The 57,006-nt window shown below is 59.3% G+C and carries 53 protein-coding genes and 1 tRNA gene (2 of these 54 cut by a window edge); 16 read left to right on the plus strand and 38 right to left on the minus strand.

Annotated features, from left to right (window positions below):
* From IB246_RS17040 to IB246_RS17050, 3 genes are all read left to right on the plus strand, one after another.
* On the plus strand, window positions 1-730 hold the 3' portion of the coding sequence (locus tag IB246_RS17040; RefSeq protein WP_008042297.1) for a phosphoadenylyl-sulfate reductase. Its footprint begins 11 nt before the window's first position; only the last 730 of its 741 coding nucleotides appear in the window; its start codon lies beyond the left edge, outside the window; it ends in the stop codon at window positions 728-730.
* Between the two features lie 572 nt (window positions 731-1,302).
* The gene (locus IB246_RS17045) at window positions 1,303-2,829 is read left to right on the plus strand and encodes an NCS1 family nucleobase:cation symporter-1 (RefSeq protein ID WP_008042296.1); all 1,527 of its coding nucleotides are present in this window, start codon (window positions 1,303-1,305) and stop codon (window positions 2,827-2,829) included.
* A 57-nt stretch (window positions 2,830-2,886) separates the two neighbouring features.
* On the plus strand, window positions 2,887-3,615 hold the full coding sequence (locus IB246_RS17050) for an aspartate/glutamate racemase family protein (protein WP_008027338.1): 729 nt from the start codon (window positions 2,887-2,889) through the stop codon (window positions 3,613-3,615).
* A gap of 107 nt (window positions 3,616-3,722) precedes the next feature.
* Here the strand turns inward: IB246_RS17050 and IB246_RS17055 are convergent, their stop codons facing one another.
* A complete protein-coding gene (locus IB246_RS17055) occupies window positions 3,723-4,646 on the minus strand; it encodes a LysR family transcriptional regulator (RefSeq protein WP_008042295.1) in 924 nt (307 codons plus the stop codon).
* A 126-nt stretch (window positions 4,647-4,772) separates the two neighbouring features.
* Between IB246_RS17055 and IB246_RS17060 the strand changes: the two genes are divergently transcribed.
* Window positions 4,773-5,519 (plus strand): 3-oxoacyl-ACP reductase family protein, encoded by a 747-nt coding sequence (locus IB246_RS17060; protein ID WP_008042294.1) that lies wholly within the window; start codon window positions 4,773-4,775, stop codon window positions 5,517-5,519.
* A 144-nt stretch (window positions 5,520-5,663) separates the two neighbouring features.
* Here the strand turns inward: IB246_RS17060 and IB246_RS17065 are convergent, their stop codons facing one another.
* Window positions 5,664-6,359 carry an HAD-IA family hydrolase gene (locus tag IB246_RS17065; protein ID WP_008042293.1) on the minus strand — a complete coding sequence of 232 codons (696 nt, stop codon included), beginning with the start codon at window positions 6,357-6,359 and terminating at the stop codon, window positions 5,664-5,666.
* Window positions 6,360-6,620: 261 nt separating this feature from the next.
* On the opposite strand from IB246_RS17065, the gene IB246_RS17070 reads away from it, so the two are divergent.
* Window positions 6,621-11,504: an RHS repeat-associated core domain-containing protein gene (locus tag IB246_RS17070; protein WP_008042292.1), complete on the plus strand. Its 4,884-nt coding sequence runs from the start codon at window positions 6,621-6,623 to the stop codon at window positions 11,502-11,504.
* Complete coding sequence (locus IB246_RS17075; protein WP_008042291.1) at window positions 11,501-11,893, plus strand: hypothetical protein; 393 nt, start codon at window positions 11,501-11,503, stop codon at window positions 11,891-11,893. Before IB246_RS17070 ends, IB246_RS17075 begins: the two co-directional genes overlap by 4 nt.
* A gap of 261 nt (window positions 11,894-12,154) precedes the next feature.
* Here the strand turns inward: IB246_RS17075 and IB246_RS17080 are convergent, their stop codons facing one another.
* The 11 genes from IB246_RS17080 to IB246_RS17130 form a co-directional block, all read right to left on the minus strand.
* A complete protein-coding gene (locus IB246_RS17080; RefSeq protein WP_008027332.1) occupies window positions 12,155-12,577 on the minus strand; it encodes a glycine zipper domain-containing protein in 423 nt (140 codons plus the stop codon).
* 190 nt (window positions 12,578-12,767) lie between these two features.
* On the minus strand, window positions 12,768-13,139 hold the full coding sequence (locus tag IB246_RS17085; RefSeq protein WP_008027331.1) for a hypothetical protein: 372 nt from the start codon (window positions 13,137-13,139) through the stop codon (window positions 12,768-12,770).
* A 312-nt stretch (window positions 13,140-13,451) separates the two neighbouring features.
* Window positions 13,452-13,640, minus strand: a complete 189-nt coding sequence (locus IB246_RS17090; RefSeq protein WP_032828671.1) for a hypothetical protein — start codon at window positions 13,638-13,640, stop codon at window positions 13,452-13,454.
* A 178-nt stretch (window positions 13,641-13,818) separates the two neighbouring features.
* Window positions 13,819-14,139 carry a YbjQ family protein gene (locus tag IB246_RS17095; protein ID WP_008027329.1) on the minus strand — a complete coding sequence of 107 codons (321 nt, stop codon included), beginning with the start codon at window positions 14,137-14,139 and terminating at the stop codon, window positions 13,819-13,821.
* Between the two features lie 46 nt (window positions 14,140-14,185).
* A complete protein-coding gene (locus IB246_RS17100) occupies window positions 14,186-14,899 on the minus strand; it encodes a phosphocholine cytidylyltransferase family protein (protein ID WP_008042290.1) in 714 nt (237 codons plus the stop codon).
* Window positions 14,900-14,927: 28 nt separating this feature from the next.
* The gene (locus IB246_RS17105; RefSeq protein ID WP_008042289.1) at window positions 14,928-15,542 is read right to left on the minus strand and encodes a gamma-glutamyl-gamma-aminobutyrate hydrolase; all 615 of its coding nucleotides are present in this window, start codon (window positions 15,540-15,542) and stop codon (window positions 14,928-14,930) included.
* Window positions 15,539-17,854 (minus strand): PEP-utilizing enzyme, encoded by a 2,316-nt coding sequence (locus IB246_RS17110; RefSeq protein WP_008042288.1) that lies wholly within the window; start codon window positions 17,852-17,854, stop codon window positions 15,539-15,541. The genes IB246_RS17105 and IB246_RS17110 overlap by 4 nt, the downstream gene beginning before the upstream one ends.
* Before the next feature lie 5 nt (window positions 17,855-17,859).
* Window positions 17,860-18,609, minus strand: coding sequence for a class I SAM-dependent methyltransferase (locus IB246_RS17115; RefSeq protein ID WP_008042287.1), 750 nt, complete (start codon window positions 18,607-18,609; stop codon window positions 17,860-17,862).
* The gene (locus IB246_RS17120; RefSeq protein ID WP_008042286.1) at window positions 18,606-19,187 is read right to left on the minus strand and encodes an adenylyl-sulfate kinase; all 582 of its coding nucleotides are present in this window, start codon (window positions 19,185-19,187) and stop codon (window positions 18,606-18,608) included. Before IB246_RS17120 ends, IB246_RS17115 begins: the two co-directional genes overlap by 4 nt.
* Window positions 19,184-20,374, minus strand: coding sequence for a hypothetical protein (locus IB246_RS17125; protein ID WP_008042284.1), 1,191 nt, complete (start codon window positions 20,372-20,374; stop codon window positions 19,184-19,186). The genes IB246_RS17120 and IB246_RS17125 overlap by 4 nt, the downstream gene beginning before the upstream one ends.
* A 357-nt stretch (window positions 20,375-20,731) precedes the next feature.
* Window positions 20,732-20,821: transfer RNA gene (locus tag IB246_RS17130), tRNA-Ser, on the minus strand.
* Between the two features lie 309 nt (window positions 20,822-21,130).
* Between IB246_RS17130 and IB246_RS17135 the strand changes: the two genes are divergently transcribed.
* The 3 genes from IB246_RS17135 to IB246_RS17145 all read left to right on the plus strand — a co-directional run bounded on the left by IB246_RS17135 (window position 21,131) and on the right by IB246_RS17145 (window position 23,864).
* On the plus strand, window positions 21,131-21,820 hold the full coding sequence (locus IB246_RS17135; RefSeq protein WP_008027327.1) for a crotonase/enoyl-CoA hydratase family protein: 690 nt from the start codon (window positions 21,131-21,133) through the stop codon (window positions 21,818-21,820).
* 212 nt (window positions 21,821-22,032) lie between these two features.
* Entirely contained in the window at window positions 22,033-22,755 is a 723-nt protein-coding gene (locus tag IB246_RS17140; RefSeq protein ID WP_008027326.1) for a 1-acylglycerol-3-phosphate O-acyltransferase, read from the plus strand.
* 137 nt (window positions 22,756-22,892) lie between these two features.
* The gene (locus tag IB246_RS17145; protein ID WP_008027325.1) at window positions 22,893-23,864 is read left to right on the plus strand and encodes a magnesium and cobalt transport protein CorA; all 972 of its coding nucleotides are present in this window, start codon (window positions 22,893-22,895) and stop codon (window positions 23,862-23,864) included.
* A gap of 84 nt (window positions 23,865-23,948) precedes the next feature.
* On the opposite strand, the gene IB246_RS17150 is transcribed toward IB246_RS17145, so the two are convergent.
* From IB246_RS17150 to IB246_RS17160, 3 genes are all read right to left on the minus strand, one after another.
* Window positions 23,949-24,671 carry an amidotransferase gene (locus IB246_RS17150; protein ID WP_008027324.1) on the minus strand — a complete coding sequence of 241 codons (723 nt, stop codon included), beginning with the start codon at window positions 24,669-24,671 and terminating at the stop codon, window positions 23,949-23,951.
* A gap of 95 nt (window positions 24,672-24,766) precedes the next feature.
* Window positions 24,767-26,911 (minus strand): 3-hydroxyacyl-CoA dehydrogenase NAD-binding domain-containing protein, encoded by a 2,145-nt coding sequence (locus tag IB246_RS17155; protein ID WP_008042193.1) that lies wholly within the window; start codon window positions 26,909-26,911, stop codon window positions 24,767-24,769.
* Window positions 26,912-26,936: 25 nt separating this feature from the next.
* Window positions 26,937-28,142, minus strand: a complete 1,206-nt coding sequence (locus IB246_RS17160; protein WP_008042192.1) for an acetyl-CoA C-acetyltransferase — start codon at window positions 28,140-28,142, stop codon at window positions 26,937-26,939.
* A gap of 591 nt (window positions 28,143-28,733) precedes the next feature.
* On the opposite strand from IB246_RS17160, the gene IB246_RS17165 reads away from it, so the two are divergent.
* Window positions 28,734-29,555, plus strand: a complete 822-nt coding sequence (locus IB246_RS17165) for a c-type cytochrome (protein ID WP_008042191.1) — start codon at window positions 28,734-28,736, stop codon at window positions 29,553-29,555.
* A gap of 120 nt (window positions 29,556-29,675) precedes the next feature.
* On the opposite strand, the gene IB246_RS17170 is transcribed toward IB246_RS17165, so the two are convergent.
* From IB246_RS17170 to IB246_RS17205, 8 genes are all read right to left on the minus strand, one after another.
* Window positions 29,676-30,485 carry a transglutaminase family protein gene (locus IB246_RS17170; RefSeq protein WP_008042190.1) on the minus strand — a complete coding sequence of 270 codons (810 nt, stop codon included), beginning with the start codon at window positions 30,483-30,485 and terminating at the stop codon, window positions 29,676-29,678.
* Window positions 30,482-31,432, minus strand: coding sequence for an alpha-E domain-containing protein (locus IB246_RS17175; protein WP_008042189.1), 951 nt, complete (start codon window positions 31,430-31,432; stop codon window positions 30,482-30,484). Before IB246_RS17175 ends, IB246_RS17170 begins: the two co-directional genes overlap by 4 nt.
* Before the next feature lie 12 nt (window positions 31,433-31,444).
* The gene (locus tag IB246_RS17180; RefSeq protein ID WP_008027316.1) at window positions 31,445-32,854 is read right to left on the minus strand and encodes a circularly permuted type 2 ATP-grasp protein; all 1,410 of its coding nucleotides are present in this window, start codon (window positions 32,852-32,854) and stop codon (window positions 31,445-31,447) included.
* Window positions 32,855-33,293: 439 nt separating this feature from the next.
* The gene (locus IB246_RS17185; RefSeq protein ID WP_008027314.1) at window positions 33,294-33,635 is read right to left on the minus strand and encodes a ribonuclease E inhibitor RraB; all 342 of its coding nucleotides are present in this window, start codon (window positions 33,633-33,635) and stop codon (window positions 33,294-33,296) included.
* Between the two features lie 219 nt (window positions 33,636-33,854).
* Entirely contained in the window at window positions 33,855-34,088 is a 234-nt protein-coding gene (locus IB246_RS17190; protein ID WP_008042188.1) for a hypothetical protein, read from the minus strand.
* A 218-nt stretch (window positions 34,089-34,306) separates the two neighbouring features.
* On the minus strand, window positions 34,307-35,182 hold the full coding sequence (speE, locus tag IB246_RS17195) for a polyamine aminopropyltransferase (RefSeq protein ID WP_008027310.1): 876 nt from the start codon (window positions 35,180-35,182) through the stop codon (window positions 34,307-34,309).
* Window positions 35,183-35,410: 228 nt separating this feature from the next.
* Window positions 35,411-35,602, minus strand: coding sequence for a PLDc N-terminal domain-containing protein (locus IB246_RS17200; RefSeq protein WP_008042187.1), 192 nt, complete (start codon window positions 35,600-35,602; stop codon window positions 35,411-35,413).
* Window positions 35,603-35,669: 67 nt separating this feature from the next.
* The gene (locus IB246_RS17205) at window positions 35,670-36,200 is read right to left on the minus strand and encodes a hypothetical protein (protein WP_008042186.1); all 531 of its coding nucleotides are present in this window, start codon (window positions 36,198-36,200) and stop codon (window positions 35,670-35,672) included.
* Window positions 36,201-36,379: 179 nt separating this feature from the next.
* Between IB246_RS17205 and IB246_RS17210 the strand changes: the two genes are divergently transcribed.
* Both IB246_RS17210 and IB246_RS17215 read left to right on the plus strand, forming a co-directional pair.
* Window positions 36,380-37,861, plus strand: a complete 1,482-nt coding sequence (locus tag IB246_RS17210; RefSeq protein WP_008042185.1) for a methyl-accepting chemotaxis protein — start codon at window positions 36,380-36,382, stop codon at window positions 37,859-37,861.
* A gap of 204 nt (window positions 37,862-38,065) precedes the next feature.
* Complete coding sequence (locus IB246_RS17215; protein ID WP_008027303.1) at window positions 38,066-38,431, plus strand: Mpo1-like protein; 366 nt, start codon at window positions 38,066-38,068, stop codon at window positions 38,429-38,431.
* Here IB246_RS17215 and IB246_RS17220 read toward each other — a convergent pair whose 3' ends face one another.
* From IB246_RS17220 to IB246_RS17230, 3 genes are all read right to left on the minus strand, one after another.
* Window positions 38,432-39,229: an acyl-CoA thioesterase gene (locus IB246_RS17220; protein ID WP_008027301.1), complete on the minus strand. Its 798-nt coding sequence runs from the start codon at window positions 39,227-39,229 to the stop codon at window positions 38,432-38,434.
* Between the two features lie 262 nt (window positions 39,230-39,491).
* On the minus strand, window positions 39,492-40,250 hold the full coding sequence (locus IB246_RS17225; RefSeq protein ID WP_008042184.1) for a CHAD domain-containing protein: 759 nt from the start codon (window positions 40,248-40,250) through the stop codon (window positions 39,492-39,494).
* A 95-nt stretch (window positions 40,251-40,345) separates the two neighbouring features.
* Window positions 40,346-40,624, minus strand: coding sequence for a hypothetical protein (locus tag IB246_RS17230; protein WP_008027298.1), 279 nt, complete (start codon window positions 40,622-40,624; stop codon window positions 40,346-40,348).
* A gap of 223 nt (window positions 40,625-40,847) precedes the next feature.
* Here IB246_RS17230 and IB246_RS17235 point away from each other — a divergent pair, with 223 nt between their 5' ends.
* Window positions 40,848-41,888: a patatin-like phospholipase family protein gene (locus IB246_RS17235; RefSeq protein WP_008042183.1), complete on the plus strand. Its 1,041-nt coding sequence runs from the start codon at window positions 40,848-40,850 to the stop codon at window positions 41,886-41,888.
* Between the two features lie 144 nt (window positions 41,889-42,032).
* Here the strand turns inward: IB246_RS17235 and IB246_RS17240 are convergent, their stop codons facing one another.
* The 6 genes from IB246_RS17240 to kdpF all read right to left on the minus strand — a co-directional run bounded on the left by IB246_RS17240 (window position 42,033) and on the right by kdpF (window position 50,134).
* A complete protein-coding gene (locus tag IB246_RS17240; RefSeq protein WP_032828669.1) occupies window positions 42,033-42,731 on the minus strand; it encodes a response regulator in 699 nt (232 codons plus the stop codon).
* Window positions 42,732-42,787: 56 nt separating this feature from the next.
* Window positions 42,788-45,445 (minus strand): sensor histidine kinase, encoded by a 2,658-nt coding sequence (locus IB246_RS17245; protein WP_008042182.1) that lies wholly within the window; start codon window positions 45,443-45,445, stop codon window positions 42,788-42,790.
* Window positions 45,446-45,575: 130 nt separating this feature from the next.
* Window positions 45,576-46,121, minus strand: a complete 546-nt coding sequence (gene kdpC / locus IB246_RS17250) for a potassium-transporting ATPase subunit KdpC (RefSeq protein WP_008027289.1) — start codon at window positions 46,119-46,121, stop codon at window positions 45,576-45,578.
* A 152-nt stretch (window positions 46,122-46,273) separates the two neighbouring features.
* On the minus strand, window positions 46,274-48,331 hold the full coding sequence (kdpB, locus tag IB246_RS17255) for a potassium-transporting ATPase subunit KdpB (RefSeq protein ID WP_032832696.1): 2,058 nt from the start codon (window positions 48,329-48,331) through the stop codon (window positions 46,274-46,276).
* Window positions 48,332-48,341: 10 nt separating this feature from the next.
* Complete coding sequence (gene kdpA / locus IB246_RS17260; protein ID WP_008042180.1) at window positions 48,342-50,036, minus strand: potassium-transporting ATPase subunit KdpA; 1,695 nt, start codon at window positions 50,034-50,036, stop codon at window positions 48,342-48,344.
* An 8-nt stretch (window positions 50,037-50,044) separates the two neighbouring features.
* Window positions 50,045-50,134, minus strand: a complete 90-nt coding sequence (gene kdpF / locus IB246_RS17265; RefSeq protein ID WP_007899818.1) for a K(+)-transporting ATPase subunit F — start codon at window positions 50,132-50,134, stop codon at window positions 50,045-50,047.
* Between the two features lie 394 nt (window positions 50,135-50,528).
* Between kdpF and eat the strand changes: the two genes are divergently transcribed.
* Entirely contained in the window at window positions 50,529-51,893 is a 1,365-nt protein-coding gene (eat, locus tag IB246_RS17270) for an ethanolamine permease (RefSeq protein WP_008042179.1), read from the plus strand.
* A 125-nt stretch (window positions 51,894-52,018) separates the two neighbouring features.
* Window positions 52,019-52,186: a DUF2897 family protein gene (locus IB246_RS17275; RefSeq protein WP_008031772.1), complete on the plus strand. Its 168-nt coding sequence runs from the start codon at window positions 52,019-52,021 to the stop codon at window positions 52,184-52,186.
* A gap of 122 nt (window positions 52,187-52,308) precedes the next feature.
* On the opposite strand, the gene IB246_RS17280 is transcribed toward IB246_RS17275, so the two are convergent.
* Both IB246_RS17280 and IB246_RS17285 read right to left on the minus strand, forming a co-directional pair.
* On the minus strand, window positions 52,309-53,160 hold the full coding sequence (locus IB246_RS17280) for an urea carboxylase-associated family protein (protein WP_008042178.1): 852 nt from the start codon (window positions 53,158-53,160) through the stop codon (window positions 52,309-52,311).
* 15 nt (window positions 53,161-53,175) lie between these two features.
* Window positions 53,176-53,829, minus strand: coding sequence for a GntR family transcriptional regulator (locus tag IB246_RS17285; protein WP_008042177.1), 654 nt, complete (start codon window positions 53,827-53,829; stop codon window positions 53,176-53,178).
* Between the two features lie 176 nt (window positions 53,830-54,005).
* Here IB246_RS17285 and IB246_RS17290 point away from each other — a divergent pair, with 176 nt between their 5' ends.
* Window positions 54,006-54,563, plus strand: a complete 558-nt coding sequence (locus tag IB246_RS17290; protein WP_008042176.1) for a TetR/AcrR family transcriptional regulator — start codon at window positions 54,006-54,008, stop codon at window positions 54,561-54,563.
* Here the strand turns inward: IB246_RS17290 and fabF are convergent.
* The 3 genes from fabF to IB246_RS17305 all read right to left on the minus strand — a co-directional run.
* Window positions 54,560-55,834 (minus strand): beta-ketoacyl-ACP synthase II, encoded by a 1,275-nt coding sequence (fabF, locus tag IB246_RS17295; RefSeq protein WP_008042175.1) that lies wholly within the window; start codon window positions 55,832-55,834, stop codon window positions 54,560-54,562. The two genes, IB246_RS17290 and fabF, sit on opposite strands and share 4 nt — an antisense overlap.
* A gap of 32 nt (window positions 55,835-55,866) precedes the next feature.
* Complete coding sequence (locus tag IB246_RS17300; protein WP_008031779.1) at window positions 55,867-56,661, minus strand: SDR family NAD(P)-dependent oxidoreductase; 795 nt, start codon at window positions 56,659-56,661, stop codon at window positions 55,867-55,869.
* A 204-nt stretch (window positions 56,662-56,865) separates the two neighbouring features.
* Window positions 56,866-57,006 carry the 3' portion of a ComEA family DNA-binding protein gene (locus IB246_RS17305; RefSeq protein ID WP_008042174.1) on the minus strand. It continues 195 nt past the right edge of the window, so only the last 141 of its 336 coding nucleotides appear in the window; its start codon lies off the right edge, out of view; it ends in the stop codon at window positions 56,866-56,868.

The following is a 57,006-nucleotide window of genomic DNA, read 5'->3' on the forward strand; positions in this document are numbered from 1 at the left end:
GTTCGATGTCGTGGAACTCGCCACGACCTATGCCAACAAATCCGCCCAGGACATCCTGAAACTCGCGTTTGCCGAGTTCGGCGATGACCTGTGGATATCTTTCAGCGGCGCCGAAGACGTGGTGCTGGTGGACATGGCCTGGAAGCTGAACAAGAACGTCAAAGTGTTCAGCCTCGACACCGGCCGCCTGCACCCCGAGACCTACCGCTTCATCGATCAAGTGCGCGAGCACTACAAGATCGACATCGAACTGGTGTCGCCGGACTACACGAAACTCGAACCGTTCGTGAAGGAAAAAGGCCTGTTCAGCTTCTACAAGGACGGCCATGGCGAGTGCTGCGGCATCCGCAAGATCGAGCCGCTGCGCCGCAAGCTCTCGGGCGTGACCGCCTGGGCCACCGGCCAGCGTCGGGACCAGAGCCCTGGCACCCGCAGCGCCGTCGCGGTGCTGGAAATCGACACCGCCTTCTCCACCCCGGAACGCACCCTGTACAAATTCAATCCGCTGGCGCAAATGACCAGCGAAGAGATCTGGGGCTACATCCGCATGCTCGAGCTGCCGTACAACAGCCTGCATGAACGCGGCTTCATCAGCATCGGCTGCGAACCGTGCACCCGCCCGGTGCTGCCGAACCAGCACGAGCGTGAAGGTCGCTGGTGGTGGGAAGAGGCGACGCAGAAAGAATGCGGGTTGCATGCGGGGAATATCATCAGCAAGTCAAAAGCCTGATCCCCGGGCCTGACAAAATTCCCTTGTAGGAGCCGGCTTGCTGGCGATAGCGGTGTGTCAGTCACAGCTGCATTGACTGAAAGATCGCAATCGCCAGCAAGCCGGCTCCTACAGGTATCGTGACCGGCCCAGTAAATGTGTACACACGAATGTCACCTTAGGTGCCATTTATGTGTGCACTTTTCGTTTATGCGCCCTGAAAAGTTACATTCATCCCGCCTGACACTCCCTCGTTCACACCTCCACGAATCCCGCCGAAAAATAAATACCTGTTCAATCGGTCAATTTATATCGTCTTTATTTCAGTTACTTACCAATTACAGATAACAAAACGAAATTACCGGTGAATTTTATAGATCGCTGACTGGCATGGATCTGGCTTAAGTGCATACATGTTTTGTATACAATCATATCAAAACATACACACACTTTAGATCCGCAAGCCTGAAGCGCCCTATCCCGTACAGGCTGCAGATGCCCCGTAACCAATGATGCTTGTTGTCCGCGACGAAGATTTGTCGAGCCCACGCTCATGCACAGTCATCGCGATGCCAAGCTCGGAGCCTGCCGGAATGCGTACTAGCCTCTCCAATAACAACATCGCGCTGGATCTGCCCTCCTCTTCCCCCGTTCAAACGTTTCAAGACCCCGTGGTGCTCAGCCCGCGCCTGCACAACAAAGACCTGGCACCGACCAAGGCCGAAGGCCGGCGCTGGGGCCGTTACAGCATTTTTGCCCTGTGGACCAACGACGTTCACAACATCGCCAACTACTCCTTTGCCATCGGACTGTATGCGTTGGGTCTGGGCGGCTGGCAGATTCTGTTGTCGCTCGGGATCGGCGCGGCGCTGGTGTATTGCTTCATGAACCTCTCCGGCTACATGGGCCAGAAAACCGGTGTGCCGTTTCCGGTCATCAGCCGGATCAGTTTCGGTATCCATGGGGCGCAAATTCCTGCATTGATCCGCGCCGTAATCGCCATCGCCTGGTTCGGCATTCAGACGTACCTCGCTTCGGTGGTGTTTCGCGTGCTGCTGACGGCGGTGCATCCGGGATTCGCCGACTACGACCACAACTCGATCCTCGGTCTGTCGAGCCTGGGCTGGGTGTGTTTCGTCGCGATCTGGCTGGTACAACTGGCGATTCTTGCCTACGGCATGGAGATGGTGCGGCGCTATGAAGCGTTCGCCGGCCCGGTGATTCTGCTGACCGTCGCAGCCCTCGCCGCATGGATGTACACCCAGGCCAACGCGACCATCGCGTGGTCGATCCGTGAGCCGCTCACCGGCGGCGAGATGTGGCGCAACATTTTTGCCGGTGGCGCGTTGTGGCTGGCGATCTACGGCACGCTGATCCTCAACTTCTGCGACTTCGCCCGCTCTTCGCCGTGCCGCAAGACGATCAAGGTTGGAAATTTCTGGGGCCTGCCGGTGAATATTCTGGTGTTCGCCGGCATCACCGTCCTGCTCTGCGGTGCGCAATTTCAGATCAATGGCCGGATCATCGAAAGCCCGACGGAAATCATCGCGTCGATCCCCAATACCTTCTTCCTGGTCCTCGGTTGCCTGGCCTTCCTCATCGTCACCGTGGCGGTGAACATCATGGCCAACTTCGTCGCCCCGGCCTTCGTGCTGAGCAACCTGGCACCGAAATACCTGACCTTCCGCCGCGCCGGGCTGATCAGCGCGACCATCGCCGTGCTGATCCTGCCGTGGAACCTCTACAACAGCCCGTTGGTGATCGTGTATTTCCTGTCCGGCCTCGGCGCCCTGCTCGGCCCGTTGTACGGGGTGATCATGGTCGACTACTGGCTTGTACGAAAAGGTCAGATCAACGTGCCGCAGTTGTACAGCGAAGACCCCGACGGCGCTTATTACTACAGCCGAGGCGTCAATTTACGTGCGGTGGCGGCGTTCATTCCTGCAGCGCTGATCGCCATCGTCCTGGCGCTGGTACCGGGTTTCCATCTCGTATCGCCGTTCTCCTGGCTGATTGGTGCCGGGATCGCCGGAATGCTGTACCTGATCATCGCCAAGCGACAGCCGCACTACGCAGATGTCAGCGGCGAAGCCATCGCGGTCGATAACGTCAGCCATTAACCCCATGGCGGCCCGGCACCGTCGGGCCGCAGAACCACCCCGCTATAAGGACTTTCCATGCGAATTCTCGTGGTCAACGTCAACACCACCGAATCCATAACCCAGGCCATCGCCCGTTCGGCTCAAGCCGTGGCCGCGCCTGGCACCGAAATCATCGGCCTGACACCGCACTTCGGCGCCGACTCCATCGAAGGCAATTTCGAAAGCTACCTGGCCGCCATCGCCGTGATGGATCGAGTGATGTCCTACGATCAACCCTTCGATGCGGTGATTCAGGCCGGTTACGGCGAGCACGGTCGCGAAGGGTTGCAGGAACTGCTCAACGTACCGGTGGTGGACATCACCGACGCTGCCGCCAGTACGGCGATGTTCCTCGGTCATGCCTATTCGGTGGTCACCACGCTGGACCGTACCGTGCCGTTGATCGAGGATCGGCTGAAACTCTCAGGGCTGTGGGACCGTTGCGCATCCGTGCGGGCCAGTGGCCTGGCGGTGCTGGAGCTGGAATCCGATCCGCAACGGGCGCTTGAGGCGATTGTTCGTCAGGCGGAATTGGCAGTACTGGAAGACAAGGCCGAGGTGATTTGCCTCGGTTGCGGCGGGATGGCCGGGCTCGACGAGCAGATTCGTCAGCGCACCGGCGTGCCGGTCGTAGATGGCGTGACGGCGGCGGTGACGATTGCCGAGTCGCTGGTGCGATTGGGGTTGTCGACGTCGAAGGTAAGGACGTATGCGACGCCTCGACCGAAACACATCATTGGCTGGCCGGGGCGGTTTGGGCGGTAGACCGCGTTATCGTTTTTCGCGGGCAAGCCTCGCTCCTACAGAATACGTGCAATCCCTGTAGGAGCGAGGCTTGCCCGCGAAAAGGCCAACTCGGTATCAAGCCAGACTCAAACCGCACTAAACCGCGACGCCAACCCCTGCTCCGCAAACTGCTCAATGATGAAATCCACAAACGCCCGCGTCTTGCCCGGCAACAATTTGTGCTCAGCGTAGTAAATGGAAATGTTGCCATCGTCGACAAACCAGTCCGGCAATACCCGCTGCAACGTCCCGGCTTCCAGATAACCCGAAGCGAACGGCATGCTCACCAACGCGATCCCCAACCCCTGAGCCGCCGTCGCACACGCCGCTTCGGAATCGCTCATGGTCATCCGCGCCTTTAGCGTCAAAGGGCTGTGTTGCTGGGTGCGGCTGGTCAATTGCCAGGACCGCACTCGCCCCGTCTGCGGCGACCGAATCAGAATCCCGTCGTGATGCTTGAGATCATCCGGTTCAACGACCACTTCGCGCCCCGCCAGATATTCGGCTGACGCCACCAACACCCGATGCGCCGGTGTCAGCTTGCGCGCGACCACGCCCTGCGGCAGCTCGAATCCACCGCCAATCGCGGCATCGAACCCTTGTGCAATCAGATCGACCTGGCGGTTATCAAAATGCCAGTCCGGATTGATTGCCGGAAACCGCCTCAGAAACTCGCCCAGCAACGGCACCACATACAACCGTCCGAACACCGTGCCCATGCTGACTTTCAAAGTTCCCGCCGGACGTCCTTCGGCGCTCGCGAGATTGGCCACGGCATTCTGGATCGTGTGCAGGCTGGAACTGACTTCGCCGAGAAACAGATGGCCGGCCTCGGTCAGCGTCAGGCTACGGGTGCTGCGCTGAAACAGCCGCACACCGAGCCGCGCCTCAAGCTTTGCCACACTCTTGCCCACCGCCGCCGGGGTCAGGCTCAGGCGTCGCGCGGCCTCGGCAAAGCTGCCGACTTCGGCGCTGCGCACGAAGCATTCGATACTGCTGAAGGTTTCCATAAGCGCCACTATAAACTTTTGGTTTACACAGACTATCGCAATTACCGTCTACACAGCCTGTAATCCTGAATCAATACTAGGCTCCATCAACCGCGGCATCTCGCCACGGCGACTTTGGAGATCGACATGACTACTCAGAACCTCAGCGGCAAAGTGGCTTTGATTCAAGGCGGGTCCCGCGGCATCGGCGCGGCCATCGTCAAACGCCTGGCCGCTGAAGGCGCGACGGTTGCCTTCACCTACGTAAGCTCCACGGCCAAGGCCGAAGAACTGCAGAACAGCCTCACCGCCAACGGCGGCAAAGCACTGGCCATCAAGGCTGACAGTGCCGACGCCGAGGCGATTCGCGATGCGGTGAGCGCCACCGTCAAAGCCTTCGGTCGCCTGGACATCCTGGTCAACAACGCTGGCGTGCTGGCCGTTGCCCCGCTGGAAGATTTCAAACTCGAAGACTTCGACCAGACGTTGGCGATCAACGTACGCAGCGTGTTCATCGCCACCCAGGCCGCCGCAAAACACATGACCGAAGGCGGTCGCATCATCAACATCGGCAGCACCAACGCCGACCGCATGCCCTTCGCCGGCGGTGGCCCGTACGCGATGAGCAAAGCGGCACTGGTCGGCCTGACCAAAGGCCTGGCACGCGACCTTGGGCCACGGGGCATCACCATCAATAACGTGCAACCGGGCCCGGTCGACACCGACATGAACCCGGCCAGCGGCGACTTCGCCGAAAGCCTGATCCCGCTGATGGCTGTGGGTCGTTATGGTAAAGCTGAAGAAATCGCCAGCTTCGTCGCTTATCTTGCAGGCCCGGAAGCCGGGTACATCACCGGTGCCAGCCTGACCATCGACGGTGGTTTCGGCGCCTGATACGGGAAGGTTAAACGCAAAATAAACTGTGGGAGCGAGCCTGCTCGCGATAGCGGTTTGTCAGCCTACATTGATGTCGACTGAAAAACCGCTATCGCGAGCAGGCTCGCTCCCACATGGGTCTGTGTCATTGCACCAATCGTGTTATGACCACTCAAGCGCCGGCAAACCGCACGCACTCGGCTTGAACGCTTTCAACGTACGAAGAATGCCATCGGCGTGTGCGTATTTTTCGTCGGCCATTGCAGCATCGGGAATCGCAATCGCCGTCATCCCCGCCGCTTTCGCCGCAGTCACGCCGAACGGCGAATCTTCGAACACCAGGCAATCCCCGGGCGCCACGCCCAGGCGTCGCGCCGCGGTGAGGAAGATGTCCGGTGCCGGTTTGGCCGCACCGACTTCCGGGTCATCGGCTGTCACAACGAAGTCGAACAGCGCAAACCAGTCACGGTGCAACGTGGTTTTCTGGCCGAACGACAGACGCGACGAACTGGTGCCCACCGCGATCGGAATGTTGTTGGCCTTCAAGTGCCGCACCAGCTCCTCGGCACCGGGCATCGCCAGCGCAGTGGGAAAACGCTCGCGCATCAGCGGCTCGCGGATCACCAGGAACTCCTCGGCGGTAATCGGCAGGTCCAGCGCTTCAACCACATAACGCGCCAGATCACCCGCACCACGGCCGATGATGTTCTGTTTGACGCTCCAGTCGAAGGTCCGGCCATATCGCTCGGCAATCATCGACGTGACTTCGGTGTAAATGCCCTCGGTGTCCAGCAGCAAGCCGTCCATGTCGAAAATCACGGCTTTGATCGGGCCGAACTCTTTCAGCGGTGCATTCATCGCATCTGATCCGTTTTTAATGACACCCCGGTCGGCTCAGGCACGGCTGATTCCGGGATTTGATTAAAGGGTTCAGCAGCATAGCGAGCGCGGCCGGCAGAGAGCAACGGGCAATCTCCCGACGGTGACAAAACCTTCGCCGAATCGCTGAGCATGATTTAGCGATTCGCCCTACATCAAACACCTCCTTTCCCGACTTCTTTCCTCGTTGATCCCCCGCAAAGTCTCGCGACCCCAATTTATCCGCGCGAGGGACTGCGAATGTTCAACCCTGACAAGGTCCTGGCCTTGAACAACGCCATCGGCCTGTTGGTGGTGGCAGCCATGAACCCCGAGCACCCGGACGTTGAAGCTCTGCTCGGCGATTTTCGCCTGTGCCTCAACGACTACGAGGCCTGGGCGGAAAGCTTCTGGACAGGAGGGGCACTGGATGTCGAGCAAGTGTTCAAGGTCGGTAACGACGTTCGTTTGAGCACACCGAGGGATTCCTCCGCACCCGTCAGTTCGACGATCGCCACATGCCCGGCCAGCGGTCCGTTGACCCTCGTGCATATGTTCGACGCGGCTCGCTTTGTGCCCATTGGTGATACGCCGGTGATGCTCGAACCGATCATTGAAAAGAGCAACGGCGAGATAACCTTTGGCGAACCGGTGCATCACACCATCGGCCCCAGCGGCATCCTCGAAATCCCTGAGTGTTGGCGCGGTCATCGTTACCGCATCACATTCTTTCCCAATGTTTCCACCGCTCATGTCCAGGCGCTTCACGCCTCCTATCACAGCGTGATCGATGAGCTTGAAGGCTGGTTGCGCAACGAGTGGACGAGTGAATTCCAGCCTTTATGGGCGGGGTTTTCCGAGGCCGGTTTCCCTGAACGCTACGGCATGCTGCTACGGGCCGACTGGCGCGGATTCGAGAAGTCGCTGCACGGTTTGTGGGATGACGTGAAGCAGATCTACGCCCTGATCGCGGACCTGCAGGCCAACAGTGAAAAACTTCTTGAATACCTGACCGAGGTTGAGCTCGAGACGCTGCTGAACGCTTCGGCCGAAGCCATCGCCAATGTGATGCTGGTGTTGAGTGATGAGCCGTTGATGTTCATTCATCTCGCGGCTTTCACCAGTTGGCTGCGGATGTTGCCGCCGCAGTACATCGCCGAAGTGGTCGCGGAAATTCGTACAGAAATACTCATCGCTTTCCTGCTGGTGCGCCTCACAGGTCCTACAGGCCTGAAACTCGGCATCAGTACCAAGGTGCTGGGCAAGGTCAAGTCCGAGCGAGCCCGACAATGGTTGGCCGCCGCAAGCTTGCGCCTGGCTGAGCTTGCGAACAGATCGGATCTGACCAGCCACGCCGGCGCCCTCAAACCGCTGATGGTCAGCGCACGGAACGTGCCGCTCAAACCGGCGCCAGCCACTCCGTTGCACATCACCACCGGTGAATCACCAATCGTACAGGTGAACAACCCGGTCGCCCTTACCCGTGACAAGTCCAAAGCCAAGACCCGCCTGAGCCGCCAGGAACACCGCGACGACGCCCCTGCTCCCGCGCAGAACCCAAACGGCGACAACGTCGATTCAGCGGATAGAACCACAACCAACGGCTGCCCGGTATCGATGGTCACCGGCGAAGAACTGCTGACCCTGATCGATGGTTCGCTGGATGGGCGGTTGCCGTTCGAGTTCATCCGCGTGTATCGCACCAGTGCTGTCGGAATCGACTGTGGGCTCGGATTTGGCTGGAGTCATGCCCTTGCACATCGGCTGGAAATCGACGGTGAACAGGTTAGCTGGATCGACCACGAAAACCGTCGTACGACCTTCCCTTTGCCCAAGGTTGAACGTCCGAACATTCATAACAGCCTGTCGCGGGCGGCGATTTTCCTGGGGGATGAGCCGGAGGAACTGATCCTCGCAATGGCAGGCGAAGCGACGCGTTTTTACCACTTCCGTACAGGTCGACTGACAGCCATCAGCGATGCCTATGGCAACCGTCTGACAGTGCAACGGGACAACGCCGACAGAATCATGCGCCTCGACAACGGCGCCGGACGCTCGCTGCGATTGCGCTACGACCGCCGACACCTCGCCGCCGTCGAGTATCAGCGCTTTCATCCCGCCGACACCCTCGAAGATACCTGGCGCACCGAACAGACACTGGTGACCTACCGCTACGACGCCTGTCATCGCTTGATCGAAGCGAGCAACGCCGCCGGCGAAAGCGAACGTTACGACTATGACGACCAGCACGTCATCCTGCAGCGGCAATTGGCTGGTGGCGCTAGCTTCTTCTGGGAGTGGGAAAGGTCCGGCAAGTCTGCGCGATGCGTCCGACATTGGGCGTCGTTTTCGCAGATGGACACGCGCTATGCCTGGGATGACAACGGCGGCGTGCAGGTTAAAAACGTTGATGGCAGCGAAGCGTTTTACCAGCACGACGACCGGGCACGCCTGGTGCGGAGAGTCGAACCCGACGGGGCGGAACACCTCAATGTCTATGACAGCCAGGGGCGGCTGATTGCCGAAAAGAATCCGCTCGGGGCAATGACCCGCTACCGCTATGACGATGTCGGACGGCTGATTGCCCTGATTCCACCCGAAGGTGAGCCAACGTCCTACGAATACCGCAATGGTTTCCTGCATGCGCGGTATCGCGGCAACGCCGTGTGGAAGTATCAGCGCAATGCTCAGGGTGAGGTCATCGAGGCGACCGACCCCGAGGGGCATGTCACCCACTACCACCACGACGAAAAAGGCCTGCTGCTGTCGATCCGCTTTCCGGACAACAGTCGGCATGTGTTCGTCCGGAATGCCTTGGGTCAACTGATCGAAGAGACCTTGCCGGGTGGCGGTCAACGGCGCTTTTCCTACGATGCGTTGGGCCGGCAGGTTACCCGCCAGGACGAACACGGTGCCGTCACTCGCTACTCATGGGATGCCGTAGGACGACTGATTCAGACGACGCTTCCTACAGGTGCCAGTCGCACCTTCAGCTACAACGCCTACGGCAAGGTCACCGCCGAACGGGATGAACTGGGGCGCACCACGCGCTTTGAATATGTCGATGATCTGCATCTGGTCAGCCGCCGGATCAATCCCGATGGCACACAACTGCTTTATCGGTACGACAACGCACGGTTGTTACTGACCGAAATCGAGAATGAGTCCGGCGGTAAATATCTGCTGGACTACACGCTCAATGGATTGATCCGACAGGAAACCGGATTCGATGGCCAACGCACCGCGTATGCCTACGACCTCAATGGACAGTTGCTGAAAAAAACCGAGTTCGGCGACGACGGCTCGCAATGGGTCACGGGTTATCAACGTGATTCGACGGGACGGCTGCTGGTCAAGACGCTGCCCGACGGTGTCAATGTCGAATATCGCTACGACAGCCTTGGCCGGCTGGTCAGCGTCGATGACGGTCACGATCACCCGCTGGAGTTCGAATACGACAAACAGGGTCGGCTAGTCACCGAACACCAAGGCTGGGGCACGCTGCGATATGGCTACGATGCCTGTGGCCAGCTCAACCACTTGCGCCTGCCCGACAACAGCAAACTCGATTACCACCATGCCAAGGGTGGCGCGCTGACGGCCATTGACCTCAATGGCGCCCGACTGACCGCTCACACCTTTTTCGCCGGCCGCGAACAGAACCGTCAACAGGGCCTGCTGCTCAGCGATTATCAGTATGACAATCAAGGTCGACTGAACGCCCACGCTGTCCGGCAAAACCTGCAACCGCTGTATCGCCGCGACTATGCCTACAGCGCCAACGGCAACCTCGACCACATTGCCGACACGCGGCACGGTCAGCGCAGCTACCTCTACGATTCGCTCGATCGCCTGATCCGCGTCCGCCACTCCCGAGATCACCAACCGGAAAACTTCGCCCACGACCCGACCGGCAACCTGCTGATGCAGGACCGCCCCGGTCCGGCCATGGTCAAAGGCAATCGCCTGCTGATGCAAGGCGACCGCCACTACGATTACGACGCCTTCGGCAACCTGATCCGCGAACGCCGCGGCACTGCACAAAAACTGGTCACTGAGTACCGTTACGACTGCCAGCATCGCCTGATCGGCGTCACCCTGCCCAACGGCAGCCAGGCGACCTACCGCTACGATGCCTTCGGCCGCCGCATCAGCAAAAACGTCGATGGCAACACCACCGAGTTTTTTTGGCAGGGCGACAACCTCGTCGCCGAAAGCAGTCGCGAGCACTACCGCAGCTACGTCTACGAACCCGGCAGCTTTCGCCCGTTGGCCATGCTCGACGGCAAAGGCCCGCGCAACGCCTGCCCGTTTTACTACCAACTCGACCACCTCGGCACACCGCAAGAACTCACCGATTACAGCGGCGAAATCGTCTGGTCCGCCCAATACACCGCCTACGGCCGCCTCACCCGCCTCAACCGCGACACCCACCAGATCCTCGACCAGCCGTTGCGGTTTCAGGGCCAGTACTTCGACCCGGAAACAGGCTTGCACTACAACCGGCATCGGTATTACCAGCCGGATGTGGGGCGGTATCTGACGCCGGACCCGGTCGGATTGGCGGGTGGACTGAACGGGTATCGGTACGTGTTGAGCCCCACGGGGTGGGTTGATCCGCTGGGGTTGAGTGATTGTCCGGGGATGGGTGGGTGCGGGTCGGTTGAGGGGGTTGAGGATCCGGCGGGGAAAGTGAAACGTGATGCAGGAGAGCCTGCCACCCCAACCCCAACCCCACCCCCAAAAACTAATAAACGTTACTTGTACCGAGGAGACGCGAGGGAATCCTCGGAAATTTTTGAGACTGGATTTGAGCCGTTGGGAGACAGTATTGATCTTTACTTGCACGCACGCGACAACCGAAGCCCTCCCAGTTTTTTTGTCAGCACCACTACCTCTGAAAAGGAGGCTATAAAATTTGCCACTGGTTACGGATTTGAAGATGGTTTTGTGTACGTAATAAAAAACATCAAAGGGATAGATGTGAACAAAAAGCTAGGTTTGCTCTCGCCTCATAAAGGTGAGGCTGAAATTGCCATGCCTGGTGGAGTCGATAGCAAATACATCCTCGGCGTTACCCCCGTGCACGCTGATGGTACCTACAAAGGTTACTCAACTCCCAACCCAAACAGAAAGCTGCCATGAAAATAATAGAAATAACCACCGATACTCAGGGCACCATTAATAAGGTAGTGATCGAATGCGACCGACGAATTCGCACATTAACTTTAGTTTTGGAAAGCGGCTTAAGAAAAACATACTCAGGCTCTGATCTGTATGTTTGCTTTGGGATGTTGCGAGCGGACTACCCGGAAACAAAGTTTTTATGCAAGGGCGCCAAACTCAACGTGCACCCATCCAGCATGTCTTCGCAAATGTCTGCAGGAGTAGTAGCGTATGAGCTTCAATTGGGTAAACCAGCCGGGCCCGACGACTTGGTCAATATTTTTGATTATGAAGTAGCCGACATTACAAATGACATTGAACAACAACGTGATTTTTACAAGCGCTGGATTGAGTCTTTTGCTGGGTAAACTCCTGGCGCGCCTTTACAGGTTCTACCAGTTTGACTCGCGTACTAGCATGGGGTGCTAGGGGTGTCATCGACATCAGTATCTTTCGGGTCAAAAGCACCTCTCAGGGGCATTGAAAACAACACCTGAAGTTTTGATGACACCGCCACGGAAACCGTTCGATCGAAGGGACAATCGGTTGAGCGGCAACGTTCCGATGTCACGCTCGCAAAAATGAAAAACCCGGCACCAGGCCGGGTTTTGCTGTCACTGATCGTCGAATCAGTGGTGTTTGTTCTTGTGCTTATGCTTGTGTTTGTGACCGTTGCCGGAATGGGAATCGCCGCTGTCAGTACCCAGGTTGTTGCCCAGCGCACCACCCGCTGCACCGCCGAGGCCTGCGCCAATGGTCGAACCGGTCTTGCCGCCAATGCTGTTACCAATCACCGAGCCGCCCGCCGAGCCCAAACCACCACCGATCGCTGCTTCAGTGCGACTGCCTTTAGGTGCACCAACAGCGCTACCCGCCGCGCCGCCTACACCTGCGCCAATCGCGGCACCGGTGCTGCCGCCCATTTGCTGACCTACCACGTTACCCAATGCACCGCCGATACCACCGCCAACAGCAGCGGTGCCATCACCGGCAGCCATCGCACCTTGAGCAACCAAAAGTCCCAGAAACAATGTGGACAATGTCAAACGCATGATATGAACCTCTAATTCCGCATCGGGAGAAAAGAATTCGCTGCGGATGGGCGGAGTCTAGCACCTGCCCCCACTGAATCCGGCCAGCGATGACCGTTGGACAGCTAAAGATGCAAAAGCTGCGAAAGAGAAACAGCCAGATACAAAAAGCCCGGCATCAAGCCGGGCTTTTTGAGCGGATCGATCAGGATCAGTGGCCCTTGTGGCCCTTGCCCAGGTTGCTGCCCACGCCGCCGCCCAAAGCACCGCCCAGGCCTGCGCCGATGGTCGAACCGGTCTTTCCGCCCAGGCTGTTGCCGATTATCGAGCCGCCCGCAGCACCCACGCCGCCGCCAATGGCCGCTTTGGTGCGGCTGCCTTTGCGTGCTCCAACAGCACTGCCGGCGGCGCCCGCGACACCAGCACCAATCGCAGCGCCAGTGCTGCCGCCCATGCTTTGGCCGACCACATTACCCAGCGCGCCACCCAGACCGCCACCCAGTGCGGCAGTGCCGTCGCCAGCAGCCATTGCACCTTGAGCAACCAAAAGGCCCAGAACCAGAGCGGGCAGTGTTAAACGCATGACAAGAACCTCAAAAAATAGGGGGAAATCAAAAAGGGTCGAGATTGAATGCTTTAGCGGCGAGAAAGTCCAGACACACAGCCCCAACCTCACCATCGGCGACGGTTGGACAGCTTTTATGGAAAAGGTTTTATGACAGACAAAAAAAAGCCCGCTGGGGAGACGGGCCAGGTGTTGCTTTCTAACGGATGAGTTGAGATTACGTAAGGCCTTGTGAAAACTTTGTGAAAACCCAGGCCGAAAAACACACGCCGCCAAAAAGGTTGCAGGCATAAAAAACCCCGCTCAATGACGGGGTCTGGAGAGGATGGATTACTTCCTGACGGGTGCCGCAACCTTGGGTAAAAATTTCGCCTTCGGCCCTTGGGGCACCTGGGATTTCATTTTGCCAAGCTTGACCTGATCGTCACCGTAAGCCACCACATAGTCTGTCTGGCCACACCGCACGCTATTGTTGATTGGAAATTCAGCACCGTCGTCTTCGATATACGGATCAGCCATCTTTTCGCCCCTTTCAAAAGCGGGATCGATACCGGCAAGCCCTTTTGCCTGAAACATATCGACCACCAAGCTTTTGAGACTAGCCGGTCATTACCGGACTTGTAATTCAGATTCCCCAACACCCGACGAATGGCCCGCACGGCTTCCTACAAAACAAATACATGAACCGTTACCTGACTCACCTCAGTTTGACGGCCGTCCCGGTCACAAATACCACCACCATGCCGCCCTTGCCGGCCGGCATGCTGATCTCATAATCGAGCCCCACCACCGCGTCGGCCTGCAGCGCCCGCGCCCGTTCCTTGATCTCGTCGGTGGCCTGAATCCGCGCCTCCTTCAATGCACGCTCCAATGTTTGAGAGCGCCCGCCGAAAAAATCCCGCATCCCGGCGAACATGTCGCGGATAACGTTGACCCCCTGCACCGACTCGGCGCTGACGATGTCGAGGTAAGCAGTGATTTGGCGGCCTTCGATGGCGTGGGTGGTGGTGGTGATCATGGGCATTCCTTCTTCATAAATAGTCACTCAAGGCCTGAAACCTCAATTATTGATACACAAAGAGATCCTCTGAAGAGTCCACCTCTCCCCACTCTCCAGTGTAAGCAACGGCGTGTATCGGCACCCGCCCAGCATCAATGACCTGTTGAAGCGTGTTCGTCATATGCACCTTGTCTCTTTGTTCCGGGGTCAAGGCCTCGCGAAGCCGGACAACCTCTGCCCACCCCTCAGGCGTGAAGCGTAGAAGCCCCATGTATTGGCCCTGAACATCATCGACTGAAGTCGGTTTGTTGCCGATTTCGGTCAAGGTGCCGGTAGAGGCAAGGCGGAACGTTTCGGCATCCAGTAACGGATCACCAAAGCGCTGTGTCCAGAGCGCCAGCCAGTTCGGATCATAGGTGACGGCCAGGGAAGCCTTGCATGTCATTAACGACTGGACTGCTGCGGGGCTGTAAAAAATGTCGGAGTAACTCACGATGCACGGAGCATCCTGCAACCAGGCTTCAGCACACGCCAATGAGGAGACCATGTTGGTGTGCGCCCAGCGAGGATTATGGAACTCGATCAGCCCTTGGTCTGCCAACACCTCGCGCTTGTAGCCGGTCACGATGGCTATCTCGCTAATGCCTGCACCGCGCAGCGCCAAAAGTTGCCACTCCAGCAGTGTCTTGCCACGCAATTCGACCATGCATTTCGGACGTTCATCCGTGAGACTTTTCATGCGGCTGCCACGTCCGGCAGCAAGAATAATGGCTTTCACAACAGTCCTACCTCATGAAATGTCTTTATTAACCGAACAATTGCTTCAGTCGATGAACGTCGTGCTCAGCCCAGACGTCCTCTCGCTCCGGGTGCCACATCCAGCCTTCCCAAGGGAGGTTGCGGTGCCGGATGGCTTCGATTTCCCCATCCCCACTGCACGCCAGAACCTCAAAACCTTCAGGGCAAGCAGCAAGCGAAAAACCGTGATAACTGTTCACCTCGGCAACGATTTTTCCTGACAGTTCATGACGGGTTCGCACATGACCGGTCACCGCTTTCAGCTCGCCGCCCGACCAGTGCGCAATCATCTGCATGCCCCGGCAAATTCCAAGTACGGGCAGGCGCAGGGATCGTGCATGGGCAAGCAATCTGCCTTCAGTCAGGTCGCGCGCCGGACACTGGCCGATGTCATTTCCCCCCGAAAGCACAATGGCTTGTGGCGATACCGTGTGCAGCCAGTCATGCAAGGCGTCCTGAGCCAGCCGTCCGTCAGCGGTTTGCAGACACAACCCGTTGGGTACCGGCACCGGCAAAAAGCCGGCATCCAGTAGAAAGCTGATCAGACGCTGGTCAATTGCATCGCGGCTTTCACCACGCTCGGGAAATACGTCCACACGCTGGCTGAGGGCAACGACTTTCATGCCAGCATCTCCACGCAGCGTCCCGGACAATCCAGGTGCAAGCGTTGAGCCGCCGACCAGCGCCGATAGAGGACTTCGCCGGCACCGATCACTGCCGGCAAGCCAAGTTCTCCTGCACGAATCGCCATGTGCGAGTTCGCGCCGCCCCAAGCCGTTATCAGCCCGGCAATCGGGTAGGCAAACAACCAATCGAACCCGGGGTCCGCGTTGGGAATGCAGACAATCGCGCCGGCGAGTATTTCTCGGTCGTCACTGCCCACCACGGGGGCAGTCACCTGCTTCTGGGTGATGAAGTTGGGGGCTGTTTCCGGCCATTCGAAGGACCAGACATCCTCAGGCCGGGTGATCACCGGCGGTAACGATACCTTTAGTGTCTCTGCGTGGCGGGCTTTGCCCTGCTCAATGCTGCGCAACAGCACATCGCTCGTGTTGGCTGCCGCAACGTGCAGTTCCTTGAAGACACTGATGTCGCAATAGGCCATGTCTTCACGACTGATGCCGTGCTGCGCCCCCACTTGCGCGATCAATGCCAGGGCATCCGAGAGATTGCGGGTGAAGTGGAACTTCGCCAGCTCGCGCAGTTCGATTCCTGCTTGCATGAAGTCCAGCAAGCCGACAGGGTCGGGCTGCAAGCCGTGTGATTCCAGTTGCTTCACGATTTCGCGCATTTGTGGAAGGGTCAGCGAAAACGGTTGTACGGGCTCCGGGACGGACGGGCGCTGAGTCCAGTCAAAGTAAAGTTCCGGCGCTTCATCGTAGCGAGGCGAAAGGATGTCGTAGGTGCCCGGGCGCAAGTGGCCGTAGCGCGCGAGGAACGTCGCCTTGTCCAATGTCGCGCGGTCACGCGCCAACTGGCCGCTGACAGTCGACACCCCACCCATGAAACAATCGTAGTCAGCCTGCGAGAGCACGCCCACCGTCATCAGGGATTTGAGCATCTGCACCGCGACGAAGCCGGCGCGGGCCAGACCGGCGAATGGCAGGGTCCCGTAGCGTTTGGCATCCTCCAACAGCCAGTAAATCCGTTCCAGAGGGTCGGCGTTGGAGGCCAGCAAAGCCTCACGTCGCGCATTCAGCGTATCGAGTTTGTTGGCATCAGCGCGCCACAAGCCATCCTTGGGATGGACGATGCGGTTGGTCAACTTGCGCAAACTGCTGCTGATGGCTTCCAGTTCATGCTCCAGGAAACCGGCACTGGCCAGGCGCTCCAGTCGCTGCGACAAATCCAGTGTGTAGCACGAGAACACAATCTCGAACTCCACTTTGTCGTGCAGCGTCGGCTCGGACAACAGCCGATCGATATAGTGGTCGACCAGACGCCCCGCCAACCCCTCATCCAGGTCTGCCGGGATGAACGAGTTGAAAGACAATCGAACATCGATGTACGGCAGCCCGAAAAAATGCGGCATCAGCGGAAAGCTGCGCAAGTTGCGGTAGCCGTAATTATGGCGTTGATAGGCCCAGATCGAGTCAGTCACCAAATCCCGGTAAAGCGAAAGCGCCAGTGGTTTGGGACGGATACCGATAATTTCGGCCGGATTCCAGTCCGGCATCACACCATAAACGGTACGCTGGCCGATCAGGAACGGGTGCGGTCGCATGCCCCGCGCTACCTTGCGTTGAATATTTTCCAGCCGATCGGCTTGAGTTGCTTCGGATTCCGGGCGTGCTGGCAAAATCAGTGGTCGGGCTTGCAATAACCACAACACCTCGCCTTCAGCCTCTCGCGTGACAGCGAACTCACAGTCGACCGGCACCCCCTCGAACAACTCCAACAACTCTTCGAGCAAGGTCACGACGGGCAGCATATCTGGCGGTGGCGGCACTTTGCTGTGAGCCGCCTGCTGCCAAAGCCGGCCACCCAGACCGCCAGTGACAGAGGCAGTGTCACGGCCCTCCGTCCAGTTCACCACCCGATAGGGCGCACAGGTATTCGGGTCGTGGGAAAAGGCAACGCCGGACCGAACTACATTACTCAACATCGGTTGAATCAGAACTTCGTCTGCCTGGTTGGCATCGCCATAACTGGCGATGACCTGTTCAACCGCCGATTCCAACCCTGCTTCATTGACGTCAAGTACAGAGAGAAACGCCCCCGCACCGGATGCTTGTACGCCATCTTCGCGCAGACAACTGGAGCGCACGATCCAGGGACCGGCGTCCAAGCGTCCCTGAATGTCGCGTAAACAGGCTTGCCGGCCCACTTGCCAGTCCCTTACGGTGAAAGACAGCAACGGAGCAATGCGCGCCGAAGTCAGCCGCTCTTGCAGGCCGGCAAGCGTACCGGCCTTGGTGGAAAATCGCAGAGCCATCAGGATTATCTCAGCTGAGCAACCCAGATATTGGTTGAGTACGGAATCTGGATCGAAGCAGTCCCCAGGCCTTTCAAATAGTCATCGATTGCGCTAATCACCTCATGGAAATTCGCACCTGCCTGACGCTCAAGCGTTGCGTGAGAACGCCACGCCTCCAGACATTCCTCAATGGTTTGTTCGTGAATGACACGCGCATCAAGATGAACAACAGGACCGAACAGCGCACTGGCATCAATCACTGCCGTTTGATCTTCACGACGAGTACCGTAGCCGTAACCCTGAACCCGTTCTTTAATGATCGCTTCAATTCGGGCCTGGACAGGATCTTCAAGATGACGATGATTCCACATACAGGCGAACCAGCCTCGCGGCTTGAGAATGCGCGCGGTTTCCTTGAGAGCCTGCTCACGGTCACAGACATTGAAGGAACTGCCGAAAGTGACCATGTCGAAAACTTGCGACTGCTGCCCTGTTACTTCGCCTGTGCCTTCATGCCAACTGACATGAGTCAGGTCCGCGGTACGCTTGATGCCATTCGCTCGCATCGCATCATTAGGTTCCACCGCAACAACATCCAGGCCTCGCGCAGCCAACATCAAGGTCAGGTGCGCAACCCCGGCTCCAACGTCGCAGAACTTGTCGCCTTTCTCGGCGCCTGCAATCGAAAGCATTGCATCGATCGCAGCATCGGCGTAGTCAGGACGCTTCAAGTAAGCGTCAGCCAGTGTGGTGTAATCCCATTCCGTTTTCATACCAACTTCCTTTTATAAAAATGGTGCAGTAAGTCATCAGTCAACATAGATAGAGGGCGGTGGGGGTCGAACTCCACCACCCAGTCCGCCGCGCCCGGTTCATCAATCGACAAATCGAGCCCCGCGACGTTGTGCAACTCGCCCGCATCGAACCGGCGATAGATGCCCTTGGGATCCCGACGGCGCAGCTCCTCCATCGGCACCTTCAAATAGATTTCGAAATAACCAGGCAGGTGGGCACGGTTCCACGCATGAACTTCGCGGAACAGCGAAATCGTGGCGATCACCACCGTGAACCCCTGCGCCGCTATGACCCTGCATAAATGAGCGTATTGCATGGCCAGCGCCAACCGCCCTTCACGCCCGTGGTTTTGCGCATTGGCCGCACTTGCGCCAAACACATCACGCAGTTCATCTCCATCCAGCATGACAACCGGATGACCATCGTTTCTAAGCCTGGCAACAAGCTCATGGGCCAGCGTTGATTTACCGGCACCCGACAAACCGGTAATCCACACGACCTCGCCAATAGAGGTATTCATATCAACACTGGGAGCCTGGAAGTTACTCACGATCATTGCAGCGCTCTTTCAGGGTCGCTAATGAAATTGTCGTGAGCGCCTCCAAAAGAGTCGATCACACAGTAACGAAAACGGGACTCATGTCGGTTTTCAACCAACTCAAGAAACACCTCATCCGGATGATGAAGCCCGCTGTACTCTGAGTCGTAGAACTTCTTATAAATGAAGTACTTTTGCTCTGAAGTAAGCAATTTAAACCCAAGCACCATATCCTTAAGCTCATCGCCATTTTTAGCGATCGGCAACAAGCCCTCCATCTGTTCCAGCCAGGCTTCGACGATTGGACTGCTATCGTGACCCACTGGAACATAATAAATCGGCAGCTTGCACGTATTCAGCATAAAGGACACACCACCACTGGAGGCATCAGTGATGATCGTGTCACATATCCGATAGAAGTCTTTACTGCTGCCTTTAGTATCGTCAATTGAAACCCACGGGTACCGGGCAAGTTGCTCACACAACTCTTTTACATAGGGACGGTCAAAATCCGTCATATACGGCCGAAAAATAATCTTCGCATGAGGAATCTGGGATTTCACCGAGTTAATGACCACCTCCATGTTTTCAAACAGAGAAGCGCCACTCGGGCAAATACCTATCTGGGTAGGCAGAAGGCCAACAACATACTCCTCGGACATGCACCGAAACTCAGGGGGCGCACTGAACATGTCGGGAATTTTGATGGGCAGTACGGATACTGCGCTAGTGTTTCGAAGGTCCGTACGCGATCGGTCCGGTTCAAGCTCCAGACGCAAGGCGACTCTGTCCCGCCTGAAGTAGTACATGCCTGTTTTAATCAAATCAAAAAGCGATCTGGAGGAGGAAACAATTGCATCCCAATAGGATGTCCAGCCGGAACAGTAGTAAACATCCGCGAGGGGCATCCCTACATTGCCGTGTGCAATAAAAATGGAAAAATTTGATTCATCAATTAACTTCCCGATAGAAGCATCGTTCGAGATAATTACTTGTGATTTCAGTTTTCCAATATCATCCAGCCCCACCTCTTCAACTGGACAGCCTAGAAACTGTTCCGCTTCAAACTTGCTGACACCGACAATATTTGTCTGAAGCACAATACAGTTGTAGTGATTGCGAAGAGCATTTAGCGCTGGCAGCAAGTACTCAAGATAGGTTTTTCCGCCATTATTGACGTTACTGATCAAATAAACGCTTTGCATATAAAACGCGCACCTTCAAAGCTGTCCCAGGCAAGCCAGGCTTAGGCCAAGTAAACGCGCAAAAAAGGGAAAAGCATTTGATCCTGCCTAAGTGCATATCCCTTTCGCACGTGTACATCCTTGTTGTTAAGCGAATCAGACTAAAGTCGTATTAATTTTCATTGAAAATCAATGATAAGGCTTTGATCCTGGTCACATAAACGGCGCCAATATATCATACGCTGGCAAATTGACACCCCACCAGGCGAGCATTTTTTACCCTTGTCGCGGCCAACGTGCCGCCTCGAAATCCAGACACCCAGAAACCACAAAACCCCTGACTTCTTTCGAAATCAGGGGTTCTGGTTACATCGAATTTGGCGGTGAAGGAGAGATTCGAACTCTCGATACAATTTCTTGTATACACACTTTCCAGGCGTGCTCCTTAAGCCACTCGGACACTTCACCGTATCTCGTCAAACATGTTCTGTCTGTCGAGGCGCGCTAATGTAGTCGAAAGCTTTTCTGATGGCAAACTTTTTTTGCAGAATTTTCATGTGCTTAGCGGTTTGGAGGTTCCGGGAGCATTCCGGGCCATGGCAAACCTGCCAATCTCTGGCTTCGTGCTCTCCTATATAGAGAGGGGAATGCACGGCGGGAGCGGCGGGCTACGCTTGCCCGGCGGGGAAAGGGTGACTGGCGGGTCAGTCACGGCGCTTTACCTGGCCTGCGGCGGTGGGTAACGTCTGCCCCAACTTTCATACAAGGAATAGCGTCATGAGTGAGTTGATTTCCTACCACCTCGAAGACGGTATCGCGACCCTGACCTTGAGCAACGGCAAGGTCAATGCCATCTCTCCGGACGTGATTGCTGCGTTTAATGCTGCGCTGGATCAGGCAGTGACTGATCGTGCAGTGGTGATCATCACCGGTACGCCAGGAATTCTGTCGGGCGGTTATGACCTGAAGGTGATGACAGCAGGCCCTAAAGAAGCCGTATCGCTGGTGACGGCTGGCTCGACATTGTCCCGTCGTCTGTTGTCGCACCCGTTTCCGGTGATTGTCGCGTGCCCTGGGCATGCAGTGGCCAAGGGCGCGTTCCTGTTGTTGTCGGCGGATTACCGCATTGGTGTCGACGGCCCGTTCAGCATTGGCCTGAACGAAGTGCAGATCGGCATGACCATGCACCACGCCGGCATTGAGATCGCCCGTGATCGTCTGAGCAAGGCAGCGCTGCATCGTTCGGTGATCAACGGTGAGATGTTCAACCCGAAGAGTGCCGTGGATGCAGGTTTCCTCGACTTGGTGGTGTCGCCCGAAGAGTTGCAAGGCGCGGCGCTGGCAGCGGCTCGTCAGTTGAAGAAGATCAACATGACCGCGCACAAGAACACCAAGCTGAAAGTGCGCAAGGCACTGCTGGACACCCTGGACAACGCAATCATCCAGGATCAGGAGCATTTGGGTTAACCCAAAGATGCTGCACCGAAAGCCCGACCATCGTGTCGGGCTTTTTCATACACGCTCTGTGGAAAAGTCTACAACCCCTCTAGAACAGATCTGACCAACTAGTCGGAAACATGCGCTCAAACATCGGCTATCTCCTACCTCTATAGAGGCAATTGCCGAAAACAGTGCACATCCGTACACTGCGCCACCTTTTGTCCCGGTGGGGCCTGTAAATGCTGTTCGTGTTTCGTATGTTATTGATGGGCCTGCACTTTATTCTCGCTGGTGTGCTGGGGGTGATTCTGGGGCTGTTTCGCCCGTTCAACCCGGACAACAGCCGTTTGTGCGCGCGCCTCTATGCGTGGCCGGCAATGTGCATTTTGCGTTTGCGAGTGAAGGCCGACGTCGGGCCATTGATGGACAAACCCGAGAGCTGCGTGATCATCGCCAACCACCAGTCCAACTATGACTTGTTTGTTTTCGGCAACGTGGTGCCCCGCCGCACCGTGTGCATCGGCAAGAAGAGCCTGAAGTGGGTGCCGTTGTTCGGTCAGTTGTTCTGGTTGGCCGGTAATGTGTTGATCGACCGTGGCAATGCGCACAAGGCACGCCAGTCGATGCTGACCACCACACACACCTTGCAGCATGAAGACACCTCGATCTGGGTGTTCCCGGAAGGCACGCGCAATCTCGGTGAAGACCTGCTGCCCTTCAAGAAAGGCGCGTTCCAGATGGCGATCGCGGCGGGCGTGCCGATCGTCCCGGTGTGTGTCAGCAGTTACGTCAAACACATGCGATTGAACCGCTGGCGCAGTGGGAAAATTCTGATCCGTTCTTTGCCGGCCATTCCAACTGCCGGACTGAGCCTGGACGACATGCCGCTACTGATCGCCCAATGCCGCGAGCAGATGCGCGAGTGCATCGCCTCGATGGATCGGCAACTGCAAGCCGCATGAAACAAAACCCGCCTTGTGCGGGTTTTCTTTTGCCTGCGAACTTTTGCCTTCGAACTCTGCAGATTTCACTGACTCTCAAGCGGTATAGAAGGATAAGCTGAACACTGCCTGCTACTAATAAGAAGTGAAGCTGAATCATGGGTAGAGTTGTTGCTGCTGCGGTTTACAGCGCTGGTAAGAAGGTCACCAATATCACCCTCGACGAAGGCGCTGCCTGGGCCGCCAAGCCTGGTCACTTTGTCTGGATCGGCCTCGAAGAGCCGAATGCCCAGGAGCTGTTCAATCTGCAACGCCAGTTCAACCTGCACGAACTGGCCATTGAAGACGCCCTGGAAAAACACAGTCGACCGAAGTTGGAAACCTTTGGCGATGCGCTGTTTATCGTCACGTATTCGCCGATCCGCCATGAAGGAAAGCTTGAGTTCATCGAGACTCATATCTTTGCCGGCAACGGCTACATCATTACTGCGCGTAACGGTCATTCGGCGTCCTACGCTTATGTCCGCCAGCGTTGTGAGGCGCGTCCACTGTTGCTGGAGCACGGGGAAGATTTCGTACTCTATGCCATCCTCGACTTTGTGATTGAAAACTATCAACCGATGGGTGAAGCGATCCATGCAGAGATCGATGAGCTGGAACGTAACGTCATGTGCAGCTCCCTGAACGAGCGCGACATTCAAAAACTCCACAGTCTGCGCCGCGATGTATTGCGTTTGCGGCGGTATGCGGCGCCGATGGTGGAAATCGGTGAGGAGCTGCAGAAGCTGAGTTTTCCGTTCATCGACAAGAACATGCGCCCGTACTTCCGCGATGTGCAGATCCATGTGACCCGGCAGATGGAAGACCTGACGACCCTGGCGGACATTGCCAGCCAGACCATTGAAGTCGGGGTGTTGCTGGAGGCGTCACGGCAGAGCGTGGTGCAGCGCAAGTTTGCGGCGTGGGCGGCGATTCTGGCGTTCCCGACGGCAGTGGCCGGGATCTATGGGATGAACTTCCAGAACATGCCGGAGCTGACCTGGCATTACGGGTATTTCGCGGTGCTGGGGTTTATTGCGGTGGGGTGTGTGAGTTTGTGGGCGAGTTTCAAGAAGTCGGGGTGGTTGTAAACAACACAATCGCTGGCAAGCCAGCTCCTACAGGGAACCGTGTACCCCTTGTAGGAGCTGGCTTGCCAGCGATGCTTTTCAGCTTCAAACAGTTTCTGGTTTATGCGCCACAAACCGCATCATCCACTCCGCAACGGTCGCGCCATGATGCTCATGCTCAAGGCTCGCCATGCCCTTGGTATACACCTGCTCGCCCAACGCTTCCTGACGAATATCCAGCAAGGCTCGCGAGTAATCGTGAATGAATTCCGGGTGCCCCTGGAAGCACAACACCTGGTCGTTGATGTGGTACGCGGCAAACGGGCAGAAATCGCTGGAAGCGATGACCGTGGCGTTTTCCGGCAACGACGTCACCTGGTCCTGGTGGCTGATCAACAACGTCAACTCTTCGCGCACCGGGCTCATCCACGGTGCCTTGGCGGCGAGTTTGTAACTGTGGGTGCCGACGCCCCAGCCCTGGGTCGCACGCTCGCTCTTGCCGCCCAGCAGCAGCGCCAGCAACTGATGGCCGAAGCACACGCCCAGCAGTTTGTCACCGCGTTCGTAGCGGGTCAGCAGGTAAGCCTTGAGGGTTTGAATCCACGGGTCGGTGCCGAAGGAATCGGCCTTGCTGCCGGTGACGAGATAGGCGTCGAAGGCCTCATCATCGCTGGGGTATTCGCCCTGCATCACGTTGTAGACAGTGAACTCGGCCGCGATGGGTTGTTGCGAAAACAGACGCTGGAACATCTGCCCGTAACCCTGATATTGATCGACCAGTTCCGGACGCAGGATGTCGGTTTCCAGAATGCAGATGCGTAACGACATAAAAAATACCTGACACGTGATGGGAATAATGCACACCCCAGAGCCTGCCTCGAAACACCGTCCCAAGGCAAGCCCCACGAGTCGTCACCGGTCCCTTAAAACACCTCACCTTTGGCCGCTTTCTCCAGCAGCAGCGCGGGTGGCGCGAACCGTTCGCCGTACTGCTCAGCCAGGTATTGCGCACGCGCGACGAAGTCCTTCACGCCGTACTGGTTGATGAACTGCAGCGCGCCGCCGGTCCAGGCCGCGAAACCAATGCCGAAGATCGAGCCGACGTTGGCATCCGCAGTCGAGGTCAGCACGCCCTCCTCCACGCAACGCACGGTTTCGATGGCTTGCACGAACAGCAGGCGATCACGCACGTCCTTCGGCGAAATCTGCCCGTCAGCCTTCTCGAAACGACTTTTCAGCCCTGGCCACAAGTGCTTCTGGCCACCGGCCGGGTATTCGTAGAAACCACCGCCTGCCGCTTTGCCCGGACGCTTGTATTCGTTGAGCAGCAAGTCAATCACGGCAAACGCCGGGTGCTCAATCAGTGGTTTCCCTTCCGCTTGCAGGTCTTTGGCCGTTTGTTGACGGATATGGCTCATGAGGCTGAGGGAAACTTCGTCGGAGATCGCCAGAGGCCCGATGGGCATGCCCGCCTTGCGCGCTTCGGTTTCGATCATCGCTGCGCTCACACCTTCGCCGAGCATGGCAATGCCTTCGTTGGTGAAGGTGCCGAACACGCGTGAGGTAAAGAAGCCACGGCTGTCGTTGACCACAATCGGGGTTTTCTTGATTTGCAGGACGAAATCGAAACCGCGGGCCAGGGTTTCGTCGCTGGTGTGGGCGCCCTTGATGATTTCCACCAGCGGCATTTTTTCCACGGGGCTGAAGAAATGCAGGCCGATGAATTTGCTTTGATCCGGTACGGCGGTAGCGAGCCCGCTGATCGGCAGAGTCGAGGTATTGGAAGCGATCACCGCGTCCGGGCCGACGACCTGTTGCGCGGCTGAAGAGACTTTGGCTTTCAGTTCGCGGTCTTCGAACACGGCTTCAATGATCAGGTCGCAACCGGCCAGATCGGCGTCACTTTCAGTGGTTTTGATCCGCGCCAGCACTGCGTCCCGCTGTTCAACGCTCAACTGCCCCCGGGCAACCTTCTTGTCCAGCAACGCCGCCGAATGAGCCTTGCCCTTCTCTGCTGCCGCCAGGTTGATGTCCTTGAGCACCACTTCGATACCGGCCGAAGCGCTGACAAAGGCAATGCCGGCTCCCATCATCCCCGCGCCCAGAACCCCCACGCGACGCGTCACGTAAGGTGCAAACCCTTGAGGTCGCGAACCGCCAGCATTGATTTCGTTGAGCTGGAACCAGAACGTGCCAATCAGGTTCTTCGAGATCTGGCCGGTGGTCAGCTCGGTGAAGTAGCGGGTTTCGATCAGGTGCGCCGTGTCGAAATCCACCTGAGCGCCTTCCACTGCGGCGCAAAGAATCTTCTCTGGTGCGGGCATGCAGCCCTGGGTTTTAGTGCGCAGGATCGACGGCGCAATGGCCAGCATTTGCGCGACTTTCGGGTTCGACGGCGTACCGCCCGGAATCTGATAGCCCTTCACATCCCAACGTTGCACCGCTGTCGGGTTGGCCAGAATCCAGGCGCGCGCCTTGCTCAGCAGCTCATCGTGATCCAGCGCCAACTCATCGATCAAACCTCCCTGCAAGGCTTGTTGCGCGCGGACTTTCTTGCCTTCAAGCAGATACGGCAAGGCCTTCTCCAGACCGAGCATGCGCACCATGCGCACTACCCCGCCACCGCCCGGCAACAGGCCGAGGGTGACTTCCGGCAGGCCGAGCTGCACCGATGAATTGTCCAGCGCCACGCGGTGATGACAGGCCAGGCAGATTTCCCAACCACCCCCCAGCGCCGCACCGTTGATTGCGGCGACCACCGGTTTACCCAGGGTTTCCAGGGTGCGCAGTTGGCCCTTCAGCGTCAGCACCATGTCGTAGAACGCTTTGGCTTCAGGCTTGCCGACCTTGATCAGTTCATTAAGGTCGCCGCCGGCGAAGAAGGTCTTCTTCGCCGAGGTGATGATCACGCCGGCGATGCTGTCTTTCTCGGCAACCAGTCGGGCGACGCAAGCGGCCATGGCCTCACGGTAGACCGCGTTCATGGTGTTGGCGCTCTGGCCCGGCATGTCGATGGTCAGGACGACGATCTGGTCCTGCCCTTTTTCGTAACGAATGGCTTCAGTCATGAAGTGAATTCCTTGAAATCGTGGCTCAGAGGCGTTCGATGATGGTGGCAATGCCCATGCCGCCGCCGACGCACAGGGTCGCGAGGCCAAAGCGCAGGCGCCGGGTTTCCAGTTCATCGAGCAGCGTGCCGAGGATTGCGCAGCCTGTAGCACCCAGTGGATGCCCCATGGCGATGGAGCCGCCGTTGACGTTGACCTTGTCCGGGTCGATGGCCATGTCCTTGATGAACTTCAACACGACGGAGGCAAACGCCTCGTTGACCTCGAACAGGTCGATGTCTTCGACCCGCAGCCCGGCCTTGGCCAGCGCTTTGCGGGTGGCCGGCGCCGGGCCGGTGAGCATGATCGTCGGGTCGGTGCTGGTGACCGCCGTGGCGACGATTCGCGCCCGTGGCTGCAAGCCCAGTGCACGCCCCTTGGCTTCGGAGCCGATCAGCATCAACGCCGCACCATCGACGATCCCCGAACTGTTGCCCGGCGTGTGCACGTGGTTGATCCGCTCCACGTGGCTGTAGACCCGCAATGCCGTGGCGTCGAAGCCCATTTGCCCCATCATTTCGAAGCTCGGCTTGAGTTTGCCCAGGCCTTCCAGGGTGGAGTCGGCGCGGATGAACTCATCGTGATCGAGCAGAATGATGCCGTTCTGATCCTGCACCGGCACCAGCGATTTGCTGAACGAACCGTCGGCCCGGGCCCGCGCCGCTTTTTGCTGGGAGTGCAGCGCGTAGGCATCGACGTCCTGGCGGCTGAAGCCTTCGAGGGTGGCGATCAGATCGGCGCCCACGCCTTGCGGAGTGAAATGGCTGTGCAAATTGGTTTCCGGGTCCAGCGCCCAGGCGCCGCCATCGCTGCCCATCGGCACCCGTGACATCGACTCGACGCCACCGACCACCACCAGGTCTTCGAAGCCGGAACGCACTTTCATCGCCCCGAGGTTGACGGCCTCCAGCCCTGAGGCGCAGAAGCGGTTGATCTGCACGCCCGCGACGCTGACGTCCCAATCGGCCACCTGTGCGGCCGTTTTGGCGATGTCCGCACCTTGATCGCCAACCGGCGTCACACAGCCCAACACCACGTCGTCAACCTGACTGGTGTCCAGCGCCGTGCGCTGTTGCAGCGCCTTGAGCAACCCCGCCACCAGGTTCACCGGTTTGACACTGTGCAAGGCACCATCGGACTTGCCCTTGCCACGGGGCGTGCGTAACGCGTCGAAAATCAAAGCTTGGGTCATGACGTCCTCGAACCTGGCGGTGAAAATACTGAGCCCTCACCTTATGCCGAGCCACCGCCGATTCAATGACCGCAATGCTCACTGACGTTGACGGACACGCTCAGACGGACGGTAGTGTGCTACCGGATTGATCGTTTCAGGACACCGAGATGTCTAGCAAAAGGGCGGCAAAGAAGCTGGCAATAGGCCTCATGCCTTTTTTAAAGCAATAAGTGAGCACTCCATACGAAAGGGATCTAAGTCACGAGTGACGCGGGCCCTAAGGTGAACATATGCGAAGTTGTCGTCGGGTTTTGCCGAGGCGCTCGCCTTACAGGAAGTGCAACGCTCTGCCGTCATGGAGATATGCAGGCAGGCATCAGGAAATAACAAAAAAGGCGGTCAAGCCATGTTCAAACATTCGAAAGTACGTCAAGCCGGGCTCATTCTTTTCGCTACTACGTTGCTGTTGATTTTGCCGAACCTGACGAAGGTGATCGGCTGAGTCTTTATTAAAAAATCGGCGCACAGTTTCCATCGCCTCTTAAAAATGTGACTGGCTCGCTACCCGGGCCGGCGTGGGTGTGCCAACCTTTGCGGCACTTCCACGACATGGACGGCGATCTGTTGAAAACGCTCATTCTGCTCGGGGCCTTGCTGTTCGGCTCGCCCCTTTATGCCGCACAGCTGAACCTGGAGCTGGGCGCACACAGCCGCACCTGGCAGACCGAGGAATTGCTCAAGCATCCTCTGGTTCAGACCATCACCATTACCAACGACGTTTCCTACAAACGGGACATGAGCTATCGCGCCGTGCCCCTGTCGGCGTTGTTGAGCGGCATCAAGCCTGACGATCACCTGCAAGCTGTGGCACTGGATGGTTTTGCTGCCGAACTGGCTGCCGCGCCGTTGCTTAACAGCCAAGGTGCGCGAGCGTGGCTGGCGATTGAAGACCCGACAAAACCGTGGCCGGCGCTGTCGGCAGACAAGCCAAGTGCCGGGCCGTTTTATCTGGTATGGACGGATCCGCAGGCCGGAAATATCAGTCCCGAGCAATGGCCCTTTCAAGTGGCTGACATCAAACGCATGGCGCCCGTGGCCGAGCGCTTCCCTGCCCTGCTGCCGGATCCGGCGCTGAAGGCGGACGACCCGGTGAATGTGGGGTTTGCGCTGTTCCAGAAGAACTGTCTGGCGTGTCATCGATTGAACGGTGCCGGGGATGCGCAATTCGGGCCGGATCTGAACATTCCGTTTAACCCGACCGAGTATTTCGGGGCGGACTTTTTGAAGCGCTACATCCGCGATCCGCAGAGTTTGCGGCAGTGGCCGCAGGCGAAGATGCCGGGGTTTTCGGCGGCGGTTTTACCGGATGGGGATCTGGAGATGTTGGTGGGGTATTTGAAGCACATGGCCGGGCGCAAAACCAAGCCCTGACACTATTTCCATGTGGGAGCGAGCCTGCTCGCGATGACGGTGGCACATTCAACATGAATGTGACAGACAGACCGCTATCGCGAGCAGGCTCGCTCCCACAGGTTTTTGCGGCGAACAGACCTATTGCTGCTGGACTGAAATCACCGGCATCGGCGTCGGCGACACAAACACCTTCGCGTGCATCTGCTCGCACCCGCCGCCCCGACGCATCCCGCGTACCGGGCAGGCATCCAGGTAATCCAGGCCCACCGCCAGTTTCAAATGCCGCTCCGGTCGCGCCAGTTCATTGGTCACGTCAAAGCTGTACCACGCGTCATCCAGCCAGGCTTCCGCCCACGCGTGGCTGGCCAGATGCTCGCTGTTCTCGCTGTACAAATAGCCCGACACATAACGCGACGGAACGCCCAGGCTGCGGGCGCAGGCGAGAAACGCGTGGGTGTGGTCCTGACAGACACCCGAACGCCCGGCGAAGGCTTGCGCGGCGCTGGTGTCCACTTCGGTGGAGCCCGGCGTGTAGGTCATGTGCGAATTCAGGCCATGCATCAAGTCGATCAATGCCGCGCGGTCCCGGCGCTTTTTGCACGCCTTCTCGGCGAACTCACGCAAGGCTTCGTCGGCCTCGGTCAGGCGCGTAAAGCGCAGGAACGGCAACGCCGACTGGCTCTCGTGCTCGGCTTCACGCAGTTCGTCGATGTCGACCTGGCCACGGGCGCCGATGATGATCGCTTCATGCGGCTCGTCCATGGTCAGCACGTGCAGGATGTTGCCGAACGGATCGAGTTGCGCGCGCACCGGGCGCGGCAGGTCGAGCTGCCAACTGAGCACGTGCTGGCGCTCGCTGTCGTGAGGGGTCAGTCGCAGGTACTGGATGCTCGCCCGCACCTGATCTTCATAGTGATAGGTGGTCTCGTGGCTAATGGAAAGTCTCATGCAGCCTCCAGGTAGGAACTGTGTATGGCGTTACCCAACTGGCGCACCAGCGGGATGAACTCGGTCAGCCAGGCGTGCAGGCCTTCGTCGAGAATTTCGTTGATGCCGGTGTAGCGCAGGCGTGCGTCCATCTCGGCGGCCAGACGTTGCGCAGGACGACCATTGGCCCCCGGCAGTTGAGCGAGGATCTGGTCGATTTCTTCGGTGCATGCGCGCAGGGATCGCGGGACATCGGCGCGCAGCAACAGCAACTCGGCCACATGCCGGGCACCGGGCGCGTCGCGGTAGATTTCGGTGTAGGCCTCGAACGACGACAACGCCCGCAACAAGGCACTCCACTGGTAATAGGCGTGAGCCGTACCGTCGCTGACCGCTTCGGCCTGATCGCCCGCCATTTCGTAGCGAGCATCGAGCAGGCGCAAGGTGTTGTCCGCCCTTTCGATGAAAGTGCCCAGACGAATAAACCGGAACGCATCGTTACGCATGATCGTGCCGTAGGACGCGCCACGAAACAGGTGGGAACGTTCCTTGATCCACTCGCAGAAACGACTCATGCCGTAGCGACTCAAGCCCTGATCGGCGATGCCGCGAATTTCCAGCCAGGTGGCGTTGATGTTTTCCCACATGTCCGCGGTAATTCGCCCCCGCACGGCATGCGCGCTGGCCCGCGCCGAACCGAGGCAGCTGTAAATACTCGCCGGGTTGGCCGCGTCCAGGGCAAAAAAGTGCAGCAGCCGTTCGGCATGCAACTCGCCGTGGCGTTCGAGGTAATCGTCCAGGGTGCCGGTGATCAGCAGCGGCATGGCGAGTTCGTGCAGACCGTCACCGCGGCCATCCTGCGGCATCAGCGACAGCGAATAACTGATGTCGAGCATCCGTGCGAGGTTTTCCGCCCGCTCCAGGTAACGCGACATCCAATACAAATCCGAGGCAGTTCTACTTAACATGGCAGGCTTCCTTCAATCCTCGACCACCCAGGTGTCCTTGGTTCCGCCGCCCTGGGAGGAATTCACCACCAGGGAGCCTTCACGCAGGGCGACACGGGTCAAACCGCCGGGCACAACCCGGGTTTCGCGGCCAGACAATACAAACGGACGCAGGTCGATGTGGCGTGGGGCGATGCCGTTTTCGACAAAGGTCGGGCAGGTCGACAGGGACAACGTCGGTTGCGCGATGTACGCGTGGGGCTTGGCCTTGATTCGCTCGCGGAAGGATTCGATTTCCGCCGCCGTCGCCGCCGGCCCCACCAGCATTCCATAACCGCCGGAGCCCTGGGTTTCCTTGACCACCAGTTCTGGAAGATTGGCCAGCACGTGGGACAGTTCGGAGGGATTACGACACTGGAACGTCGGAACGTTCTTCAGGATCGGCTCTTCGTCGAGGTAGAAACGGATCATGTCGGTGACAAACGGATACACCGACTTATCGTCCGCCACCCCGGTGCCGATGGCATTCGCCAGCACCACATTGCCCGAGCGGTACGACGACAGCAGCCCCGGAACGCCAAGCATCGAGTCCGGATTGAACGCCAGCGGATCGAGGAATGCATCGTCGAGACGGCGGTAGATCACGTCGACGGCTTTCGGCCCGTCCGTGGTGCGCATGAACACCTTGTCGTCACGCACGAACAGGTCCGCGCCTTCCACCAGCTCCACGCCCATTTCCCGAGCGAGAAATGCATGCTCGAAAAACGCGCTGTTGAAGCGACCCGGCGTCAGTACCACCACGCTCGGGTTATCGAGGTGGCTGGAGCTTTTCAGGGTGTCTAGCAACAGGTTCGGATAATGATCGATCGGGGCGATGCGCTGGGCCGAGAACAACTCGGGGAACAGGCGCATCATCATCTTGCGGTCTTCGAGCATGTAGCTCACGCCGCTGGGTGTACGCAGGTTGTCTTCGAGCACGTAGTACGTGCCGTCGCCATCGCGCACCAGATCGACGCCGGAAATGTGGGAATAGATATCCCGGTGCAGATCCAGCCCCTGCATCGCCAACTGGTATTGCTCGTTGGCCAGCACTTGTTCGGCCGGGATGATGCCGGCCTTGATGATGCGCTGCTCGTGATAGAGGTCGGCGAGGAACATGTTCAGCGCCTTGACCCGCTGGATGCAGCCGCGTTCGACGATCCGCCATTCACTGGCGGGGATGCTGCGTGGAATGGTGTCGAAGGGAATCAGGCGCTCTGTCCCCTGCTCGTCCCCGTAGAGCGTGAAAGTAATCCCGGCACGATGAAACAGCAGATCGGCCTCGCGTCGCCGTTGTGCCAAAAGCTCGTCAGGCGTTTCGGCCAGCCAACGGGCAAACTCCCGATAATGCGGGCGGACCTGGCCGCCGGCATCGTACATCTCATCAAAATAGGTGCGGATCATGCCGTACTCCTTGTCACCCGGACATCCAGGCCTTCGCAAGGCCCGTGCCATCGGCAGAAACGCTTTGATATCAATCGGTTGGATATTCACATGATTAACACCGCACCAATCCTGTGCGGCAAATGCCCCAACCTGATCGCCCCCGCTTCATTGCGAAGCAATGCTGTCGCCTATCACCAGCATAGTCAGAGTTGATTTCACTGCCCGGAGGGGGATGCGGATAATTCGCGCATTCGCTGGAAATGCTCACCGAACTTCCCTTTTAGCCGCCTTGCTCAGGCGGCTTTTTTTTGTTTCGGGATTTGTGGGCGATGGTTTGGCGGTGATTGGGAGGACGCCATCGCCAGCAAGCTGGCTCCTACAGGGGGCTTGATCGTCACAAACGAAAACGGCCAACCCGAAGGTCAGCCGTTAGTGGATGTTGTCGCTGTTCATAGTGTTATGCGAGTAGCCCTCGTACCTCCTGCTTGACGCCCCATCCTTCGATGATGCCACCCAAAGGCTCGACCACCGCCTCGAAGTCCTGCTCAAAGTCGCCGATGCCGTCATAGGTGGCGTACATCACTTTGCTCAGTTCCAGGGACCAGGCGCCGTCGTCGCGCACGCTGATTTGTGCATTCATGGATTCACCGCAGTAATGCCCTGCCGCCCTGCGTGCCCGCTCCTCGTCCGGGAAAATGGCGTAGAACTCGATGGGATGGAAACGTGAAAAGTCGAAACCGCCTTCTTTCATGCGGCGCAGAACCGAGCTGCTGATGTCTTCTTGATAGGCTGTGCTCATGAAACGTCCTCCTGATACCGATGGATAGACTTTCCGTACTCCCGACGCCGGCAACCGAAGGGTGCGAGCGCTGCGGCAAGCAAATTGCCGATGGGAAACAAGCATGTAGCTGACAAGACCAGACCTTAGCGATCCATTCGCTGATCTCGCTTGCAGAGTAGCCCCAAGTCGGAGCCGCTGCCAAGGCCTGGTTATTTCACGAGTGTTCCAGAGGGGGTATCAGACGGGAGTAATGCCGAGGATCTGGATGCTGTTCTGGGCTTTAAGATTCTTGACGCTTGCATCAGCAGTTCGCCCTTCCAGATCGTTCAGATCCAGTTCGGCGACGACAGGAAGGAGACGTTCCTTGATCAGTTTGGCGGCGTGCTCGTTGTCCGGGCATTCGTCGCACTCAAAAACTTCGTTGGCTGTTTCACCGTGATCATCCACGAAAGTGATTTTCCACTTTTGCATCACTGCCTCCTCGAACAAACCCGTAAATGGGCTTACATCCATCTGGACTTTTACCCTGACCGATCGTTCAAACAGATTACGCCGTGCAAGCATGAAAAACACGGTCCCTGTAGGAGCGAAGCTTGCTCGCGAAGGCGGCATATCAGTCAATAAAAATGTCGACTGAAACACCGCTTTCGCGAGCAAGCTTCGCTCCTACAGGGGTTTTGCGTATTTCTTCAGTCGTTGCTTGGCTTGTTCACGGCCTGCAACACGTATTGCGGCAAGGCGAACGCGCCGATGTGGATTTCCGGATTGTAGTAGCGGGTGACGATACCGCTACCGGCAAAGCGCTGTTGCAGGGTTTCGCGGGACAATTTGCGATAAGCGGTGTTGGTCGCGCCCCAGGCAAAGGTCATCGAACCGCCGATGTAGGTCGGCACGGCGGCCTGGTAGAAGTGCCAGTCCGGGAACAGGCTGCGCAGGCGGCCGGCGGTGGTTTTGACTTCTTCGATCTGCATGAACGGCGTGCCGTTCTGGGTCACCAGGATGCCGCCTTCGTTGAGGCAACGACGGCAGGCCTGGTAGAAGTTTTCCGAGAACAGCACTTCGCCCGGACCGATCGGGTCGGTGGAGTCGGAAATGATCACGTCGAACTTTTCAGTGGTGGTGGCGACGAAACGCATGCCATCGTCGATCACCAGGTTCAGGCGCGGATCATCGAATGCACCCTTGGAGTGGTTCGGCAGGAACTCCTTGCACATGTCGACCACGGTGCCGTCGATCTCGACCATGGTGATGTGCTCGACGTTACGGTGTTTGGCCACTTCACGCAGCATGCCGCCGTCGCCACCACCGATGATCAGCACGCGCTTGGCGCTGCCATGCGCCAGGATCGGCACGTGGGTGAGCATCTCGTGGTAGATGAATTCGTCGGCTTCGGTGGTCTGGATCACGCCGTCCAGCGCCATGACGCGGCCCATGCGCGGGTTCTCGAAAATCACCAGGTGTTGGTGTTCGGTGCGCACTTCGTGCAGCAGTTTTTCCATGCGAAAACGCTGGCCGTAGCCTTCGTAGAGGGTTTCCAGGTAATCGCTGGTAGGAGTGTTGCTCATGGGAAGTGCTCCGATGAATGCGGTGGCAACGGACGGTTACCCGCCCATGATGGCCAATCGATCAGCTCGATTGCCCGGGAAAGGCGCGCATTCTACGTCGCGGAAGATGACAGGTCGAACCTTCTGACTCCACATACCTGTAGGAGCGAGGCTTGCCCGCGAAAGCGTCCGTGAGGTCGCCAAAAGCTTCGCGGGCAAGCCTCGCTCCTACAAGGAAGGTGGAAACCATCAAATACGCACATTGCCCCGTGGCCCGGCGATGGCCCAGATGATCAGGCCCAGGACCGGCAGCAGCAGGATCAGCAGGACCCAGATGATTTTCATCCCGGTGTCGGCGCCACTTTTCAGCACGTTGATGATTGCCCAGATGTCCAGGACAAGGATGATCAGGCCCACCAGGCCGTTGAACGTGGAACCCATGGTGTCGCTCCCTAAGCGTTGTGTGCCCTCTCAGGATAGTCGGCCCCAGGGGTTTCGTTTCATGCCATCAAACGTGGATGGCGACTTTCAGGGCTTCCAGGGAAGGCGCGGCAGCGATGCCGACCTCGGCGCACAGCTCGAGCACACGCGGTACGTCGTTGCCGTAGACCAGCACCACTTGCAGCTCGTCGTCGAGCAACTGGCTGAAATTCATCAGCGTATAACCGCCGTTTTCCTTGTTCATGCTGCCCATTTGCACCTGGATGCGATTGAGCGCGGTCAGCGCTTCGGTCTTGGCCAGTTGCTTGGGTTTGATGTTGAAATCCACGCCCGGACCAAACGAAGCGACGATCTGCGCGAACAGGTCCATATAGGTGTCAGCCTGGAATAGCACGGTTTCCGGCAGGCTGCCGACGACGACCCACTCGCCCAACGGAATCGGGAAGGTGTCGTCGTAGTTAATGTCCGGATTGGCTGTCAGAAAAGCCTCTGGATCGGCGTAGGCCTGGGCCGCTTCGTCGGCGACTTTGAGGATTTCGTCTTCGCTCATGCACCCGGAGCTGATTTTGCTGATGAGTTCGACGAGTGCGGCTTTCATGGGGGCGGAATCCTGTAGCGAGGGAATTTTGAAGGCGCGAAGGATAGCGCATTACGCCCCGCAGTTCCTGTGCGCGAGCGTGACCGGGAATGTTGACCCATATCAAGATCCGGCGCACGGGGCCGCGGCACAATGCTGGCACCTTGCCAATACTGTTTCCGCTATCAGAGAAGACCTCCATGGGTGCCTGGCTTAGCAACATCTCGCTGAAATATAAATTCTGGGCGGTCAATGCTGTCGCCTTCGTCACGACCCTGTTGTTGGTGCTGTATGCCGTACAGCTCGAACAACAGGCCCGCAGTCACGCATCCAAAGTGTCCGCCCAGGCACAGGCACGCCTGCTCGACGCCTGGCCGGCCGGGCAAGCGCTGCCCAAGGCCGACAACCTGCTGACGTTCAGTCGCGGGCACGCGCCGTTGCTCAACGATCAACCCGTGCTGGAACTGACGGACAGCAACGGCTGGGTCGAGATCAACTCGATGCCGCTGTTCGGCGAAAACCCGTTGATGGGCGCCGAAGTGTTCGCGCGTGCCGACGGCCAACACATCGCCGTGATTGCTTATGGCCCGAGCCTGAGCCAGGTGTTCGAAGAACGGTTCGCCAACTACGCCGTGGCGGTGTTTATCCTGATGCTGGCGATGCTCGGTGCGTCGCAATTGTTGATCCGCTTTCTGCTCAGCCAGCTCAATACGTTGAAAGACGTCATGCTCCACGTCGAAAAAACCGGCGACCTCTCGGCCCGTGTGCCACTGGCCTGCACGGACGAAGTCGGGCAGATGGCCGGTGCGTTCAACGCGATGCAGGCCGGTTACCAACGGGTGGTCAACACCGTCGCCAGCACCGCACGACAACTGGATGACGGTGCCGCCCGGCTGGCATCGAGCATGAACGAAGTGCGCCACGGCATGCTCGGCCAGCAAAGCGAGACCGATCAGGCCGCCACGGCGATCAACGAAATGACCGCCACCGTCTACCACATCGCCCAGCACGCCGGTGCCACCCGCGACCTTTCGAAAACCGCCGACACCCTGGCCGGCAGCGGCCAGGAAGTGGTCAGCCGCGTGCAGAAGTCGATTGCCGGGTTGTCCACTGGCGTCCAGCAGACGGCCGAGATGATTCAGCGTCTGGCCGAAGACAGCCAGAAGATCAACGGCGTGGTCAATGTGATCCACAGCATCGCCGAGCAAACCAATCTGCTGGCGCTGAATGCGGCGATTGAAGCAGCCCGGGCCGGGGAAATGGGTCGTGGTTTTGCCGTGGTTGCCGATGAAGTGCGCAACCTGGCCAAAAGCGTGCAGACCTCGACCGACGAGATCACCCTCATGGTTTCGGCGTTGCAGGCCGGTACGCGGGACGCGGTGGATTTCATGCAGGAAAGCTCGTTCAAGGCGGACGATTGCGTGCAACAGGCGCAAGAGGCTGGCGCCGCACTGGCCGAAATCACCAGCGCAGTGGCGCAGATGCGCGAAAGCAATACCCAGATCGCCGTGGCGGCGGAACAGCAGAGCCAGGTGGCGGAAGAGATGAATCGGGCGGTGGTGAGTATTCGCGATGTGACCGAGAACACCGTGAAGCAGACCGTGGACTCGGCGACGACCAGTAATGAGTTGGCGGCGCTGGCCGGGGAACTGAGTAAGGCTATAGGTCAGTTGAAACTTTGAGGCCCCCTTCGCGGGCAAGCCTCGCTCCTACAAGTCGTGCGCAGCCTTTGTAGGAGCGAGGCTTGCCCGCGAAGACGTCTGTGTGAGCAACATCAATTCCGAACATGAACACCTATCACTCCGATAGCCATCCTTGATTCGCCGCCCGCCCATGCCGCGCCTATTCTTCAATCATGTGTTCAACATGGATCGAGGATCAGCATCATGGGCAAACGTCACCCCAACCTTCCCGCCTGGCAATGGCGCGCGTACCCGGACAATCACCAGCACCCGGCCAATCTGGTGTTGCACCTGATTGCCGTGCCGCTGTTCATCGTGGCGTTTCTGCTGCTGGTTTGCGGGGTGTTCAGCCTGAGCTTTGCGAACTTCGCGATTGGCGTCATCGGCCTGCTCGCGGCATTGGGCCTGCAGCGCCACGGTCACAGCCTGGAGGCGCAAGCCTCCGAGCCGTTCAGTGATCGCAAAGACGCGGTGTCGCGCCTGCTGGTCGAGCAGTTCCTGACCTTTCCACGGTTTTTCCTCAGCGGCGGCTGGTGGCGCGCCTGGCGTGAGCGCCACCGTCGTCACTGATCAGGCGAAAACCGTCACCGTCTGCCGGCTCATGGCAATCAACTGATTTTCTGCGTTCCACAGCTGCGCCGCCGCGTGACCGTAGCCGTCAGCGGCATGTTCGATTTCAACGAGGTATTTGCACCAGTCCAGCGTGCTCAATTCCAGCACTGGCTGGACGAATTCGATGGTCCAGGTCAGCGTGCTGCCCATCGCCGGTTTCGTCAGGTGCGGCATCAAGGATGGGGGCCAGGCGTCCACCAGCGCCAGAATATGCGCCTCACTGACCGCCTCTTCCTTCACATCCCCGCGCAAGCGCACCCAACCGCCCATCTCGCGGGATTTATTGCCGGTGAACGGCAGGCCGCCAACACTCCAGCGCATCGCCAGATGGCGCATGAATTCCGGCAGTACGCCTTTGATGAATGGCAGCTCCTGGCAATCGTCCCAGTGCTTCATTTCGGGAGCCGGCGTGGCTGTTACCGCCACTTCGGACGGTCGCGAAGCGCCGAAGCTGCCCTGGATGAGTGTCACCACCTGGCCCTTCTGCATCGCCCGGCCCAGTACCTGGCTGACCGCCTTGCCTTCGCGCAGGACGTCGACCTCAAAACTGACCGGCACTTCAGGCTCGACCGGCCCGACAAAGGTGATCGCCAGCGAACGCACAGGACGATCCGCCGGCACCTTCGCGCGCATGGCTTCGTATTGCAAGGCGGCCACCAGGCCACCAAAACTGGCGCGACCCTGCGCCCATTCGGCCGGAATAGACAGCTCCAGCGGCTGGCTGCGGACGGCGTCGAGCAGATCGGAAAAGCGCATGGAAACCTCAAGGGCAGAAAAGGATGAAGGGATGTTAACCAGCCAGCTAAAACGGCACAGCGCTTATTCCGGCCAAAAGTACGGACAGATGGGCCGCGCATGGCTCGGCTCCACACCGAACCCATGTGGGAGCGAGCCTGCTCGCGATAGCGGTACAACATCCGACATTGATGCTGCTGATTTACCGCGATCGCGAGCAGGCTCGCTCCCACAAGGTTCTGTGTTGTCCAGCCAATTAGTGATCAAGTCATCCATGGTGGTTTCAGGATTTGAAACAGGTGGCACTGAGTTTGTCGAGCACACGGTCCGCACGGCCTTCGGCCTGGGCCATGGTAGTTTTCCAGACCGCCACGCAAGGCTGCAAATCGGCTTCCTGTTCGGCCCGGGCCAGCCATTGCCAGCAGTCGTGCCAATCGCCCAACGCGGCCTGGGCCGACTTCAGTCTGGGCAGCGCCGGTTTCGGCAAGCGATCCAGCTCGGGATACGCCTCGATGCCATAGCGCACGCGCTTGATCAACAAGCGCAGACGATGGCGATCATGGGCGGGATCGTGCAGCGCCTGGTCGAGTTTCTTCCATTGTTTGGCCAGGCGTTTCTCGATCCGTTGACGCAAGCCCTTGAGCAAACCCTGACGCTGCGAGGCGCGTATAAAGCGCGGAAAGGCGTCAAGGATCATCAGCAACTGCAACAGCTCAGGACTCGCCGCAACCGCCGGGTAAGCCTCGGCCATCTGCGCCATGCGCCGTTGCGCCGCCTCGGGTTGATCGTGCTCGAGCAAATACGCCGCCAGCACTTCGCGATCGCGCAACGGCGTGGTCAACTGCCCCACGGCCGACGCCGCCGCTTCCAGTTGCTCGACACCGGGCAAACCACGCAATGGTCGCAGCAGGCTGCGCAAACGGCGAACCGTGGTGCGCAGATCGTGCAACGCTTCCGGGTCGGTGCGGGCATTCAATCGGGCCTGACAGGCCAGTAAACGGACTTCCAGGCCCAGAACTTGAGCCACCAACCGATTAATCATGTGATCGACTCCAATTGTAGGAGCCGGCTTGCTGGCGATGGCAGCCGTGATGACGCCTTCACCAGCAAGCCGGCTCCTACAGATTAGCGCCTTGTTTAACGGCCAGCGCGTGACTCACGAATATAAAAGCGCGCCTTCTCGGCTTTCCTGGCGCAGCCTTCGAACGCTTCGAATTGCTGCTGGGTCTTGGCGCCGGTCAGCAACGACAGGGCCTTGGAGTAGCTGACGGTGCCGGCAAAACCTTCGGCCTTGGCCAGGTCCAGCTCACGCCACGCCGCATCGAGCCCGTTGCCGCAGCTGTCACGGTAAGCGGTTTTGCCGGCACAACCGGCGAGTGCCAGCGCAATCAAGGGCACACAGATCCAGGCTTTCATCACTCACACCTCAACAATAGGAAAAACAGTCTTGCAGGTAAGACGGTCCGGCGCGTGAAAAGTGCCTTGCTCCCGCCGCCGAAACTATAGCGCTCGGGAGAATAACCATCTGCCGCCATGGAGTGTCGAAAAAACGACGCCTTCACCCTGCCAAGCGACCTTGACGATTGAAGCGCGCCCCTCGATGGGTGCATTGTTGAACCTTGTCAGACGAGGGCGATTCATGAAAAAGCGCGTCGCACTGGTGCTGGGCTCAGGTGGGGCCCGAGGATACGCCCATATCGGGGTCATTGAAGAGATCGAACGGCGTGGCTACGACATCTCCTGCATTGCCGGCTGCTCGATGGGTGCGGTGGTCGGCGGGATTTATGCCGCCGGCAAACTGGACGAATACCGTAACTGGATCGAAAGCCTGGATTACCTCGACGTGTTGCGCCTGGTGGACGTCAGTTTTCGGCTGGGGGCGATTCGCGGCGAGAAGGTCTTCGGGCAGATCCGCAAGATCGTCGGCGAAATCAATATCGAAGACTTGCGCATCCCCTACACGGCGGTGGCCACCGACCTGACCAACCAACAGGAAATCTGGTTTCAGGAAGGTTGTCTGCACCAGGCGATGCGCGCCTCGGCGGCCATCCCGAGCCTGTTCACCCCGGTGATGCAAGGCAATCGCATGCTGGTGGACGGCGGCATTCTCAACCCGTTGCCGATCGTGCCCGTGGTGTCGAGCCATTGCGACCTGATCATTGCGGTCAACCTCAACTCCACCAACCAGCGTCACTATCAATTGCCGGTGATCCAGCGCCCTGCCGCGTTCAGGACCCGGTTCGACAGCCTGATCAACTCGCTGGGTTCGAAAATGCCGTTCCGCCGCAAACAGGCAGAACAATTGCTGTTGCTGGAAAAGGAAGCGTTGATGGCCGAGGCGGCCGAGATCAATCCCTGGGTCGAGTCCGCCGAACCCGAAGCCCAGCAACCGGCAGCCGCCCCTGAACGCGACGGTGCGCCGAAGTCGGCCACCGGTTCATTCATCATCGACAACGTGGGACCGGCGTCCTTGCTGGATTTGATCAACCAGAGTTTCGAGGTGATGCAGACGTCGTTGGCGCAGTACAAGATCGCCGGCTATCCGCCGGATATTCTGATCAACGTGCCGAAGCGGGTGTGCCGGTTCTTCGAGTTTTACAAGGCACCGGAGTTGATCGCGCTGGGGCGCGAGATTGCGCGGGATACGTTGGATCGGTATGAGAATGAGCGGGATTCCTGAGGGTCTCGGGTGAATGTGAGGGCCTCATCGCGAGCAGGCTCGCTCCCACATTTGATTTTCAGTGGACGCAAAATCTGTGGTTCACCTCAATCTACTGTGGGAGCGAGCCTGCTCGCGATGGGGCCTGAAAATCCAGCGCAAAAATCAGAGGCCACCCTCACTCAACAACCGATACCCAACCCCCGCCTCGGTCACGATAAACCGTGGCTGCGTCGGATCATCCGCCAGCTTCTGCCGCAAATGCCCCACCACAATCCGCAGATAGTGACTGTCTTCGGTATGGGTCGGCCCCCAGATATCCTTGAGCAATTGCTGCTGAGTGATGACCCGTCCCGGATGCCGCGCCAGTTGCGCCAGCACCGCGTATTCCTTGCGGGTCAACGCCACTTCGACGCCTTCGAGCAGCACCCGGCGATACGCCAGATCCACGGTCAACGGGCCGAACGTCAACGCCGCTTGTTGCGCCTCGCCCACCGGCGCCTGACGCAACAGGGCACGTACCCGAGCCAGAAATTCCTGGATGCCGAACGGCTTGGTCACGTAGTCATTGGCGCCGCCATCCAGCGCTTCGACCTTCTGCCCTTCACCGGCGCGCACCGACAACACCAGCACCGGCACCGTCGACCATTCACGAAACTCGCGCAGCACTTGCTGGCCGTCCATGTCCGGCAGGCCGAGGTCGAGCACCAGCAAATCGGGTTTGTTCAATGCGGCTTGCGCCAGGCCTTCGGTGCCGGTGCCGGCCTCCAGCACTTTGTAGCCTTGGGAGGCGAGGCTGATGCGCAGGAACTTGCGGATCTGCGGTTCGTCGTCGATGACCAAAATGGTCGCGGTCTGGCTCATGGTTTCCGGTCGCGGCATGGAGATGTCCAAAGGGTATCAGGCTTCACTTTCAGTACTCACTGTCCGCTCTCGATTTCAAAGGAAGGCTGTTCCTGCAAGGGCAAGTGAAGGGTGATGCAGGTGCCGCGCCCGTCGATGCCGTCACCGACGCTGATGCGCCCGCCGTGCGCGCCGACCATGCCCTGACAGATCGCCAGCCCCAGCCCGGTCCCCTGCCCGCCACGATCACCGCGTGCGGCGGTGTAGAACATGTCGAAAATCTTCGCCCGCTCCTCCTCCGGAATGCCCGGGCCTTCATCGCTGACCGAAAAGAACAGCTCGTTTTCATCCACGCCAGCGCGCAATTGCAAACGCCCATGCACCGGTGAAAACCGTGCGGCGTTTTCCAGCACGTTGACCAGCGCCTGCTCGATCAGCGCGGCGTGAACGAACAGCAGCGGCAGTTGCGCGGGCACATCAGTGCTGACCTGCAACGGCGCCAGCACCGCACGCAGGCGATTGAGCGAACTGCCAACGATGTCGGCCGGTGACACCCAGTCCCGCGCGAGCTTCAGCGCGCCGTGACCGAGGCGGGTCATGTCCAGCAGGTTTTGAATGTAGCGATCGAGGCGCTCGGCTTCATCACGCGTGCCTTCAAGCAGTTCGCGACGATCCTCCAGCGGGATGGCTTCGCCGAGCGCCAACAGGCTGTCGATGCTGCCGCGCATGGAGGTCAACGGTGTGCGCAGATCGTGGGATACCGAGGCCAGCAAGGCACTGCGCAGTTGCTCGGTTTCGCCGTGCAGCCGCGCCGCTTCCAGGTCTTCGGCCAGTTGTGCGCGTGCCAGCGCCTGGGCCAGCGGCTGACTGAGCGCGGTCAACAAACGTCGACGCTGACCGCTCAAGGTCTGCCCTTCTTTGGCACAGACGCCGAGCAACGCCAGCGGCCCGTCTTCCACCGAAAGCGGCCACCACCACCAACGCCCGAACGGCAACGTGCCGGTGCCCGCGCCCGCCGGTTGATCGTGTTGCCAGGCCCAATCGGCGGCGGCGCGTTCGGCTTCGGTGAATTCCAGGGGGCCACCGGTTTCGACTTTCCAACCCGCCTGACCGTCGCGATTGAGCAGGCACAGCTGCACGTCTTTCCAGCCGTTGAGGTGCTGCGCGGCGGCGCTGACCACGGCCTGGCGGTCGGTGGCGGCGGTGAGTTTGCGCGACAGGTCGAGCAGTTCGGTGGTCTCTTCCTGCGTATCGCGCAACGCCTGCAATTGCCGACGCTGGCGCGCCGCGAGGTTGCCGGTGAGCGCAGCCATCAGCAGGAAAAACAGCAGCGTCAGTACGTCTTCTTCGCGCTGGATGCTGAAGGAAAAATTCGGCGGAATGAACAGAAAGTCATAGGTCAGAAACGACAGCGCCGCACAGGCCAGCGCCGGGCCGAGGCTGCTGCGCACCGCCACCAGCAACACGGCAGCGAGGAACACCAGCGAGATGTTCGGCAGCGGCAAGACACTCGCCACGGCCCAGGCCAGTGCGCTGGCGAGCACGGTTGCAACCAGCGCCAGCGCATAGTCGAACCACACCAGCGACTGCGCCGAACGCTGGCGCGGCTGATGCTGTTCGTGATCGCTGTCGAGGACGTTGATTTCCAGTCCGCGTGCATCGCGCAGCAAGCGTGAGGCCAGACCACCGCCGAACAGGCGCCGACGCAAACGCTGCCGGGACTGACCGACCAACACCAGGCTGGCGCGGCGTTCGGCGGCGTGCTGGATCAGGGTTTTCGCAACTTCGCCGGCACGCAACAACACCACTTCGCCACCGAGACGTTCGGCCAGTTGCTGGGCACTTTGCAGACGCAGGCGCGATTGCTCGTCGCGCACGCTGCCGTTATCCACGTGCACCAGGCTCCACGGCAAATGCCGACGCTGGGCGACACGACTGGCGTGACGCACCAGGCGTTCGGCCTGAGCATCGCCATCGACACCGACCAGCAGCCGACCGCGTACCGCAGGTGCCGCCTGGCCGAGCTGGCGATACCCTTGCGCCAGATCGTTATCGACCTGGGCCGCCGCCGTCTGCATCGCCAATTCGCGCAGGGCGGTGAGGTTGGTCTGGGTGAAAAACGCATCGATGGCCGCCCGCGCCTGCTCCGGCACGTAGACCTTGCCGTCGCGCAGTCGTTCGAGCAGCTCGCGTGGCGGCAAGTCGATCAGCAGCAGTTCATAGGCTTCTTGCAGCACCCAGTCCGGCAAGGTTTCGCGGACCTGCACGCCGGTGATGCCGCGCACCTGGTCGTTGAGGCTTTCCAGGTGCTGGACGTTGACCGTGGTGAACACGTCAATGCCGGCGGCGAGCAATTCCTGAATGTCTTGCCAGCGCTTGGCGTGTCGACTGCCGGGCGCGTTGCTGTGGGCCAGTTCGTCGACCAGCACCAGTTTCGGTTTGGCTGCGAGCAGGCCGTCGAGGTCCATTTCTTCGAGCATCACGCCACGGTATTCCGAGCGCACCAGCGGTTGCTGCGGCAAGCCGCCGAGCAGCGCTTCGGTTTCGGCACGGCCGTGGGTTTCGACCACGCCGGCGATGACTTTTACGCCCTGGCGCAGTTGAGTGTGGGCCGCTTGCAGCATGGCGTAGGTCTTGCCGACACCGGGCGCGGCACCGAGGAAAACCTTGAGCCGGCCACGGCCATCGCGGGGCAGGTCTGCTAACAGCGCGTCGGCGCGGCCGGAGTCACTCATGTTTGAAGCTCTCTTTTTTCAGGTGTTGATGTGGTGATTGTTCTATCGCCATCGCTAGCAGGCTAGCTCCCACAGGGGGTATGCATTCCATGTGGGAGCTAGCCTGCTAGCGATTGGCGGCGCCACCGATTTACAACTTTTCCAACGCCATGTTCAGCGCCAACACATTCACCACCGGCGGCCCCACCAACGGCTGTTCGATGTGCGCGGCCAGCAGATTCTGAAGCGTAGACACCGGCAGATTCCGCGTCGCCGCAACACGCGCCAGTTGATAGGCAATCGCCGCTGGTGGCAAGTGCGGATCAAGCCCGCTGCCAGAAGTGGTCAGCAGCGCCAACGGCACCGGCCCCTGGCCTGGCACCAGCAGTTTATTGGCATCGTCGATCACCCGAGTGGCCAGCGCGGGATTGCTTGGCGACAGGTTGCTGGCGCTGCTCGATACCGTGGCGAAAGCACCGGCCGACGGGCGCGGATGGAACCATGCGTCACCGGTGAAATCCTGGGCAATCAGCGAAGAGCCGCGGACTTTGCCGTCGGCGTCGCGCACGAGGCTGCCATTGGCCTGGTCAGGGAACGCGACCTGCGCGACGCCTGTGACCACCAACGGGTAAGCGACGCCGGTGATCAGGGTCATCAGGACCAGCAGGCTCAGGGCCGGACGTATCATTGTGGACATTTCAAGATCCTCGAATTCGGTAAACAGATTCGGTGTTCATATAGATGAACCGTGGTGCATTCTTCGCGAGCAAGCTTCGCTCCTACAGGCCGGTGGTGAACACCTGTAGGAGCCGGCTTGCCGGCGATCGAGCGCGAAGCGCTCGCCAAGGGTCAAACCAGATGCAACGCCGTCAACAGCATGTCGATCGCCTTGATGCCCACGAACGGCACCAGAATCCCGCCCAGCCCGTAGATCAACAGGTTGCGGCGCAACAACGCCGCCGCACTCGCCGCCTGCACACGTACGCCACGCAAGGCCAGTGGAATCAGCACCACAATGATCAAGGCGTTGAACACGATTGCCGACAGAATCGCGCTCTGCGGACTGCTCAGTTGCATGACGTTGAGCACACCCAGTTGCGGGTAGATCGAGGCAAACAGCGCCGGCAGAATCGCGAAGTATTTGGCGACGTCGTTGGCGATCGAAAACGTCGTCAGCGCACCGCGAGTCACCAGCAATTCCTTGCCGATCTGCACCACGTCCAGCAACTTGGTCGGATCGCTGTCGAGGTCGACCATGTTGGCCGCTTCGCGCGCCGCTTGCGTGCCGTCGTTCATCGCCATGCCGACGTCGGCCTGGGCCAGGGCCGGGGCGTCGTTGGCGCCGTCGCCGCACATGGCGACCAGACGACCGTCGTTCTGCTCATGACGAATGCGCGCCAGTTTTTTCTCCGGCGTAGCTTCAGCCAGCACGTCGTCCACACCGGCTTCGGCCGCAATCGCCGCGGCGGTCAGCGGGTTGTCACCGGTCACCATGACGGTGCGAATCCCTAGCTTGCGCAGCTCGGCGAAACGCTCGCGGATGCCTGGCTTGACCACGTCTTTGAGGTGGATCGCGCCGAGCAATTTACCGTCGGCGCACACCAGCAACGGCGTGCCGCCGCTCTGGGCGATCTTGTCGATTTCCCGGGACAGTGCCGGGGCGAGATCGGTGCGTTTCAGGCCGACGAACGCCAGCAACGAATCCACCGCACCCTTGCGATACACACGGCCCTGATAGTCGACACCGGACAAGCGAGTCTCGGCGCTGAACGGCACCGCCGTCAGCACTTCGGTGGCAGGCTCGGGTTGTGGATGAATGCCGCGCAGGTACTCGACGATGGACTTGCCTTCCGCGGTGTCATCGGCCAGCGAAGCGAACAGCGCACCCTCGGCCAGCTCCTTGGCGCTCACACCCGGTGCGGCATACACCGCGGTGCAACGACGGTTACCGAAGGTGATGGTGCCGGTCTTGTCCAGCAGCAACACGTGCACGTCCCCCGCCGCTTCCACGGCGCGCCCGGATTTGGCGATCACGTTCAGGCGCACCAGACGATCCATGCCGGCGATGCCGATGGCCGAGAGCAAACCGCCGATGGTGGTCGGAATCAGCGTGACCAATAACGCCACCAGGAACACCAGCGGCAGGCTGCCGTTGGCGAAGTGGGCGAACGGCTGCAGGGTCACGACCACCAGCAGGAAGATCAGCGTCAGGCCGATCAGCAGGATGTCGAGCGCCACTTCGTTCGGGGTTTTCTGGCGTTTGGCGCCTTCGACCAAAGCGATCATGCGGTCCAGTGTCGACTCGCCAGGGTTGGCGGTGATGCGCACCAGCAGCCAGTCGGAGACCAGTCGGGTGTTGCCGGTGACGGCCGAACGGTCGCCGCCGGATTCACGGATCACCGGCGCGGATTCACCGGTAATCGCTGCTTCGTTGACTGCCGCGATGCCTTCGATGACTTCGCCGTCACCGGGGATCATTTCACCGGCTTCGACGCGCACCACATCGCCCTTGCGCAGGCTGGTGGCCGGCACTACTTGAAAGGCGCCGTTGCCGGTTTTGCGGCGTGCGCTCAAGCCTTCGCTGCCAGCCTTGAGGCTGTCGGCGCGAGCCTTGCCGCGACCTTCAGCCAAGGCTTCGGCGAAGTTGGCGAACAGCACGGTGAACCACAGCCACAAGGCGATTTGCGCAGCGACGAAGGTCGGCACGGCGCTGTCGGGAATGAAGCACAGCACGGTGGTCAGGACGGCGGTCAGTTCGACCACCAGCATCACCGGCGCACGCTGCAATTGCCGTGGGTCGAGCTTGACGAAGGCTTGCACCAACGCCGGACGCCACAGGGCCGAGATTGCGGTTTTCGGTTGTTCCGGCGCCTTGACGGTGGCGGCTTTACTTACGGGCATATTCATCATTGATTCCTCAGAAGCCCATGCTCAAATGTTCAGCGATAGGACCCAGCGCCAATGTCGGCAGGAAGGTCAAACCACCCACCAGCAAAATGGTCACGGTCAGCAACGTCACAAACAGCGGGCCGTGGGTCGGGAAACTGTTCTGGCCGATCGGTGCGGTTTTCTTCATCGCAAGGCTGCCGGCCAGGGCCAGTACCGGGAGGATGTAACCGAAGCGACCGATCAACATGCCCAGGCCGAGCATCAGGTTGTGGAACGCGGTGTTGGCACCGAAGCCGCCGAATGCCGAACCGTTGTTGGCACTCGCCGAGGTGTAGGCGTACAGCAACTGGCTGAAACCGTGGGCGCCGGGGTTGCTCACCGAGGCGACCGGGCCCGGCAGGCTCGCGGCAATCGCGCCAAGCACCAGCACGCCGACCGGCATCACCAGCAAAGTCACCACCAGCAGTTGCACTTCTTTGGCCTGCAGTTTCTTGCCGAGGTATTCCGGGGTGCGGCCGATCATCAGGCCGGCGAGGAACACCGCGATCAGCACGTTGAGCAACATGCCGTAGAGCCCGGCACCGACGCCGCCGAAGATCACTTCGCCGACCATCATGTTGACCATCGCAACCATGCCGCTCAGCGGGTTGAGGCTGTCGTGCATACCGTTGACCGAGCCGTTGGACGCGGCGGTCGTGGTCACCGACCACAACACCGTGGCGGTGGTGCCGAAGCGCGCTTCCTTGCCTTCCAGCGGCGCGGTCTGTTCGACGGCGACGTTGTTCAGGGTCGGGTTCGGTTGGTATTCAGCCCACAGCGAGGTCGCGCCGCCAATCAGGAACAGCGCCAGCATGCAGGCGATGATCGCGCGGCTCTGACGCAGGTCTTTGACGTAATGACCGAAGGTGAATACCAGGGCGACCGGGATCAGAATGATCGAGGCCACCTCGAACAGGTTGCTCCACGCCGTCGGGTTCTCGAACGGGTGCGCCGAGTTGACGCCGAAGAAGCCGCCACCGTTGGTGCCCAGTTGCTTGATCGCAATCTGGCTGGCGGCCGGGCCGAGCGGGATCACCTGATCGACGCCTTGCATCGTCACCGCATTCACGTACTGCGCGAAAGTTTGCGGCACGCCCTGCCAGACCAGGTACAGCGCCAGCAGCAGGCACAGCGGCAGCAGGCCGTAGAGGGTGGCGCGGGTCATGTCGACCCAGAAATTGCCCAGGGTTTTGGTCGATTTGCGACCGATACCCCGGCACAACGCAACCAGCACAGCGAGGCCGGTGGCGGCGCTGACGAAGTTCTGCACGGTGAGGCCGACCATCTGGCTCAGGTAGCTCAGCGAGGCTTCGCCGCTGTAGCCCTGCCAGTTGGTATTGGTCATGAAACTGACGGCGGTGTTGAACGCCAGCGTCCACTCCTGACCCGGCAGGTTTTGCGGGTTGAGCGGCAAGTGGTCCTGGAACAACAGGATCACGAACAACAGCAAAAAGCCCGCAAGGTTGAAGGCGAGCAAGGCCAGGGTGTATTTCTGCCAGCTCTGTTCGGCTTGCGGATCAACGCCGGCCACCCGATAACAGCCACGCTCCACAGGTCCCAGGATCGGTGTCAGCCAGGTGCGCTGGCCTTCCATGACCTTGTAGTAGAACCGCCCGAGAAACGGTGCCGGGATCAGCACCACGGCGAAGAAGGCCAGGATCAGCCAATAGTCATAACTGTGCATAGCCGCTCCTAGTTCCGGTCCGCGCGCAACAGCGCAACCAACAGATAAATGAACAGCCCCACTGCCAACAGCAGTGACACCCCGTCCAGAACGCTCATGGAAGTTCTCCGTGTTACGGCGTATTGCCGCGTGTGGAGTCATTGTCGGAAGGAAGGCTGTAAAGGAGCGAGATCGAGGGGGTTGGCTGTGCATAAAGAAAGTGTAAAGAGTGGGTTTATGCGGGCGTTACAGCGGTGTTTTTGCGGGCCCCTTCGCGGGCAAGCCTCGCTCCTACAGTTTTGAATGCGCCGATCCCCTGTAGGAGCGAGGCTTGCCCGCGAAGACGGCATAACAGACACCAACGCCCCCAACTGATGCATAAAACCCATCCATCCAGCGCCGAACATCCCCGATACGACACCTTTTTGCGCTTTACGACGGCCATCACCACACTGGCACGCCCACTGCACACGCCCTCCCCCGAGCTGTCCAAACCGTTCAGGGAGCAAACGCATGAACACACAACTCAAACCCACGCTGGGCACGCTGCACCTGTGGGGCATCGCGGTCGGGCTGGTGATTTCCGGTGAGTATTTCGGCTGGAGTTACGGCTGGGGCGTGGCGGGCACACTTGGTTTTCTGGTGACGTCCTTCATGGTCGCCACGATGTACACCTGCTTCATCTTCAGCTTCACCGAGCTGACCACGGCGATTCCCCACGCCGGCGGTCCCTTTGCCTACAGCCGCCGCGCCTTTGGCGAGAAAGGCGGATTGATCGCCGGACTGGCGACGCTGATCGAATTCGTCTTCGCCCCACCGGCCATCGCACTGGCGATCGGCGCCTACCTCAACGTGCAATTCCCCGCCCTCGACCCGAAACACGCAGCGGTCGGCGCCTACATCGTGTTCATGGGCCTGAACATCCTCGGGGTGAAACTGGCGGCAACCTTCGAGCTGGTAGTCTGCGTACTCGCGGTGGCTGAATTGCTGGTGTTCATGGGCGTGGTTGCGCCGGCGTTCAGCTTCAGTAACTTCGCGCTGAACGGCTGGGCCGGCTCCGATGTGTTCGGCGCACCGGCGATTGCCGGGATGTTCGCAGCGATTCCGTTTGCCATCTGGTTTTTCCTCGCCATCGAAGGCGCCGCCATGGCCGCCGAAGAAGCCAAGGACCCGAAACGCACGATTCCCAAGGCGTACATCAGCGGCATTTTGACCCTGGTGTTGTTGGCCATGGGCGTGATGTTCTTTGCCGGCGGCGTCGGCGACTGGCGCACTTTGTCGAACATCAACGACCCGCTGCCGCAAGCGATGAAAACCGTGGTCGGCGAAAGCTCCGGCTGGTTGCACATGCTGGTGTGGATCGGCCTGTTCGGTCTGGTGGCGAGTTTCCACGGGATCATCCTCGGTTACTCGCGGCAGTTCTTCGCCCTTGCGCGAGCCGGTTACCTGCCGGCGTCGCTGGCCAAACTCTCGCGTTTCCAGACGCCGCACCGGGCAATCATCGCCGGTGGTGTCATCGGGATCGCGGCGATCTACAGCGACGGCTTGATCAACCTCGGCGGCATGACGCTCACCGCCGCGATGATCACCATGGCAGTGTTCGGCGCGATCGTGATGTACATCATGAGCATGCTGAGCCTGTTCAAGCTGCGTAAAACCGAGCCGAACCTGGAGCGCACTTTCCGCGCGCCGTGCTATCCGTTGGTGCCGGCCATTGCACTGGCGCTGGCGGTGGTGTGCCTGGTGGCGATGGCATGGTTCAACGCGCTGATCGGCCTGATTTTCCTCGGCTTCATGGCCGTGGGTTTCGTGTACTTCATGCTGACCGCGCAATTGCGCGCCGATGCACCGGCGGACGCGATGTTGACCGGGCTCTGAATCGCAGCAGGTGTTGCGAGTCGATCAGGCATAGAATGGAACCACTGCGAAATTGAATCGCTCAAAGTGGTATGCACGATCGATTGGCGAAACCCGCCAATCGGCCTGCCCTCAAGGAGAGCCCTATGCCCTGGTATGCCTGGTTGATTCTGATCGTTGCAATCGGCTCGATCGTGGGTGGTTTGATGTTGTTGCGCGACACCGCCCACAAGGTCGAACTGACCGATGAGCAACGCAAACGCGTCGCTGAACGCAACGCGCAAGCGGATGCCAAGGATGCGCAGGACCGCTGAAAAAACCTGATCCCTGTAGGAGCGAGCCTGCTCGCGATGCACCTGAGAACAACGCGTTTATTCAGAATAAACGCGTTATCGTTAACGTCCATCGCGAGCAGGCTCGCTCCTACAGGTGACGGTTATTTTTCCCAATCGGCCTTGGCGATGTGCAAGCCATGCAGCCCTTTGTACGCCGCACGCTCCGGCTGACTCCAGCCTTCGAGCAGTGAATCCTCCAGTTTGTAGATCTCCACCCCAAGCGGGCGACACACGCTCAGCGGGTCCTGCGCGTCCGGCCCCCACATGGCCAGCGACAGATCGCCCCCCGGGCAGGTCGACAGCGCGCACAGCAGATCGATCTCGGCAAAGAATTCCAGGTAGTCGCCCTTCTGCGCCGGACAGGCTTTCATGAAGTACATGTCGTCGTGATTGAGGCCGGTGCACTGGAAAATGTTCAGCACGTCATGCACGTCGAACTCGGTCAGGCCATGGGGCAACACTGCGCGGGTCAGGTTGGAGTGGCAGTGATGGTGGAAGTCTTCGCCGGTGAGCATTTTGTTCACATAGGGATCGCAGCGGGTGCCGAGCAAGTCGTGCAGGCGCCCACCATGTTCGTCAATGCCGTAGTCGGCCAGGCTGTCATCGGTGATGGTCACCAGCGGCCGCAAGAATGGCAGGTTCGACCAGAGCCGGTCGTGAGTGCTGACATGCGCCCCCTGCAACTGCCGCGTGCGTGAAGCCCACAAGCGTTCACGCGGATCGTTGGCATTCCAGACGTTGAAATCCCCGACTTGCGGGCCGACCGGCGTGGTCACGCGAAACACGTGCCCAGCCGGGACATTCCAGGCGCGGCCGGTGCGGATCGGCACTTCGAACTGCTCGATCAGCGTGCGCCCCTCCTTCGTATCCCGGATCTTTTCATAGAAGGCTTTGTCCACCTGCAAGGCCGAACCTTTGCTGACTTGGTAGGCCGCTGGATAGTCTTTGTACATGGCACGAATCCTCGATCAGTGATGGGAAGAAGGGGCAAGCATTTGCAACAGAAGGTGCTCGGAATCGTCGAGATAGCGGCTCATGGCGTCCTCGGCGGCGCGTTTGTCGCCTTCGGCCAGCAGCTCGTGAATCTGCCGGTCACGCGCCAGCCAGGGCGCCTGAAACCGTGATTCATCGGGCGCGGCGCAAAACACCAGGCGCAGTTGCGCGACGACATTGGTGAAGAACTCATCGAACAACGGGCTGCGCAGCAACCCGACGATGTGTTGATGAAACGCCAGGCTGTGCGTGCCCACGGCGCGCCAGTCCTCGCGCTCCCGGGCCAGTTCGGTGGCTTCCAGGGCTTCGAGCATCCGGTCGGACTGATAATCGCGCAGCGGCTGACTGGCACTGATGGCCTGCAACTCCAGCGTGCGGCGGACGTTGAACAGATCCCGCACATCGTCGACGCCCAAGCGACGCACCATCACACCTTTGTTGCGCACATAACGGGTCAGACCTTCCTGCCCCAGCCGGTGCAAGGCTTCGCGGATGGTGTTGCGGGAAGCGTTGTAGGCTGACACCAGATCGTTTTCCACCAGCGCCATGCCGGGCAGCAAACGACCGCCAATGATGTCGGCGCGTAACTCCAGGGTGATGTGGTCGGCTAGGGACAGTCCGCTATTCATTCTTATCGCCTCATGATTGTTCAACAATCGTCAGCTAACGGGTAATCACTATCCGTGCCAATTTATTCGAGACGCCATGAAGGAGTTGGACGCATCTGCATGCTTTTTAGAAATAGAAGTACAGTCACCATCCCATTTCCATTGGTTAAGATGGCGCATTGTTGCGGAGATACCAGATGCGTTACTCGCAGGACCATAAAGCTCAGACCCACAAACGCATCATCAAGGAAGCTTCAGCGCGATTTCGCCGCGACGGTATTGGCGCGACCGGCTTGCAGCCCCTGATGAAAGCGCTGGGCTTGACTCACGGCGGCTTCTATTCGCATTTCAAGTCCAAGGATGAGCTGGTAGAAAAGGCCCTGCAGGCTGCAGGCGCCGAGGTGGAAGTCATCTGCGCCGAACTGTTCGCTCAGGAACGCCCACTCGAGGCATTCATTGACGCGTACTTGTCCGAATGGCACCAGACTTCGCCCCATGAAGGGTGCCCGTTGCCGACCATGTCATCGGAACTCGGCCTGCGCGGACAGCCAAGTCCGACCTCCGATGTAGTACTCAATGCGCGGCTCGAACAAATACAAGGCACCCTTGAAGGTGATGATGCCGCCGACCAGAGCATCTTCATCATGTCCGCAATGGTCGGGGCGCTGCTGTTGTCGCGCAGTGTCGAGAGCGCCGATCTGGCCCAGCGGATTCTCGACGTCACGCGCGATTTTCTCAAAAAGCCCCGGGATTAACCCTGCCAGCGTTTAAAGAGCACGCTGGCATTGACCCCACCAAAGCCGAAACCGTTGGATAGCGCATACTCGATGGCCATCGGTCGCGCCTGACCACGGACGATATCCACGCCTTGCGCCGCCGGATCCGGGTTATCCAGGTTGAGGGTGGCCGGCACGATCTGATCACGGATCGCCAACAACGTGAAGATCGCCTCGATCCCGCCCGCCGCGCCGAGCAAATGCCCGGTGGCCGACTTGGTCGACGTGACCGCAATCTTGTTATCCGTGCCGAACAACGATTTGATCGCAGCCAACTCGCCCAGATCTCCAACCGGCGTCGAGGTTGCGTGAGCATTGAGGTGCTGCACCTGTGCCGCAGCAACGCCCGCCTGAGCCAGCGCCAGTGACATCGCCCGTCGCGCACCACTGCCATCTTCGGGGCCGGCGGTCAGGTGATAGGCGTCGGCGCTGGTGCCGTAACCGACCAGTTCCGCCAGCGGTTGCGCGCCACGGGCCAATGCATGCTCCAGGGATTCGATCACCAGAAGACCTGCGCCCTCCCCCATGACAAAACCATCGCGGTCACGGTCGAACGGACGCGAAGCACGCTCCGGGGTTTCGTTGTAACCACTGGACAATGCGCGAGCCGCAGCGAACCCGGCGAGACTGACACGATCGATCGACGCCTCCGCACCGCCACACACCGCAATGTCCGCCTCACCGCAACGGATCAGCCGCGCCGCATCGCCAATCGCCTGAACCCCGGCCGCGCACGCCGTTACCGGAGCACCCAGGGGGCCTTTGAATCCGTGCTGGATCGACACATGGCCCGCGGCCAGATTGACCAGAAAGGAGGGAATGGTGAAAGGCGACAAACGCCGCGGGCCACGACTGTCGGTGGTGCGGACCGCATCGGCAATCGCGCCGAAACCACCGACCCCCGAACCGATAATGGTCGCCGTACGCTCCTGGGCATTGGCGTCCTGTGCCTGCCAACCGGCTTGCTCAAGCGCCTGACGTGCCGCTTCCATGGCAAACATAATGAAGCGGTCCATCTTCTTCTGCTCTTTGGGTGGCGTCGCACGATCCGGGTCAAAACCCGCCTCGGCATCTTCGGCCAGCGTCGGCACTGCGCCACCGACCTTGGCCGGCAGATCAGCCACGACTTCGTCCGGCAGGTTGCGCAATCCCGAACGTCCGGCCAACAGACGCTCCCAGACGGCTTCGACCCCGCTACCCAGCGGAGACACCAAACCCATGCCCGTTACAACCACTCGACGTTCACTCATACCGCAACTACCTCAAGCCAATGGAGAGTGCCTCACTTGTAACGCGAAGCGGCCTTGCTTTTGGAAAGATTCGGCGCCATCACCAGACGCGCCGCGACAAACGCATCCCAGTCAGAGGCATCCGGCAACGAAGGAATGGTGATCAGTTCTCCCTGGTCCAGCCCCGACAACGAAGCATCGACCATCTCGCCCGCTTCCATGACCATGTCCGCCGGGATCTGGCTTGCGTCAATACCGGAACGCTCCCAGATTTCGGTGCGCGTCACGCCTGGCAACACCGCTTGTACTTTGACCCCGGTGCCATCCAGCTCAGCATTCAACGACTGGGTCAGGCTTAACACATAAGCCTTGCTGGCGCTGTAAGTGGCGTTGAAGCGCTCGGGGAACAACGCCACCACCGAGGCGATGTTGATGATCGTACCCCGGCCGGCTTTGGCAAAACTGGCGGCCGCCGCCGAAGCCAGGCGCGTGACCGTCGTTACGTTCAATTGAATCAAACGTTCCAGTTGGTCCAGATCGGCGTTGGCCAGCAAGCCATCTGCCGCGACACCCGCGTTATTCAGCAGCAGACTGATACTCGAATCGCTGCGAAGGCGTTGCTCAAGTTTCAGCACATCATCCTTTTGCGTGAGATCCGCTTTCAGCACTTCGACCTGAACACCATGCTCGGCGCGCAGCTTGCTCGCCGCCGCCTGAAGACGCTGTTCGTCACGTGCAACCAGCAACAAATCAAAACCGCGCGCGGCCAAGCGCTCAGCGTAAATGGCACCAATCCCGGATGAAGCACCGGTGACAAGAGCCGTACCTTGGGTCTGGACAGAATTCATGACGTGCTCCTGGAATGTGTAAGGAAAAGAAAAGCGCCTGCGCTTCAGAGCGCCAAGCTGGATGACGAATTTATTATAGGCATAATTTAATCACAATATGATAGCCGTAATTTTTCATCTGCCGACGGAAGGCGCTAAATCACCACGTACGCCAGAATGCAAAAAGGCCGGTCAATGACCGGCCCATGGCGCTGAATTACAAGCTTAGTTCACCTCAAGCTTTTCGCGGTTCTTATCCAGAATGGCTTTGCCGATCCCCTTCACTTCGAGCAGCTCGTCCACCGATGCAAACGGCCCATTACTCTCACGATAGGTAACAATCGCCTTGGCCTTGGCTTCTCCGAT

The sequence above is a fragment of the Pseudomonas sp. PDM01 genome, assembly GCF_014852325.1.
Classification (GTDB): Bacteria; Pseudomonadota; Gammaproteobacteria; order Pseudomonadales; family Pseudomonadaceae; genus Aquipseudomonas; species Aquipseudomonas migulae.

Excerpts from the sequence above, each read along its gene's own strand:
- IB246_RS17045 (WP_008042296.1), top strand. The coding sequence starts at position 1,303 with ATGCGTACTAGCCTCTCCAATAACAACATCGCGCTGGATCTGCCCTCC.
- IB246_RS17050 (WP_008027338.1), top strand. The coding sequence starts at position 2,887 with ATGCGAATTCTCGTGGTCAACGTCAACACCACCGAATCCATAACCCAG.
- IB246_RS17055 (WP_008042295.1), bottom strand. The coding sequence starts at position 4,646 with ATGGAAACCTTCAGCAGTATCGAATGCTTCGTGCGCAGCGCCGAAGTC.
- IB246_RS17060 (WP_008042294.1), top strand. The coding sequence starts at position 4,773 with ATGACTACTCAGAACCTCAGCGGCAAAGTGGCTTTGATTCAAGGCGGG.
- IB246_RS17065 (WP_008042293.1), bottom strand. The coding sequence starts at position 6,359 with ATGAATGCACCGCTGAAAGAGTTCGGCCCGATCAAAGCCGTGATTTTC.
- IB246_RS17070 (WP_008042292.1), top strand. The coding sequence starts at position 6,621 with ATGTTCAACCCTGACAAGGTCCTGGCCTTGAACAACGCCATCGGCCTG.
- IB246_RS17075 (WP_008042291.1), top strand. The coding sequence starts at position 11,501 with ATGAAAATAATAGAAATAACCACCGATACTCAGGGCACCATTAATAAG.
- IB246_RS17080 (WP_008027332.1), bottom strand. The coding sequence starts at position 12,577 with ATGCGTTTGACATTGTCCACATTGTTTCTGGGACTTTTGGTTGCTCAA.
- IB246_RS17085 (WP_008027331.1), bottom strand. The coding sequence starts at position 13,139 with ATGCGTTTAACACTGCCCGCTCTGGTTCTGGGCCTTTTGGTTGCTCAA.
- IB246_RS17090 (WP_032828671.1), bottom strand. The coding sequence starts at position 13,640 with ATGGCTGATCCGTATATCGAAGACGACGGTGCTGAATTTCCAATCAAC.
- IB246_RS17095 (WP_008027329.1), bottom strand. The coding sequence starts at position 14,139 with ATGATCACCACCACCACCCACGCCATCGAAGGCCGCCAAATCACTGCT.
- IB246_RS17105 (WP_008042289.1), bottom strand. The coding sequence starts at position 15,542 with ATGAAAGTCGTTGCCCTCAGCCAGCGTGTGGACGTATTTCCCGAGCGT.
- IB246_RS17110 (WP_008042288.1), bottom strand. The coding sequence starts at position 17,854 with ATGGCTCTGCGATTTTCCACCAAGGCCGGTACGCTTGCCGGCCTGCAA.
- IB246_RS17115 (WP_008042287.1), bottom strand. The coding sequence starts at position 18,609 with ATGAAAACGGAATGGGATTACACCACACTGGCTGACGCTTACTTGAAG.
- IB246_RS17120 (WP_008042286.1), bottom strand. The coding sequence starts at position 19,187 with ATGATCGTGAGTAACTTCCAGGCTCCCAGTGTTGATATGAATACCTCT.
- IB246_RS17125 (WP_008042284.1), bottom strand. The coding sequence starts at position 20,374 with ATGCAAAGCGTTTATTTGATCAGTAACGTCAATAATGGCGGAAAAACC.
- IB246_RS17135 (WP_008027327.1), top strand. The coding sequence starts at position 21,131 with ATGAGTGAGTTGATTTCCTACCACCTCGAAGACGGTATCGCGACCCTG.
- IB246_RS17140 (WP_008027326.1), top strand. The coding sequence starts at position 22,033 with ATGCTGTTCGTGTTTCGTATGTTATTGATGGGCCTGCACTTTATTCTC.
- IB246_RS17145 (WP_008027325.1), top strand. The coding sequence starts at position 22,893 with ATGGGTAGAGTTGTTGCTGCTGCGGTTTACAGCGCTGGTAAGAAGGTC.
- IB246_RS17150 (WP_008027324.1), bottom strand. The coding sequence starts at position 24,671 with ATGTCGTTACGCATCTGCATTCTGGAAACCGACATCCTGCGTCCGGAA.
- IB246_RS17155 (WP_008042193.1), bottom strand. The coding sequence starts at position 26,911 with ATGACTGAAGCCATTCGTTACGAAAAAGGGCAGGACCAGATCGTCGTC.
- IB246_RS17160 (WP_008042192.1), bottom strand. The coding sequence starts at position 28,142 with ATGACCCAAGCTTTGATTTTCGACGCGTTACGCACGCCCCGTGGCAAG.
- IB246_RS17165 (WP_008042191.1), top strand. The coding sequence starts at position 28,734 with ATGGACGGCGATCTGTTGAAAACGCTCATTCTGCTCGGGGCCTTGCTG.
- IB246_RS17170 (WP_008042190.1), bottom strand. The coding sequence starts at position 30,485 with ATGAGACTTTCCATTAGCCACGAGACCACCTATCACTATGAAGATCAG.
- IB246_RS17175 (WP_008042189.1), bottom strand. The coding sequence starts at position 31,432 with ATGTTAAGTAGAACTGCCTCGGATTTGTATTGGATGTCGCGTTACCTG.
- IB246_RS17180 (WP_008027316.1), bottom strand. The coding sequence starts at position 32,854 with ATGATCCGCACCTATTTTGATGAGATGTACGATGCCGGCGGCCAGGTC.
- IB246_RS17185 (WP_008027314.1), bottom strand. The coding sequence starts at position 33,635 with ATGAGCACAGCCTATCAAGAAGACATCAGCAGCTCGGTTCTGCGCCGC.
- IB246_RS17190 (WP_008042188.1), bottom strand. The coding sequence starts at position 34,088 with ATGCAAAAGTGGAAAATCACTTTCGTGGATGATCACGGTGAAACAGCC.
- speE (WP_008027310.1), bottom strand. The coding sequence starts at position 35,182 with ATGAGCAACACTCCTACCAGCGATTACCTGGAAACCCTCTACGAAGGC.
- IB246_RS17200 (WP_008042187.1), bottom strand. The coding sequence starts at position 35,602 with ATGGGTTCCACGTTCAACGGCCTGGTGGGCCTGATCATCCTTGTCCTG.
- IB246_RS17205 (WP_008042186.1), bottom strand. The coding sequence starts at position 36,200 with ATGAAAGCCGCACTCGTCGAACTCATCAGCAAAATCAGCTCCGGGTGC.
- IB246_RS17210 (WP_008042185.1), top strand. The coding sequence starts at position 36,380 with ATGGGTGCCTGGCTTAGCAACATCTCGCTGAAATATAAATTCTGGGCG.
- IB246_RS17215 (WP_008027303.1), top strand. The coding sequence starts at position 38,066 with ATGGGCAAACGTCACCCCAACCTTCCCGCCTGGCAATGGCGCGCGTAC.
- IB246_RS17220 (WP_008027301.1), bottom strand. The coding sequence starts at position 39,229 with ATGCGCTTTTCCGATCTGCTCGACGCCGTCCGCAGCCAGCCGCTGGAG.
- IB246_RS17225 (WP_008042184.1), bottom strand. The coding sequence starts at position 40,250 with ATGATTAATCGGTTGGTGGCTCAAGTTCTGGGCCTGGAAGTCCGTTTA.
- IB246_RS17230 (WP_008027298.1), bottom strand. The coding sequence starts at position 40,624 with ATGAAAGCCTGGATCTGTGTGCCCTTGATTGCGCTGGCACTCGCCGGT.
- IB246_RS17235 (WP_008042183.1), top strand. The coding sequence starts at position 40,848 with ATGAAAAAGCGCGTCGCACTGGTGCTGGGCTCAGGTGGGGCCCGAGGA.
- IB246_RS17240 (WP_032828669.1), bottom strand. The coding sequence starts at position 42,731 with ATGAGCCAGACCGCGACCATTTTGGTCATCGACGACGAACCGCAGATC.
- IB246_RS17245 (WP_008042182.1), bottom strand. The coding sequence starts at position 45,445 with ATGAGTGACTCCGGCCGCGCCGACGCGCTGTTAGCAGACCTGCCCCGC.
- kdpC (WP_008027289.1), bottom strand. The coding sequence starts at position 46,121 with ATGTCCACAATGATACGTCCGGCCCTGAGCCTGCTGGTCCTGATGACC.
- kdpB (WP_032832696.1), bottom strand. The coding sequence starts at position 48,331 with ATGAATATGCCCGTAAGTAAAGCCGCCACCGTCAAGGCGCCGGAACAA.
- kdpA (WP_008042180.1), bottom strand. The coding sequence starts at position 50,036 with ATGCACAGTTATGACTATTGGCTGATCCTGGCCTTCTTCGCCGTGGTG.
- kdpF (WP_007899818.1), bottom strand. The coding sequence starts at position 50,134 with ATGAGCGTTCTGGACGGGGTGTCACTGCTGTTGGCAGTGGGGCTGTTC.
- eat (WP_008042179.1), top strand. The coding sequence starts at position 50,529 with ATGAACACACAACTCAAACCCACGCTGGGCACGCTGCACCTGTGGGGC.
- IB246_RS17275 (WP_008031772.1), top strand. The coding sequence starts at position 52,019 with ATGCCCTGGTATGCCTGGTTGATTCTGATCGTTGCAATCGGCTCGATC.
- IB246_RS17280 (WP_008042178.1), bottom strand. The coding sequence starts at position 53,160 with ATGTACAAAGACTATCCAGCGGCCTACCAAGTCAGCAAAGGTTCGGCC.
- IB246_RS17285 (WP_008042177.1), bottom strand. The coding sequence starts at position 53,829 with ATGAATAGCGGACTGTCCCTAGCCGACCACATCACCCTGGAGTTACGC.
- IB246_RS17290 (WP_008042176.1), top strand. The coding sequence starts at position 54,006 with ATGCGTTACTCGCAGGACCATAAAGCTCAGACCCACAAACGCATCATC.
- fabF (WP_008042175.1), bottom strand. The coding sequence starts at position 55,834 with ATGAGTGAACGTCGAGTGGTTGTAACGGGCATGGGTTTGGTGTCTCCG.
- IB246_RS17300 (WP_008031779.1), bottom strand. The coding sequence starts at position 56,661 with ATGAATTCTGTCCAGACCCAAGGTACGGCTCTTGTCACCGGTGCTTCA.